Annotated in this window: 35 protein-coding genes and 6 pseudogenes; 21 read left to right on the top strand and 20 right to left on the bottom strand. The window is 70.3% G+C overall.

What is annotated here, in order from left to right:
- Window positions 1-274: 274 nt before the first annotated feature.
- Window positions 275-1,006 (top strand): restriction endonuclease, encoded by a 732-nt coding sequence (locus OTB19_RS30105; RefSeq protein ID WP_267801752.1) that lies wholly within the window; start codon window positions 275-277, stop codon window positions 1,004-1,006.
- A 12-nt stretch (window positions 1,007-1,018) separates the two neighbouring features.
- Window positions 1,019-1,375 carry a hypothetical protein gene (locus OTB19_RS30100; RefSeq protein WP_267801750.1) on the top strand — a complete coding sequence of 119 codons (357 nt, stop codon included), beginning with the start codon at window positions 1,019-1,021 and terminating at the stop codon, window positions 1,373-1,375.
- 63 nt (window positions 1,376-1,438) lie between these two features.
- Here the strand turns inward: OTB19_RS30100 and OTB19_RS30095 are convergent, their stop codons facing one another.
- The 3 genes from OTB19_RS30095 to OTB19_RS30085 all read right to left on the bottom strand — a co-directional run bounded on the left by OTB19_RS30095 (window position 1,439) and on the right by OTB19_RS30085 (window position 4,197).
- A complete protein-coding gene (locus tag OTB19_RS30095; RefSeq protein WP_267801748.1) occupies window positions 1,439-2,221 on the bottom strand; it encodes a tyrosine-type recombinase/integrase in 783 nt (260 codons plus the stop codon).
- Window positions 2,222-2,643: 422 nt separating this feature from the next.
- Complete coding sequence (locus OTB19_RS30090) at window positions 2,644-2,838, bottom strand: helix-turn-helix domain-containing protein (protein WP_267801747.1); 195 nt, start codon at window positions 2,836-2,838, stop codon at window positions 2,644-2,646.
- 204 nt (window positions 2,839-3,042) lie between these two features.
- Window positions 3,043-4,197, bottom strand: a complete 1,155-nt coding sequence (locus OTB19_RS30085; RefSeq protein WP_267801746.1) for a tyrosine-type recombinase/integrase — start codon at window positions 4,195-4,197, stop codon at window positions 3,043-3,045.
- Between the two features lie 95 nt (window positions 4,198-4,292).
- Here OTB19_RS30085 and OTB19_RS30080 point away from each other — a divergent pair.
- The 6 genes and pseudogenes from OTB19_RS30080 to OTB19_RS30060 all read left to right on the top strand — a co-directional run.
- Window positions 4,293-4,457 (top strand): annotated as a pseudogene (locus OTB19_RS30080) (pirin); the annotation flags it as partial.
- Window positions 4,458-4,624: 167 nt separating this feature from the next.
- Window positions 4,625-6,166: an alpha/beta fold hydrolase gene (locus OTB19_RS30075; RefSeq protein WP_267801744.1), complete on the top strand. Its 1,542-nt coding sequence runs from the start codon at window positions 4,625-4,627 to the stop codon at window positions 6,164-6,166.
- Window positions 6,167-6,183: 17 nt separating this feature from the next.
- A complete protein-coding gene (locus OTB19_RS30070) occupies window positions 6,184-6,459 on the top strand; it encodes a hypothetical protein (protein ID WP_267801743.1) in 276 nt (91 codons plus the stop codon).
- Between the two features lie 123 nt (window positions 6,460-6,582).
- A pseudogene (locus tag OTB19_RS43435) lies at window positions 6,583-6,939 on the top strand (alpha/beta fold hydrolase); the annotation flags it as partial.
- 226 nt (window positions 6,940-7,165) lie between these two features.
- A complete protein-coding gene (locus OTB19_RS43430; RefSeq protein ID WP_324290552.1) occupies window positions 7,166-7,783 on the top strand; it encodes an alpha/beta hydrolase in 618 nt (205 codons plus the stop codon).
- A 126-nt stretch (window positions 7,784-7,909) separates the two neighbouring features.
- Entirely contained in the window at window positions 7,910-9,295 is a 1,386-nt protein-coding gene (locus OTB19_RS30060) for a diacylglycerol/lipid kinase family protein (protein WP_267801742.1), read from the top strand.
- On the opposite strand, the gene OTB19_RS30055 is transcribed toward OTB19_RS30060, so the two are convergent.
- Both OTB19_RS30055 and OTB19_RS30050 read right to left on the bottom strand, forming a co-directional pair.
- Complete coding sequence (locus tag OTB19_RS30055) at window positions 9,296-9,712, bottom strand: hypothetical protein (RefSeq protein ID WP_267801741.1); 417 nt, start codon at window positions 9,710-9,712, stop codon at window positions 9,296-9,298.
- Window positions 9,713-9,722: 10 nt separating this feature from the next.
- Window positions 9,723-11,036: a PP2C family protein-serine/threonine phosphatase gene (locus OTB19_RS30050; protein WP_267801740.1), complete on the bottom strand. Its 1,314-nt coding sequence runs from the start codon at window positions 11,034-11,036 to the stop codon at window positions 9,723-9,725.
- A 362-nt stretch (window positions 11,037-11,398) separates the two neighbouring features.
- Between OTB19_RS30050 and OTB19_RS30045 the strand changes: the two genes are divergently transcribed.
- From OTB19_RS30045 to OTB19_RS30015, 7 genes are all read left to right on the top strand, one after another.
- Entirely contained in the window at window positions 11,399-11,824 is a 426-nt protein-coding gene (locus OTB19_RS30045; protein ID WP_267801739.1) for a nuclear transport factor 2 family protein, read from the top strand.
- Window positions 11,821-12,660: an NAD(P)H-binding protein gene (locus OTB19_RS30040; protein ID WP_267801738.1), complete on the top strand. Its 840-nt coding sequence runs from the start codon at window positions 11,821-11,823 to the stop codon at window positions 12,658-12,660. Before OTB19_RS30045 ends, OTB19_RS30040 begins: the two co-directional genes overlap by 4 nt.
- Window positions 12,661-12,809: 149 nt before the next feature.
- Entirely contained in the window at window positions 12,810-13,385 is a 576-nt protein-coding gene (locus OTB19_RS30035; RefSeq protein ID WP_267801737.1) for a TetR/AcrR family transcriptional regulator, read from the top strand.
- Window positions 13,386-13,918: 533 nt separating this feature from the next.
- Window positions 13,919-14,149, top strand: coding sequence for a hypothetical protein (locus OTB19_RS30030; protein ID WP_267801736.1), 231 nt, complete (start codon window positions 13,919-13,921; stop codon window positions 14,147-14,149).
- Between the two features lie 156 nt (window positions 14,150-14,305).
- A complete protein-coding gene (locus OTB19_RS30025) occupies window positions 14,306-15,112 on the top strand; it encodes an HlyD family efflux transporter periplasmic adaptor subunit (protein WP_267801735.1) in 807 nt (268 codons plus the stop codon).
- Window positions 15,109-17,376 (top strand): NHLP family bacteriocin export ABC transporter peptidase/permease/ATPase subunit, encoded by a 2,268-nt coding sequence (locus OTB19_RS30020; RefSeq protein ID WP_420716943.1) that lies wholly within the window; start codon window positions 15,109-15,111, stop codon window positions 17,374-17,376. The genes OTB19_RS30025 and OTB19_RS30020 overlap by 4 nt, the downstream gene beginning before the upstream one ends.
- Before the next feature lie 97 nt (window positions 17,377-17,473).
- Window positions 17,474-20,335, top strand: coding sequence for an NHLP bacteriocin export ABC transporter permease/ATPase subunit (locus OTB19_RS30015; RefSeq protein ID WP_267801754.1), 2,862 nt, complete (start codon window positions 17,474-17,476; stop codon window positions 20,333-20,335).
- 9 nt (window positions 20,336-20,344) lie between these two features.
- Here OTB19_RS30015 and xdhC read toward each other — a convergent pair whose 3' ends face one another.
- From xdhC to OTB19_RS29975, 8 genes and pseudogenes are all read right to left on the bottom strand, one after another.
- Window positions 20,345-21,247 carry a xanthine dehydrogenase accessory protein XdhC gene (gene xdhC, locus OTB19_RS30010; RefSeq protein WP_420716944.1) on the bottom strand — a complete coding sequence of 301 codons (903 nt, stop codon included), beginning with the start codon at window positions 21,245-21,247 and terminating at the stop codon, window positions 20,345-20,347.
- Window position 21,248: 1 nt separating this feature from the next.
- Window positions 21,249-23,645: a xanthine dehydrogenase molybdopterin binding subunit gene (gene xdhB / locus OTB19_RS30005; protein ID WP_267801730.1), complete on the bottom strand. Its 2,397-nt coding sequence runs from the start codon at window positions 23,643-23,645 to the stop codon at window positions 21,249-21,251.
- Complete coding sequence (locus tag OTB19_RS30000) at window positions 23,642-25,159, bottom strand: xanthine dehydrogenase small subunit (RefSeq protein ID WP_267801729.1); 1,518 nt, start codon at window positions 25,157-25,159, stop codon at window positions 23,642-23,644. Before OTB19_RS30000 ends, xdhB begins: the two co-directional genes overlap by 4 nt.
- A 586-nt stretch (window positions 25,160-25,745) precedes the next feature.
- On the bottom strand, window positions 25,746-26,537 hold the full coding sequence (locus tag OTB19_RS29995) for an ABC transporter permease (protein WP_267801727.1): 792 nt from the start codon (window positions 26,535-26,537) through the stop codon (window positions 25,746-25,748).
- Complete coding sequence (locus OTB19_RS29990; protein WP_267801725.1) at window positions 26,534-27,541, bottom strand: ATP-binding cassette domain-containing protein; 1,008 nt, start codon at window positions 27,539-27,541, stop codon at window positions 26,534-26,536. Before OTB19_RS29990 ends, OTB19_RS29995 begins: the two co-directional genes overlap by 4 nt.
- Window positions 27,542-27,610: 69 nt before the next feature.
- On the bottom strand, window positions 27,611-28,456 hold the full coding sequence (locus OTB19_RS29985; protein WP_267801723.1) for a DUF4097 family beta strand repeat-containing protein: 846 nt from the start codon (window positions 28,454-28,456) through the stop codon (window positions 27,611-27,613).
- 84 nt (window positions 28,457-28,540) lie between these two features.
- On the bottom strand, window positions 28,541-29,059 hold the full coding sequence (locus OTB19_RS29980) for a hypothetical protein (RefSeq protein ID WP_267801721.1): 519 nt from the start codon (window positions 29,057-29,059) through the stop codon (window positions 28,541-28,543).
- Between the two features lie 398 nt (window positions 29,060-29,457).
- A pseudogene (locus OTB19_RS29975) lies at window positions 29,458-29,778 on the bottom strand (short-chain fatty acyl-CoA regulator family protein); the annotation flags it as partial.
- Between the two features lie 380 nt (window positions 29,779-30,158).
- On the opposite strand from OTB19_RS29975, the gene OTB19_RS29970 reads away from it, so the two are divergent.
- Window positions 30,159-32,036 carry a PAS domain S-box protein gene (locus tag OTB19_RS29970; RefSeq protein WP_267801719.1) on the top strand — a complete coding sequence of 626 codons (1,878 nt, stop codon included), beginning with the start codon at window positions 30,159-30,161 and terminating at the stop codon, window positions 32,034-32,036.
- Window positions 32,037-32,077: 41 nt separating this feature from the next.
- Here the strand turns inward: OTB19_RS29970 and OTB19_RS29965 are convergent, their stop codons facing one another.
- The 5 genes from OTB19_RS29965 to OTB19_RS29950 form a co-directional block, all read right to left on the bottom strand.
- Window positions 32,078-32,650: a TetR/AcrR family transcriptional regulator gene (locus OTB19_RS29965; RefSeq protein ID WP_267801717.1), complete on the bottom strand. Its 573-nt coding sequence runs from the start codon at window positions 32,648-32,650 to the stop codon at window positions 32,078-32,080.
- A gap of 158 nt (window positions 32,651-32,808) precedes the next feature.
- A complete protein-coding gene (locus OTB19_RS29960; protein ID WP_267801715.1) occupies window positions 32,809-33,924 on the bottom strand; it encodes an aliphatic sulfonate ABC transporter substrate-binding protein in 1,116 nt (371 codons plus the stop codon).
- 352 nt (window positions 33,925-34,276) lie between these two features.
- Window positions 34,277-34,348, bottom strand: a complete 72-nt coding sequence (locus OTB19_RS43735) for a putative leader peptide (RefSeq protein WP_356883799.1) — start codon at window positions 34,346-34,348, stop codon at window positions 34,277-34,279.
- Between the two features lie 163 nt (window positions 34,349-34,511).
- Window positions 34,512-34,970, bottom strand: a complete 459-nt coding sequence (locus OTB19_RS29955; RefSeq protein ID WP_267801713.1) for an RrF2 family transcriptional regulator — start codon at window positions 34,968-34,970, stop codon at window positions 34,512-34,514.
- A gap of 116 nt (window positions 34,971-35,086) precedes the next feature.
- Window positions 35,087-36,283, bottom strand: a complete 1,197-nt coding sequence (locus OTB19_RS29950; RefSeq protein WP_267801711.1) for an acyl-CoA dehydrogenase — start codon at window positions 36,281-36,283, stop codon at window positions 35,087-35,089.
- A gap of 951 nt (window positions 36,284-37,234) precedes the next feature.
- Between OTB19_RS29950 and OTB19_RS29945 the strand changes: the two are divergent.
- The 3 genes and pseudogenes from OTB19_RS29945 to OTB19_RS29935 all read left to right on the top strand — a co-directional run.
- Window positions 37,235-37,519: pseudogene (locus tag OTB19_RS29945) on the top strand (winged helix-turn-helix domain-containing protein); the annotation flags it as partial.
- Between the two features lie 211 nt (window positions 37,520-37,730).
- Window positions 37,731-39,011 (top strand): peptide ligase PGM1-related protein, encoded by a 1,281-nt coding sequence (locus OTB19_RS29940; RefSeq protein WP_267801709.1) that lies wholly within the window; start codon window positions 37,731-37,733, stop codon window positions 39,009-39,011.
- 168 nt (window positions 39,012-39,179) lie between these two features.
- Window positions 39,180-40,241: a fatty acid desaturase family protein gene (locus tag OTB19_RS29935; protein ID WP_267801708.1), complete on the top strand. Its 1,062-nt coding sequence runs from the start codon at window positions 39,180-39,182 to the stop codon at window positions 40,239-40,241.
- On the opposite strand, the pseudogene OTB19_RS43730 reads toward OTB19_RS29935, so the two are convergent.
- A pseudogene (locus OTB19_RS43730) lies at window positions 40,237-40,422 on the bottom strand (anti-anti-sigma factor); the annotation flags it as partial. The gene OTB19_RS29935 and the pseudogene OTB19_RS43730 sit on opposite strands and share 5 nt — an antisense overlap.
- A 250-nt stretch (window positions 40,423-40,672) precedes the next feature.
- A pseudogene (locus OTB19_RS29925) lies at window positions 40,673-41,227 on the bottom strand (RsbRD N-terminal domain-containing protein); the annotation flags it as partial.
- 318 nt (window positions 41,228-41,545) lie between these two features.
- On the opposite strand from OTB19_RS29925, the gene OTB19_RS29920 reads away from it, so the two are divergent.
- Both OTB19_RS29920 and OTB19_RS29915 read left to right on the top strand, forming a co-directional pair.
- Window positions 41,546-41,737 carry a hypothetical protein gene (locus tag OTB19_RS29920; RefSeq protein WP_267801707.1) on the top strand — a complete coding sequence of 64 codons (192 nt, stop codon included), beginning with the start codon at window positions 41,546-41,548 and terminating at the stop codon, window positions 41,735-41,737.
- Window positions 41,734-42,000: a DUF4235 domain-containing protein gene (locus OTB19_RS29915; RefSeq protein WP_267801706.1), complete on the top strand. Its 267-nt coding sequence runs from the start codon at window positions 41,734-41,736 to the stop codon at window positions 41,998-42,000. The genes OTB19_RS29920 and OTB19_RS29915 overlap by 4 nt, the downstream gene beginning before the upstream one ends.
- Window positions 42,001-42,160 lie beyond the last annotated feature (160 nt).

The following is a 42,160-nucleotide window of genomic DNA, read 5'->3' as shown; positions in this document are numbered from 1 at the left end:
CCCGGATCCGCTCCTACATCTCCACCGTCCGCAAACACGGCATCAACCCCCTCACCGCCCTACGCGACCTCTTCGCCGGACGGCCATGGATGCTGCCCACAACCAGCGGAAACCCCTAAACAGTTACCCCGTTTCCCCGTCCACAGCCCGGCCGTTACACGGTGGATCGAGGCTGAAACTGCACGAGGACCTCGAAGATCACCGAAGCCGAGTACAAACTGAGCTGGAGCAGGCGGAGCAGCGGTGGGAAGCCGATACCTGGTCCACTACGCCGGTGGATGAGGACGTCGACGATATCGCCTACGACACGATCAAAGCCCTCCGCAAGGAGATCAAGCCGGCTGTAGCAGCATGCGAGGAGTCCGAAAGGGTCCTGCACGCGATGAGAGCAGAGTATGGCGACATCGAGAGGATCCGCGAGCGATTCAGCACGTCGAGCCCAGACGATCGACCACTCGTCGAAGAGATCTTCGCTCTCTGGGACACCTACATCGACGCGTCGATCCGGGTCGACGGGGCACTGGAACGTGACCGTGATCGCTCCCACGACCTCGCTCTGCAGGAAGCGGACCTGCTCAGATACCGGCAGGGTCCGAATTCCCTCACGATGAAGCAGATCCAGGCCATGCACCACTCTCAGTTCGAGCGAACCGTTGCCTCACTCGCACTCCGCGATGGATACGTGATCAAGCAGGGTCGCGGGGGTCCTGGCGATCTGGGCGCCGACGTCATAGCCGTGGCCCCAGAAGGACGCACCGTCGTCATTCAGTGCAAGCACACCCAGGCGAACGCCTCTGTGGGGTCCCCCGTCCTTCAGAGGCTGAACGGTACGGCGCGGCAGATCCACAACGCCGACGTCGTGGCCGTAGTCACCAACGGGTACTTCTCCGCACCAGCAGAGACGTTCGCTCGATCCCAGGACATCAAGCTCATCGGCCGGAGACAGCTGGAAAGATGGGCCACATGGGGGGTCCACCTCTCGAAGGTGCTGGACACCGCAGGATGAGTCGCGGAGAGCATGACCTCCGACACGTCGGAGCAATCGAAAGTGACACGATGGCGTTTCTGGGTCGACCGCCTGCCGGAGTCAACGCCCAATCTATCCGCTCGGCCCGGCCGTTCCCAGCGGCCTGCCGACCTCACCGCCAGCGTCGGCGCCGACGTGTATCTCTGTGGGACTGGCGGCATGAAGTATCTGGATGCGGCACCGTTTGCGGCCTTGGGCATTCCGATCATCCCGTTCCTGCCGCCGACTACGGGCATCTGGACCTCCGGCCGGCAGATCAGTGTCCTGTGGGCCCTAGCAATGCTCGGCGCCGCTACCCTGGCCGAACAGCTGCAGGCCGTGCCGGCGCGGTTGGCATGCGGCTGGTAGTACGCGAGAGCTTGCTCGCAGCCGTTCTGTTGCAAAGCGTTGGTCTCCCTGGGATGCCGAGATCTAGGCCGCCAGACCGAGGTCCAGAGCCTTGGCTGCTTGCCCGAGCATCCCCGGCATAAGGTGCCGGTAGATCTTGAACGTGATGTCGATGCTCCTGTGCCCCATCCATTCGGCGACGTCCGTGACGGGAATGCCGTGGCTCAGGCAATTAGAGGCGAAGAAGTGGCGGAGGCTGTAGATGACCACGCCTTCGGGTATATCGAGTTTCTGCTCCTTCTTGAGTCGCTGCCATTGGTTTTGCAGGAGGTACGGTTGGAAGGGTCGTTGGGAGTCCTGAGGGTGGCGCAGCAGGTAGCCATCGGTCGTGCCGTGTATGCCTGCATACCACTCGATGACATCTTTGATGCGCGGAGGGAGTGGAACATCTCGGTACTCGCCGGGCTTTCGATGTTTGAGAGGGCCGTACGTCTTTGTGGTCTGGTTGACCTGTTCCGTGACCCGGTAGACGTCGTCGGCCACGATGTTGCGGATGTTGACCGCGGCGGCTTCGCCGTTGCGCATCCCGCAGCCACTCATCAGGGCGACGAGCAGCTTGAAGGTGTCGTCACCACTCGAACGTATCGCTGCCAGCTGACCAGGAGTTGGGATGATGCTGCGGTTCGGTGTGTACTGCGGAGGCTTCACGCCGTGTAGAGGGTTCTCGTCGAAGATGCCCAGGCGATAGGCGTCAAGCAGGATGGAGGCGAGCTTATCGAAGGCGTTCGATTGAGTGGCTACACCAACCGCGGCAGTCTCCATATTGCGTACGAAGTCTTCGACGACCTTATGGTCGAAGCTATTCATGCGCCGGCTTCGAAGGGGTGGCAGAAGGTGATTCTCCAGCAAAGAGTCGAGCTGCCTGGCTGAGGACGCAGCCAAATGACGCTGTCCTGCTCGCCACTCGGCAGCGTACTCTCCAAACTGCATGTTTCCGAATTTTTCGATTCGCTCGGCTTTGGCCTGACCGCCGGGTTTCCTCCTCTTTGTGTTGTAAACCTCGGTGAGCCTTCCAATGGCCTTCTCCTGGGTTTCGAATCCAGATTCCTGAATCTGGCGCCCAGACGGGCCTCGGAACCGGATCTTGTAGTCATGTGGACACTTCGACCATCTGGTTCGTGTGTGATCGCATGACTTGAAGAACGTTCCCATCCCGCGAGCCAGGTTCCTCGTTGTCAACTTGTGGTGCTTCCTTCGTTGCGCAGGTGTGCCTTCAGCGGCCAGTCTGATTACGCGGCACTGTCCGACCTGTGCTGCCCGATCCATGTCTGGACCTCGGACACCTTGAACTGGATCTTCGCGTTGCGGCCCAGACCGAACTTGTAGGGCGTCAGGCCCGAGCGCGCGGCTTCTCGGTAGACCCAGGCCAGCGACATGTTGAGGTGTTCTGCAAGTTCCTTCGCGGTCATGAACTGAGCCGGCATGGTGACCCTTCCGTTGGCCAGGACGTTGTGAGTTCCATGGTGTGGAAAATCTCCGGTTTGGCTGACCGGGGATCGTCGGCTATGTACGGAGGGGCAGTCGTGGTCCCCCACAACGTGGGCTGGACCGGACGTAGCTGTCGGCAGAGGTCTCGGCCCCCCGGATTGTCTAAGAGGGGCCGAGAGCTTGCGGTGGCGATGTGCGCGCTACGCGGCCAGCCCGATCTCGAGGAGCTTGGCGGCTGCGCCGATCGAGCCGGGCATCAGGTGCCGGTAGATCCTGAAGGTGATGTCGATGTTGTTGTGCCCCATCCATTCGGCGACGTCGGTGATGGGGATGTTTTGCCGGAGGCAGTTCGAGGCGAAGAAGTGGCGGAGGCTGTAGATCACCATGCCATCGGGTATGTCGAGTTCGCCTCGCCTCTTGAGTCGCTGCCACTGGTTCTGGAGGAGGTAAGGCTGGAAGGGGCGGTTGGGGTCCTGCGGGTGGCGCAACAGATAGCCGTCGGTGGTGCCGTACCGGTCGGCGTACCACTCGATCGCGTTCTTCGTCCGTTGGGGAAGCGGAACATCGCGGTACTCGCCGGGCTTGCGGTGCTTGAGGCGGCCGTACTTCTTGGTCGTCTGGTTGACCTGCTCGGTGACGCGGTAGACGTCGTCGGCCACGATGTTGTTGACGTTGACGGCCGCAGCTTCACCATTGCGTAGGCCGCAGCCGCTCATGAGGTCGACTATGAGCCGGAAGGTGTCATCGCCGGCCCCGCGCAGGGCTTGAAGCTGGGCGGGGGAGGGGATGACGGCGCGCTTGGGGTCGTACTGGGGTGCCTTCACGCCCAGGAGAGGGTTGTCGTCGAAGAGCCCCAGACGATGCGCGTCGAGGAGGATCGACTTCAGCTTGTCGTACGCGTTCGACTGCGCCGCCAGGCCCACGCCGTTGCGCTCCATTGTCCGGATGAAGCCGTCCACCACCTTGTGGTCGAACGTGCTCATCCGGCGGGTTCCGAGCGCGGGGAAGATGTGGTGTTGGAGGAGCGAGTCCAGGTGGCTGAGCGAGGCCTCCGCGAGGTGACGCTGGCTGGCCTTCCACTCGATGGTGTACTCCCGGAACCGCATCTCCCCGTACTTCTCGATGCGCTCGCTCTTCGCCTGCTGCGCCGGGGCTGCCTTCTTCGCTTTGTAGACACTGGTCAGTCGGTCGATGGCAGCGTCCTTGTCCAGGAACCCCGACTCCTCGACCTGATTGCCGCCGGAGTCCCTGTAGCGGACTTTGTAGAAGTGCGGGCACCTTGGCCAACGGGAGGCGGGGTGCTCGCAGTCCTTGTAGTAGGTGCCCATCCCTCGGGCGAGTGCCTTGGCTGCCATGTGGCTGGGACTCCTCGGATGCCGATGCTGACGGTTTGCTGACCGTCAGCGATCCGAGGCCCACTTGACCTGCGAAAACGTTGTTGCGCCGCGAGATGTTCTGGAACTGGATCGGACGCTCCAACGAGGAGATCGTCCAGTTCCGCGAGGACTGGACGAACGGCACCCGCTACGGCGAGGTCAAAGGCTACGACGGCGCCCCGATTCCCGCTCCGCAACTCCCGCCCGTGCCGCTGAAGGCGCGGGGGCGGGTGCGCTGACCTGCGCTTTTCTGTAGCAGGTCGATCAGTCGACATCAGCCGAGGCGTCGAGTTGGTTGAGGGAGCTCCGGACGACGGTGGAGCCGGCGCGGAAGGCGCGTTCCGTGCAAACCGTTGCGGCCTGGCCGGTAGGGCCGCCGCCGATGTCGGCAGAGGAACGAGACCCCATGCCAAAGCGCAGCATCCCCGCGGTGGCCGCCGGGGCGGCTCTGGTCTGTCTGGCGGCATTCGGGCCTCCTCCCGGCAGCGCCGCGTCGGCACCCGCCACGCCCAGCCCGGCGAGCTCGTCCCGGTTCGTGCCCGGCCCCTGTCCGAAGCCGCCCGAGCCCATCGAAGCGCTGAGCGACGCGCGGTGCGGTCTCCTCGAGGTCCCCGAGAACCGCTCCCGCCCCGACGGCCGGACCATCAAGCTGGCCGTGGCCGTCATCCCGGCCGTCACCCGGGCGAAGCCCGCACAGGACCCCGTGGTGTTCATGGCGGGCGGCCCCGGTGCCGACACGTTCGACGACATTCCGTTCCTCGTCGACTCCGGCCTGAACAAGGACCGCGAACTGATCGTCATGGCCCAGCGCGGCAACCTCTACGACCAGCCGAACCTCGCCTGCCCGGAGATCGACGGGTTCAACGCGCGAGCAGTCGGCCTGGGCTACGACGCACAGCAGGCAGAGCAGCTCTTCCTGAAAGCGGTGAAGGAGTGCCGGGGCCGCCTGACGGCCGACGGCATTGACCTGAGCGCCTACAACACGACGGAGACCGCCGACTTCGCCGACCTGCGCAAGGCGTTGGACATCCCTCAGTGGAACGTCTACGGGTACTCCTACGGCAGCAACCTGGGTCTCACGTACCTGCGCCTGCACCCCGAGGGAATCCGCGCGGTGGCGTTCGACTCGGTCGCTCCTTCCCAGTTCGTGACCCTGCCGTGGACATGGGGCAGCACCGCCGAGGGGATCCGCAACATCTTCGAGGCGTGCGCGGCGCAGCCAGCCTGCAAGGACCGGTATCCGAACCTCTCCCGCACGCTGACGCAGCAGGTGCGCAAGCTGGAGGCACAGCCGCTGACGCTGAACGTCGTGCCGCCGAGCGGAGGAAAGCCGGTCAAGGTCGTCCTCGACGGGGGCGCACTGCTGAACCTGATCGTCGCCTTCACCCCCCGGCCCAAGGACATCCCGGCGGCGCTCGAGGAACTCGCCAACGGGAATCCGGAGCGCTTCGCGAAGGCTCGTGCGGCCGGCTCGGTCCAGAAGGTCGGCGAGTTCGCCCACGGGCTGACGAACTCGGTGGCGTGCAGTGAGTGGGCGCCGGGGTACTCGGAGTCCGACGTGCTGAAGGCGGGGCGCAAGGCATACCCCGGGTGGCCGGACACGGTCCTGGCCCAGGTGCCGCAACTTCCCTTCCAGTACCCGGCATGCGGGATCTGGGACGTTCCGGACCGAGCCTCCGTCCAGCGGGTGGCCACGGTCAGCTCCGTACCGGCGCTCGTCGTCTCCGGCACGTTCGACGTGAAGACCGGGGCGAGTTGGGCGAAGGGCGTCGCACGCAACCTGTCCCGCTCGACTGCGATTCAGGTCCCCGGAATCGGCCACTGGGTGGTCCCGCAGTCGCCTTGCGCGCAAAGCGTGCTGGCCTCGTTCCTCGCTCGCCCGACCGCGCCCGACACCAGTTGCGTGGACGGTCTCGAGCCCGAACCGTTCACGATCATCCCGAAGTAGCCTAGCCGGGAGGGCAGATGAGACGCCATCAAGCGCACTGTCGCCGCCGCGCCGCACGACGGCCCCTGGCCGTGTCGGCCGGCATGGCGACCGGTCTCCTCGTCACCGGCCTGCTCGCCGCGCCCGCTCAGTCACACGCCGACGACGGCACCGGAGCGCCGATCGGCACCGTCGCCCGGACGGTGGGCGACGCCCGCTACGAGCCGGGCCCCTGCCCGAAGACACCGGAACCGGTGGAAGAGCTCGAAGGAGCCCGCTGCGGGACACTCACCGTGCCCGAGAACCGCGCCTAACCAAGCAGCAAAACGATCAAACTCGGTGTCGCGATCGTGCCCGCCGCGGCCCGCACACCGAAACCCGACCCCATCGTCTGGCTCGCGGGCGGACCCGGGGACGACGCCGTGGTCGAGGCGAAGATGGCGATCGGCGGCGGCCTGAACCGCGACCGTGACGTGATCCTCATGTCCCAGCGTGGTACGTACTCGGCCGACCCGACGGCCCTCTGCCCCAACATCGACGAATTCAACGCACGCGCGGTCGGCCTCGTCTACGACGCTCCGTCGACCGAACGCCTGCACGTGAAGGCCACGAAGGCCTGCCGCGACCAACTGGCGGGCCGCGGGCTCGACCTCGGCGCCTACAACGACACCGAGAGCGCCGCCGACTACGAGGACCTGCGCGCCACGCTGGGTATCAAGCAGTGGAACCTGTACGGCATCTCCTACGGAACCCAGCTGGCGCTGGTCTCCATGCGCCTGCACCCCGAGGGGCTCCGCTCGGTGGGCATCGACGGCATACTGCCGCCCTCCAAGGCCGGGTCGGCGGCGACATGGAGCAGCGCCCGCCAGGGCATCGACGGCCTGTTCAAGGCCTGCGCGGACCAGCCGGCGTGCAACAAGCGATACCCGAACCTGTCGGCCACCTTCGACAAGCTCGTCAGCGACCTCGAAAGCCAAGCCGGTCACCACCGCCGTCACGCTCCCCGGCAACGACAAGCCGGTGAAGGTCGTGCTGGACGGCGGAGCCCTGGTGAACTGGATGACCTCCGCCACCCACGTGGCCCCCCAGGTGCCGGCCGGCCTCGACGAACTGGCCCACGGCAAGCCACAACGGATCGCCCGGCAGTGGGCCGGCGGCAAGCTCAGCCCGGCGGCCATCGGCCGGGTTGCGCACGGACTCGTCTACGGCGTCTTCTGCAGCGAGTGGACACCGTACGAGGGCCAGGAGCAGGCACTCAAGGGCGGACAGGAAGCCTTCCCGTCGTTCCCCCGCTCGGTACAGGCCCAGGCCCCGCAGCTCGCCTTCCTCCGCCCGGACTGCGATGTCTGGAACGTCCCCGCTGCGGCGCCCTCGATCCGTGACGTCACGCGCGGCGACATCCCCACGCTCGCCCTCTCGGGCAGTTTCGACTCCCAGACCGGGGCGGACAACGGGCCGTACGTCGCCCGCACGCTGAGCAAGGCCAAGGTCGTCACGATCCCCTACCAGCCGCACGTGGTGATCGCCACGTCGAAGTGCGCTCAAGAGATCGCCGTCTCCTTCTTCGAGAATCCGGAGGCGCCGAAGACCGCATGCCTGAAGGGCCTGGAGCCGCCCGAGTTCGAGATCGCTCCCTGATCACCGCTCGCGCGGTGCGGCGGGCCGGGGGTTCTCGGGCCGGTGCGGGAGCCGGAAAAGTGCCGGGCGGGGTGGGGGCCCCTACGCTTGAGGGGATACCTCCGGACTGCGGTGGGAGGGTCTCTGATGAGCAGGCGTTGGACCGCGCGTCTCGCCCTCGCGGCGGGGGTGGCCGCGGTGGTGGTGCTGGTGGTCTTCGCCGGGTTCGGAAGCCTCGTGCTTTGGGGGGGGGGGGGGGGGCCCCTGGTGCTCACGGCGGCCGGTGGCTGGTGGATGCTCACGCACACCGGCTGGGTCAGGGGTCTGGCCGGGATACTCGTGATCGCCGCGCCGCTCGGCGTACTGGTTCTGTACGCGTCCGCCGGGCTGTTGTGGGTCGTGCTCGTGTCGGTGGGGCTGTGGGCGCTGGCCGTCTCCGCGGGCAGGGCCGCGCTGGTGGACGACAGCGCGCCGATCATGGCGGAGCGGCTCGTCAGGCCGGCCGAGCACCCGTTCCTGATCATGAATCCGCGCTCGGGCGGCGGGAAGGTCGGCAAGTTCCGTCTGGCGGAGCGGGCCAGGGCCAAGGGCGCCGAGGTCGTCGTGCTGGACCCGGCCGAACACCAGGACGTGGCCGAGCTGGCGCGGCGTGCCGTTCGGGACGGGGCCGATCTGCTCGGCGTCGCGGGTGGCGACGGCACGCAGGCCCTGGTCGCCGGCGTGGCTGCGGAGCACGACATTCCGTTCATGGTGATCGGCGCCGGCACCCGCAACCACTTCGCCATGGATCTGGGGCTGGACCGGGAGGACCCGTCCACGGGGCTGGAGGCACTGGACGACGCGGTCGAACTGCGCATCGACCTCGGCTACCTCAGCGGGGGAGAAACGACCGGGGGAGAGACAGCAGGGGCAAAGGCGGCCGGGGGAGAGGCGGTCGATCGGAGCGTGGAGCGCGTCTTCATCAACAACGCCTCGTTCGGTGTGTACGCGGAGGTCGTGCAGAGTCCCGCCTACCGCGACGACAAGGCCCGCACCATCCTGGAGATGCTGCCCGACCTGCTGACGCACCAGAGCGGCACCGTGTTGAGCGTCCGTGCCGGGTCGCTGACCGTGGAGGGGCCCCAGGCGGTACTGGTGAGCAACAACCCCTATGCGAGGGGTGACTCGGCGGGGCTGGGGCGCCGACAGAGACTGGACTCCGGCGAGCTGGGCGTGCTGTGCGTCGGGGTCGGCAACGCCGCCGAGGCGACCGAGCTCCTGCTGCGGGGCGGGCAGGGCCGCGGGCTGACCGCGGCCACCGCCCGGGAGGTCGTCGTCGAAGCCGACGCCCCCGTCATACCGGTCGGAGTCGACGGCGAGGCTCTGACGTTGCCCCCTCCGGTGCGCTGTCGTCTCGCGCCCGGTGCTCTGCGCGTGCGGGTGCCCCGGCACCGGCCCGGCGTGCCGCACGTCGCACCGCCGATGGACTGGCGTCGCGTACGGAGCCTCGCGCTGACGATGGGACGGGTCGCGGCCGGGCACGGTACCGGTTGATCAGGGGCGGGTGTCGGCCGACTCGTCCGGGTCGCCGGGGGCTTCGGCGCCTTCCGCGCCGTCCGCGGTGATGTCGGCGAGCGCGGCGGTGAGGTCGGCGTGGACGCGGAAGACGTCCCGGGTGCCGGTGACGTCGAGGCGGTGTGCCAGGGAGTGACCGAGGGGGCCGATGAGGTGGACGCGATCGCGGGCGGCCAGGAGCAGGCCGAGCAGGCTTTCGTCGGCGTGCAGGAGTGCCCCGAGGTCGACGATCAGCGGGAGGCGGTCTGCGGTGAGGGCGCGGGTGAACGCCGCCCGCAGTTCCGCCTCGTCCCAGCAGTCGACGGCGCCGCGCAGGACGAGGAGCCGGGCGGGCGGGTGTGCGATGCGGGTCTCAAGGATGGTGAGCCGGTGGGAAGGAGCCGTTCTGGTGTCCATGGCGGGGCTTTCAGCTGGGGTGTTGCTCGGGGACGCGCAGGGCGAGGAGGGCCGTGTCGTCGCTGGTCCATCCTTCGTGCCGGGCGGCCAGGGTGTCGTTGATGTGGGCGATGGTGTCGGCGGCGTTCATGCCCGCGGTGTCGGCGAGGGCGCGGGCCAGGTCGGCGTCGTCGAACACGTCGTGCTCGCGGTCGGGGGCCCCGGGGCGGGCGCGCGCCTCGGTCGCGCCGTCGGTGTAGAGGAGGAGCAGGTCGCCCGGGGCGAGGCGGAACCGGGCGTCGGCCAGACGGATGGGGTCGAAGACGCCGAGGAGCTGCCCGGGCCTGCCGATCTCGCGGACGGTGCCGTCGGCTCGGCGGACGAGGGCGGGCGGGTGGCCGGCCAGGGCGAGCGTTCCCGCGAGGCCACTGCGGGTGGTCCGGAAGCGGGCGTAGACGGCTGTGAGGAAACGAGGCGCGTGCTGGGCGAGCATCGCGGTGTTGAGGCGTTCGAGGAGGCCGGCGGGGGAACGGTTCTCGCCGGCCTCGGCGCGGATCGTGTAGCGGGCCATCGAGGACACCTGGGCGGCCTGCACCCCTTTTCCGCACACGTCGCCCAGGACCGCGGCCCAGGAGGAGCCGCGGGTGCGGAACAGGTCGTAGAAGTCGCCGCCGACCTCGATGTCGGAACGGCCCGCGCGGGAGGCGGGCAGGTAGGAGGCCGCCACCTCGACGCCCGGTACCAGGGGCAGGGCCGGGGGCAGCAGGCCCTGCTGGAGCGAGTGGGCGAGGTCCGCCGAGAGGGTGTGCGCCTTCCGGGCGGCGGTCAGTGACTGGCGCAGGCCGATCTCCGCGCCGACCGAGCGGGCGAGCGTCTCCAGCGTGGTCAGGTCGGCGGGCGTCCAGACGCGGGGGTTGTCGTCGATGACGCAGAAGCTGCCCAGTACCTCGCCGCCGGCCCCGAGGAGGGGGTAACCGGCCCAGGCGCCGATGCGCAGCGGCTTGACCGAGGGATGGTCACGGGTGCGGGGGTCGTTCGCGGCGTCGTCCACGATGAACGGCTCCCCGTCGAGACCGATCAGGAAGGAGCAGAAGCTCTCCTCCACCGGATTCTGTCGGTCCTCGATCGCGGCCGCGTCGACCCCGACGCAGGCCTTCCAGAACGAGCGCCGCTCGTCCACCAGCGTGATGAACGCACGCCCCGAGGCGGTCACCCGGGCGGCGAGGCCCGCGAGGTCCTCGAAGACCTGCTCGGGCCCTGTATCGAGCAGCTCCGTCGCCGTGACCGCGGCCAAGCGCGCCCGGTCCCACAGCTGTCTCGGCAACCCGTCCGTCTGCTCCCGCACCAGCACTCCCGCACGCCTCGTCCCAGCCCCGCCTCTCCGACAGCGTTCGAAGCCGCCGAACCGCAGTCTTGGAGTGTCTGTCCAGACGACAGCCAACCACGCCCCATCCGCCCCACCAACCTGCGCCGACAGGGAGTCGTCACCCGACGGCCCCGCGCACGGCGCTGTGTACGGGCGGGTCCGGTGCCCCGTGGGGGCGGCGGCGGTCCGCCCGCCGTGCGAAACGTGCGTGGGAAACGCCCCGCGCGAAACGCCCTCGAGAAAGCGTCCGCGCGAAACGCCCTTGCGAAGCGGACCGGCGGTCCGTATGTTGGCCTTATGCGGACCGTCGGTCCGTTTCGAGCGGAAGGGAAACCTCGAACATGACCCTCCCCATGGCTCCTGCGGAGCTCTACCGTCACGGTCTGCGATTGCTGCTGGAGAAGGACATCCCCGCCTGGATGGACCTGTGGGACGAGGGCGGGACTCTGGAGTTCCCCTTCGCACCGCCAGGTTGGCCGGCTCGGTTGGAAGGGCGCCGGGCCATCGCGGACCACATGCGCCACTACCCGGACCACATCGACCTCCACGACTTCCCCGAGGTGACGGTCCACGAGACCACCGTCCCCGAGACGATCGTGGTCGAGATGCGCGGCGTGGGCCGCCTGGTCAAGACGGGAGGCCCCTTCGACATGACCTATATCGCCGTCGTCACGGTCAGGAACGGTCTCATGACCTCCTACCGCGACTACTGGAACCCCCTCGCCGTGCAGGAGCCCGGCGCCGACTTCACGGGAGCCGAGCGATGAGCGACCCCCACGCCACCCTGGTCATCGGGGCCACCGGGACCACCGGCCGCCGGGTCACCGCCGGTCTCCTCGCCGAAGGCCGACACGTCAAGGCGGGCGGACGCACCGCCGCCCCGGTGGACGGTGCACAGGCCGTCCGCTTCGACTGGAACGAGCCCGCGACCTGGGGCGAGGCCCTGCGCGGAGTCGACCGCGTCTACCTCGTCCCGCCCGTCGGCTCCACCGAGCCGGCCGCGGTCATGCTGCCCTTCCTCCACGAGGCCCGCGCGGCCCGCGTGCGACGCGCGGTGCTGCTCGGCGCCTCGGCGATCCCGGCGGGCGGCCCCGCGGTGGGGCAGGTCCATCAGGCGCTGCCCGGCCTGTTCGACGAGTGGGCGGTGCTGCGGCCCTCCTGGTTCATGCAGAACTTCACCGGCTCCACCCCGCACGCCCGCGGCATCCGTGAGGGCGGCACCATCTCGACGGCCTCGGGCGCAGGGCGCATCGGCTTCGTCGACGCACAGGACATCGCCGCCGTCGCCGTACGGGCCCTGCTCGACGAGAAGGCCCCCGACACCGACCTGATCCTGACCGGTCCGCAGACGTTGAGCCACGACGTCGTCGCCGCGATCCTCACCGGGATCACCGGCCGGACCGTCGTGCACCGGCACCTGACCTTCGAGCAACTGCGCGATCGCTGGGCGGCCGAGATCCCGTTGGAGTTCGCCACCATGCTGGCCGCGATGGACCGCGCCATCGCCGACGGCGCGGAGGACCGCACCACGGACACCGTCGAACGCCTCACCGGCCGCCCTCCGGGCACCTTCCGCGCCTTCGCCGAAAGGGAGATCGCCTGAGGGGGAGCCGCTCCCGTGCCGCCCCGGCGGGATCGGCGCCGGCGTGCGGGAACGCGTATCTTCGACTGGCTCGACGACGTCACGAACCGACCCGCCGCATCCCGGGCGGCGCGGACCGTCGGTGACGGGCGGAAGACCAAGGAGGAGCCGTGGCCCAGCGCACGGAACGCGCGGACGCCCTGCGCAACCGAGAAGCCGTACTGGCGGCAGCCGACGCCCTCTTCGCCGCCAGCGGCAGCCCGCAGAGCGTGTCGATGGACGACATCGCCGCGGCCGCGGGCGTCGGCAAGGGCACCCTCTTCCGCCGCTTCGGCGACCGCGCGGGCCTGATCGGCGCCGTGATCGCCTCCCGTCTCGAACCCCTCCGGCACGCCGTGCGGGAGGCGCAGGACGCGCCCGGGTCCTCGCCGCGACAGCGGGTGTCGGACCTTCTCGACGCCTCGCTCCGCTTCAAGATCGAGAACCGGAACCTGATGACGGCCGCGGAGGACGCCGGCCTCAGCAGCCCCTACCGGGCCGAGCACTACGGCTGGTGGCACGAGGTCCTGCGCACGGCACTCGATCAGGTACCCGGCGTGCGCGACGCGGACTTCACCGCCCACGCGCTGCTGGCCGCCATCCGCGCCGACCTCGTGGCCCACCTGATCGACGAGCAGGGGGTGGACGCGGAAGGGCTGCGATCCTCGCTCGCGGCGTACATCGACAAGGTCCTCGGCACCGGCTGAGCCCACCCGACCGAGGTCGCCGACCCCGCCCCGCCCGGCCGAGGTCGGACCACTTCCCGCGCCGCCCCCGGACGCCTCGCCACTCCCGCCCCCTGGCCGAGTCGCCGCGCCACTCCGTACCCGGGGCCTTCCGCGCACACACCGGGCGTGACGCCCCCGTCACCCCGCGCGCCTGACGGAAACCTGCACATCGTGTGCGCGACTGCGACAACTCACCGCCCCTGCTCGCGATATGGGTGGATTCATCCCGTCCGGTTGTGGTGGTTTCGTGCCGGTTGGTTCCGTGTAAGCGAGGGAACCCCCACATCTGTTACTCGATCTTGTGGAGAAGCCGTCACCATTCGGTGAATCAAAGTGCACTTCCCTCGTCCGAGGTGCGCATTCGCCTGTGATGGGGTGTCAACGGGATTGGTCCGGTGACCCGTTCGCGTGCTTACATCTTGCGTATTGCGGCAGTCGAAATGGGTGGCCCGGTTTCGGGCCGCCCCGCCTCCGCATGAATGAATTCCTCCCCCCAATGAAAGGTGCGCGCCATGCGTAACGACATCGAGACCCGTGAGATCGCCGACACCGAGCTGGACGCCGTCTCCGGTGGCATCATCGGCGTGTCCGGTGGCCTGGTCGGCGCCGTGACCAGCGATGTCAGCAACGTCCTGGGCTCCCTGAACACCGTCCAGGCCACCACGGGCATCGTGTCCCAGGTCCCCGGCGTCGTCACGGGCGTCACCGGCGTTTCCGTGAACACCGGTATCGCCGGTCTCTGATCGGGATATCCCCATGAACCCCGGAGCGTCCCCCACGGCTCCGGGGTTCATGGCTGCCCGCATGCCGGCGCGCGGTCGATGTGAACGGCCGATACGCGCGACCGCCACCTCCGGACGTCACGTCCGGCTGATCCGAATGCAGTTGAAGGAATAGTCGTGCAGTTTCGTCAAAAGGCTCTTTCCAAGCTGCAATCGCCCGAAGAACTCGACCTGCCCGTACGCTTCGCGCGCCCGCAGGGGCGGCTCGTCCTGGCCGTCACGGTCATCGTCATGGCCGCCGCGACTTTCTGGGCCTTCACCGGCAGCGTGTCCTCCAAGCTGAGCGCACCCGGCATCCTCACCCACGCCGAGGGCAGTTACGTACTGCAGACCCCGGTCGCGGGACAGGTGACCGCGGTCCTCGCCGAGGAGGGTCGGCTGATGCCCGCCGGCGCGCCCCTGCTCACCGTCCGTACGGCCCAGGGGGACCGCCCCGTACGCGTGGTGACGGGCGGCCGGCTGGCGACACTCGTGGCCAAGGTGGGCTCGGTCGTCTCCATCGGTGCGGACGTGGCAACCGTGGAACGCGTGAAGAACCCGGAGGACCCGCTGGTGGCCATACTGTACGTGCCCGGCGGCAGCGCCCCGTCGATCCCGGTCGGCGCGACCGTGGACCTGACCGTCCAGTCCGTCCCGCAGCAGCGGTTCGGCACGCTGCGCGGCCGCGTCAAGGCGGTCGGCCGCGCGCCGCAGACCACGGCGCAGATCGGGGGTTTCCTGGGCGACGGCGGGCTTGCCGAACAGTTCACCCGCGACGGAAACCCGGTCGCGGTACTCGTACAACTGGACCTCTCCACCTCGACCGAGTCCGGCTACCGCTGGTCCTCCGCCGACGGCCCCCCGGACGAGATCCCGTCGAGGACACCGGTCAGCGGCGCCGTCCACCTCGACGTGCAACGCCCCGTCGACTGGCTGCTGCCGTGACCGCGCCGCGGACCGGCACACCGCCGCAGCTCCCTTCGTCCGGACACCGGCGCCACCGCCCCGAGTCCAAGGGCACCCGCCGCAGGCCCGCACCCGCCCCCGGGGGCAGGACGCCCCGCCCGGTACACACCCCCACCGTGTTGCAGATGGAGGCGGTGGAGTGCGGCGCCGCCGCGCTGGCCATGGTGCTCGGCCACCACGGCCGCTTCGTCCCCCTGGAGGAACTGCGCATCGCGTGCGGCGTCTCCCGCGACGGCTCCCGCGCCGGCAACCTCCTCAAGGCTGCCCGTGGTTACGGGCTGACGGCCAAGGGCATGCAGATGGGCCTGGCCGCGCTGGCCGAGGTGAGCGCCCCGGCCATCCTCTTCTGGGAGTTCAACCACTACGTCGTCTACGACGGCATGAGCCGCCGGCTCGGCCGCAAGGGCGTGTACGTCAACGACCCGGGCAAGGGACGCCGGTTCATTCCCCTGGACGAGTTCGACACCAGCTTCACCGGTGTCGTGCTCACCTTTGAACCCGGCGAAGGTTTCCGCCGCGGCGGCCGCAAGCCGGGTGTCCTGGGCGCCATGCCGGCCCGCCTGCGGGGCACTTCGGGAACCATGGCCGCCGCCGTGCTCTCCAGCCTCCTCCTGGTGGCCGTCGGTGCCTCGGTGCCGGCCCTGAGCCGCACGTACATCGACATGTTCCTGATCGGGGAGCAGACGTCGCTGCTGGGGGTGCTGTTCGCCTCGCTGGCGGTCGCCCTCGTACTCACGGCGACACTCACCGCGCTGCAACAGGCCAACCTGCTGCGCGGGCGCATCATCTCCTCCACCCTGGGCGGTGCCCGCTTCTTCCGGCACCTCCTCAGGCTTCCCGTCACCTTCTACTCCCAGCGCAACCCGGCGGACCTGGTCCAGCGCCTGCAGTCCAACGACACGGTCGCCGAGACCCTCGCCCGGGACCTGGCCGCCGCGGGCGTGGACGCCGTGGTGGTCGTGATCTACGCGGTGCTGCTGTGGACGTACGATCCACAACTCACCCTCGTCGGCGTGGCCGTGGCGCTGCTCAACGTGGTGGCCCTGCGGATCGTGATCCGGCTGAGGGCCACCGACACCCAGAAGCTGCGCGCCGAGAGCGCCCGGCTGACCAACACCTCGTACAGCGGTCTCCAACTCATCGAGACCATGAAGGCCACGGGCGGCGAGAACGGCTTCTTCCGGCGCTGGGCCGGACAGCACGCCGTCACCCTCGACGTGCAGCAGCGGCTCGGCGTGCCCAGCGCGTGGCTCGCGATCGTCGCGCCCACGCTGGCGGCGTTCAACAGCGCGCTGATCCTGATGATCGGCGGCCTGCGGGCGGTGGAGGGACACCTCACCGTGGGCCTCCTCGTCGCCTTCCAGGCCCTGGTCACCAGCTTCACCGCGCCGATCTCCCGGCTGGGCGGCGTCGCGGGAAGGATCCAGGACTTCGCGGCCGACGTCGCCCGCCTCAAGGACGTCGAGAACTTCCCCGTCGACCCGGTCCACTCGCGGCGCGAGCCCGCCGCCGGCACCCGACGCCTCAAGGGCCATGTGGAACTGGAGCACGTCACCTTCGGCTACAGCCCACTGGACGCCCCGCTGCTCACGGACTTCTCGCTCTCCGTCGGCCCCGGGCAGCAGGTCGCGCTCGTCGGCGGCTCCGGCAGCGGCAAGTCCACCGTCTCCCGGCTGATCTCCGGCCTCCACACCCCCTGGGAGGGGGCCATCCGCATCGACGGCATGCGGCTGGAGGACATCCCGCGCGGCGCGCTGGCCGCATCCGTCTCCTTCGTCGACCAGGACGTCTTCCTCTTCGAGGGCACCGTCCGCGACAACGTCACGCTGTGGGACCCCTCCATCCCCGACGAGGCCGTGGTCGCGGCCCTCCAGGACGCCGCCGTGCACGACGTGGTCGCCCGCCGTCCCGGCGGCATCCACAGCCGCGTCGAACAGGACGGTCGCAACTTCTCCGGCGGTCAGCGGCAGCGCCTGGAGATCGCCCGGGCGCTGGTGCGCCGCCCCAGCGTCATGGTGCTCGACGAGGTGACCAGCGCCCTGGACGCGGTGACCGAGCAGGTCATCATCGACAACCTGCGCCGCCGCGGCTGCGCCTGTGTGGTCATCGCCCACCGGCTGAGCACCGTGCGCGACAGCGACGAGATCGTGGTGCTCGACCGGGGCGCGATCGTGGAACGCGGCCGGCACGAGCACCTGGTCGCCGCGCGGGGCCCGTACGCCGAACTGGTCAAGGAGCACTGAGGTGACGCACGCCCCCCACACCGCCGGCACGGCCGCCGCTTCCGGCACCGTCACCGCCGGTCAACCGGGCGGGACCCCGGACCCGGTCGTCGCGGCCCTGGGCGCCCTGGGCTCGCCGGTCGACTGCACGGGCCTGCGCAGCCTGGCCCTGGAGGGCCCGCTCGTCCTGTGGCTGGTCGTGCGGGGGGCGTTGGACCTGTTCGCCGTCGACGCCTCGCAGGCCGGACACTGGCACTTCCTGGGCCGGCTGGAACCGGGCACGCTGCTGCTGGGCCCGGCCGAGGGGCCGCACCACACCCTGGTCGGCCGGCCCCTGCAAGGATGTCGGCTGCGGCGCATCGAACTGCGGGAGCTGTACCGACCCGAGTACGGCGATCAGTTCCACGGAGACCAGTTCCACGGGGACCAGTCCCTCGGCGGCCGGCTCCCCGGAGACGGCTTCCACGGCGGAGCGTGGAACGCCGCACCGGAGCAGTACGGCGCTCCCGCCGCAGGGCGACCGAGCCCCCTGGAGGACGCCTTCGCACGCGGCATCGGCCGCGGCCTGCGCGTGCTCTACCAGGCGCCGTTGGACGGCGGCGCCACCGCCGAACACGGCGGAGCCGACGACGACATCCTCTGGATGCAGATCCCCCCGGGCAGCGTCCAGTACGGGGCCGTGTACGAGGCGGAGGCGGTGGGCACCCTCCTCGTCGACGCGGCGATGTGGCAGGGCATGGTCGACCAGCAGTACCGGCTGCTGTACGCCCTGGACGGCTGGATCGAAGAGCTGGAGCGCGCGCACGAGGACCGTACGGCGGCCGGCATCGAGGCCGGCCGGGCAGCCCGTACCCAGGCGGACCGGACCCTGCTGGCGTCGATCGTCCGCTCCGGCCGGGACACCCGCCGCGGCGCGGGCGTCGACGCGACGTTCGCCGTGTGCCGCCTGGTCGCCGACGCCGCACGCATCACCCTGTCCGAACCGGGTGAGGCCGGCGGCACCGCCGGACAGGTGGATCCCGTCGAGAGCATCGCGCTCGCCTCCCGGATCCGTACCCGCGTGGTCAGGCTCAGCGGGCGCTGGTGGCGGGAGAACACCGGGCCGCTGGTGGGCCGGCGCGAGAAGGACGGCGCACCGGTCGCCCTGCTGTGGCGGCGCGGCGGCTACGAGGCCGTCGACCCCGCCACCGGCACGCGCGAGCGCGTCGGCACGACGAACGAGGCCGTCTTCGAACCGCGAGCCGTCATGCTGTACCGCCCGCTGCCCGACGGGCGCGTGGGCCTGCCGGCGCTGCTCCGGTTCAGCGTGCGCGGCACCCTCCCGGAGCTGCGCAGCCTCCTGCTGGGCGGGCTGGTCGCGGTGGTCCTGGGCGCACTGGTGCCGATCGCCACCGGCCGGGTCCTCGGCCACTACGTCCCACAGGGCGAGAACGGCCTCATCGTGCAGACCGGCATGGCGCTGATCGCGACCGGCATCGTCTCGGCCGTCTTCATGCTGCTGCAGAACACCTCCCTCCTGCGCATGGAGGGCCGCGTCGAGGCCACCCTGCAGCCGGCGGTGTGGGACCGGCTGCTGCGGCTGCCGACGACGTTCTTCGCCGGCCGATCCACGGGCGAACTGGCCGGAGCGGCGATGGGCATCAGCGCCATCCGCCGTGTGCTGTCCGGCATCGGGCCGGTCTGCGTACAAGCGGGCGCGGTCGGCGCGATGAACCTCGTACTGCTCCTCGTCTACAGCGTGCCGCTGGCCATGGTGGCGCTCGCCATGCTGGTCGTCATCGCGGGCGTCTTCCTCGGACTGGGACTGTGGCAGTTGCGCTACCAGCGGCGGCTGATCTCGCTCGGCAACCGGCTCAACAACCAGGCCTTCCAGACCCTGCGCGGCCTGCCCAAGCTCCGCGTCGCCGCGGCCGAGAGCTTCGCGTACGCGGCCTGGGCGCGGGAGTTCGCCCGTACCCGTGACCTGCAACAGCGCATCGGCCGGATACAGAACGTCATCACGGTCCTGGGCGCCGTCTACCTGCCGCTGTGCACGCTGGTGATGTTCATGCTGCTCGCCGGACCGGCCCGCGGCGCCATGTCCGCCGGCGAGTTCCTCACCTTCAGCACCGCCCTGACGATGCTGTTGTCCTCGGTGACGCAGCTGACCGGTGCGCTCATCTCGGCCGCTGCCGTGCTGCCGATGTTCGAGCAGGTCAAGCCGCTCCTGCGGGAGGCCCCCGAGGCGGTCCGCTCCAGTACCCGACCGGGCGAGCTGACCGGCGCCGTCGAGGCCAAGGACGTGTCGTACCGCTACACCGACGACGGCCCGCTCGTACTCGACGACATCAACTTCCGCATCGGGCAGGGCGAGTTCGTCGCGATCGTCGGGGCCAGCGGCTGCGGCAAGTCGACCCTGCTGCGGCTGCTCATCGGCTTCGACAAGCCCGACTCCGGCAGCGTCCTGTACGACGGCCAGGACCTGGCGGCGCTCGACCAGGCCGCCGTACGCCGTCAGTGCGGCGTCGTCTTGCAGAACGCCCAGCCCTTCACCGGCTCGATCCTCGACTGCATCTGCGGCGCCGGGACGTTCTCGCTCGAAGAGGCGTGGGAGGCCGCCGCGATGGCGGGCCTGGCGGAGGACATCAAGGCCATGCCGATGGGCATGCACACCATGCTGTCCGACGGCGGCGGCACCGTCTCGGGAGGTCAGCGCCAACGACTCATGATCGCCCAGGCCCTCATCCGCAAGCCGCGCATCCTGTTCTTCGACGAGGCCACCAGCGCGCTGGACAACGAGGCCCAGCGCGTGGTCGTCGAGTCCACCCGCGCCCTGCGCGCCACCCGCGTCGTGATCGCCCACCGGCTCTCCACGGTCATGGGAGCCGACCGGGTGATCGCCATGGCGGACGGCCGAATCGTGCAGCAGGGCCCGCCCGCCGAACTGCTCGCCGACACGACCGGCCTCTTCCACGACCTGGTCCGCCGCCAGCTGCGCTGACGGGCCCCCTCAGGCGCCGCCGGCGATCGCGTACGGCACCGCCGGCTCGCGGTCCTGTCCACGGTCCTGTTCACGGCGCGGGTCCCGGTCTTGCTCGCGCTCCCGTTCGCGTTCCTGTTCGAAGGCCCGGAGCAGGTCCGCCGCGACGCTCACCGCGATCGTCGCGGGTTCCTTGCCGGTGATCCCGGCGATCCCGATCGGGGTCTTGATCCGGTCGATGCCGGCGGCGTCGTGGCCGCCCTCGTTGGCCAGGCGCTGCCGGAACCGAGCCCATTTGGCGGACGAGCCGATCAGGCCGATCGAGCCGAGGCCGGCGGTGCGCAGGGCGGCGTCGCACAGCGCGGCGTCCTCGGCGTGATCGTGGGTCATGATCAGGACGTGGGTGCCGGCCGGCAACTCCGCGAGCACCTCCTCCGGAAGGAGCGGTGTGTGACGCACGTGGATCTGCGCCATCGCGTCGGCGAGCACGCCGAGCCGTTCGTCGGTGAGCATGTCGGGCCGGGTGTCGATCAGGTGCAGATCCAGGTTCTGCCGGGCCAGGATGCGGGCCAGCTCCAGTCCGACGTGCCCGACCCCGAAGACCGCCACCGCCCGGACCACCGGCAGCGGTTCGAGCAGCAGGGTGACCGCTCCGCCGCAGCACTGCACACCGTGCGGGCCGGTGACCTTGTCGTTGAGGGCGAACTCCATCATCTCGGGCTCCTGATCGGCCGTGCCGCACAGCTCGCGCGCCCGGTCGATGGCGACGGCCTCGATGTTGCCGCCCCCGATCGAACCCCACGTCTCGGTCCGTCCCACGACGAGTTTGGCACCGGCCCGGCGGGGCGCGTGGCCGCGCACGGTCGCGACGGTCACGAGCACCCCGGGTTCCCGGCGTGCCCGCAACCGCGCGACCGCGGCCACCCAGCTCATGTCAGGCATGGCTCAAAGTGCCGGCCTCGGAGGGGACTTCGTCGGCAGCCGGGTGACCGTCCCGCCGCGCGCCGCCCCCGCGGGCCGCCTCGATCGCCCAGTACACCGCCTCGGGCGTCGCGGGCGAGGCGAGCTCCACGCAGACCCCGGCGGGGCCGAACGCCGCGGCGGCCTGCCGCAACGCCTCCCGTACCGAGAAGGCCAGCATCAGCGGGGGCTCGCCCACCGCCTTGGACCCGTAGACCGCGCCCTCCTCGGTGGCGTTCTCCAGCAGCCTGACGTTGAACTCCTCGGGCATCTCCGAGAAGCTCGGCAGCTTGTAGGTGCTCGCCGCCTGGGTCAGCAGCCGGCCGCGGTTCGGCCCGTCACCGGTGTCCCACCTCATGTCCTCAAGCGTCAGCCAGCCCGCGCCCTGCACGAAACCGCCCTCGACCTGACCGATGTCGATCATCGGGGAGAGGCTGTCGCCGACATCGTGGACGATGTCCACGCGCCGGATCCGGTACCCGCCCGTGAAGCCGTCCACCTCCACCTCGGCAGCGGCGGCGCCGTAGGAGAAGTACTTGAACGGCGAGCCCTGGAACGCCTTCGCGTCCCAGTGCAGCCCCTCGGTCCGGTAGAACCCGGCCGCCGACAACTGGACCCGCTGGAAGTACGCGGTGCGCACCAGATCGTCCCAGGCCAGCCCCTTGTCGTTGCCGAGGGCGCGGGCGACGCCCTCGACGATCCGCACGTCTGAGGCGTTCGCGCCCAGTTGGGTGCCGGCGACCTGAAGCAGCCGCTCCCGGATCTGCTCGCAGGCGTTCTTCACCGCCGCACCGTTGAGGTCCGCCCCGGCACTGGCGGCCGTGGCGGAGGTGTTGGGCACCTTGTCGGTGCGCGTCGGCGCCAGCCGGACCTTGTGCAGGGGAATGCCCAGCGTGGTCGCGGCGACCTGCAACATCTTGGTGTGCAGGCCCTGCCCCATCTCGGTCCCGCCGTGGTTGATCAGGACCGAGCCGTCCTTGTAGATCAACACCAGGGCGCCGGCCTGGTTGAAGGCCGTGAGGTTGAACGAGATCCCGAACTTGATCCCGGTGATCGCGAGCGCCCGCTTGGTGTGCGGGTGCGCGGCGTTGAACGCCTCGATCTCCCGCTCGCGACGGGCGATCTCGGCGTCGGCCTTGACCTGCTGCCAGATGATCGAGATGCGTTCGGGGTGGGGGACGGGCTGCCCGTACGGCGTCGAATGGCCCTGCCGGTAGAAGTTGCGTTCCCGCAACTCCATCGGATCCAGGCCGAGCAGCGGCGCGCACCGGCCCATGATGTCCTCGATCACCAGCATGCCCTGCGGTCCGCCGAAGCCGCGGAAGGCCGTGTTCGAGACCTTGTTGGTCTTGGCGATGCGACCGGCGACGCGTGCGTGGGGAATCCAGTAGGTGTTGTCGATGTGGCACAGGGCGCGGGCCACGACCGGCTCGGACAGGTCCAGGCTCCAGCCGCCGTCCGCGGTCAGGGTCGCGTCCAGGGCCTGGATGCGACCCTCGGCGTCGAAGCCGATCTTCCACTCGGCGTGGAACCCGTGGCGCTTGCCGGACATGGTCAGGTCCTGGGTCCGGTTGAGCCGCACCCGCACCGGGCGACCGGTCAGCAGGGCGCCGAGCGCGGCGACCGCCGCGAAGCCGTGCGGCTGCATCTCCTTGCCGCCGAAGCCGCCACCCATCCGCAGGCACTGCACGGTCACCTCGTGGCTGTGCAGGCCGAGCACGTGCGCGACGATCTCCTGCGTCTCCGAGGGGTGTTGGGTGCTGCTCTGGACGAACATCTGCCCGTTCTCGTCGACATGGGCCAGCGCCGCGTGCGTCTCCAGATAGAAGTGTTCCTGATCGGAGAACTGGAACTCCCCGGTGAACACGTGGGCGGAGTCGGCGAAACCCGCGTCGACGTCCCCGGTCAGCATCACGGGCCGGGCGCCGTGGAAGCTCTTCGCCTCGATCGCGTCCCGCAGCGAGATCACGGAGGGCTTCTCGTCGAGTTCCACCTCGACGGCCGCGGCACCGAGCCGGGCCGCCTCCACGGTCTCACCGAGCACCCAGGCCACCGCGTGGCCGTGGAACATGACCTCGTCGGGGAAGAGCGGCTCGTCGTGCTTCATTCCGGCGTCGTTGACGCCGGGCACGTCGGCGACGGTCAGCACGCGGACCACACCGGGCACGGCGAGCGCGGGCTCGGTGCGCAGCGCGATGATCCTGCCGTGGGCCTTCATGACCTGGACGGGGTAGGCGTGCAGGACGTCCTTGGTGCGATGGATCAGGTCGTCGGTGTAGAGCGCGGCTCCCGTGACGTGCAGGTTGGCGCTCTCGTGCGGCATGGAAACGCCGACGACGGACTTCTCGGGACGCTCGGACAACTGGCTCATGACGACACCGCCTCGGTGGTTCGCGCGTACAGCTTCAGCAGACTCTGGCCGAGCATCGCGGAGCGGTAGCCGGCGCTGGCCCGGTGATCGTCCATCGGGGTGCCCTGGGCGCGCAGCACCCGGGACGCGGCCTCGACGGTCTCCGCCACCCACGGCTTGCCCTCCAGGGCCGCCTCGGTGGCCAATGCGCGGATCGGGGTGGCGGCCACGCCGCCCAGGCCGATGCGCGCCTTGCGGACGATCCCGCCCTCGATGTCGAGCGCGAAGGCGACCGCCACGCTGGAGATGTCGTCGAAGCGCCGCTTGGCGATCTTGTGGAAGGCCGTGACCCGTGACAGTGGCAGCGGAATGCGGACCGCGCGGATCAGCTCGTCGGGACGGCGCACGCTCTGCCGGTAGCCGGTGAAGTAGTCGGCGAGGGGGACCTCGCGCTCACCGTCGACGCCGGCCAGCACCAGCGATGCCTCCAGCGCGAGCAGGACGGGCGGGCTGTCACCGATGGGGGAGCCGGTACCCAGATTGCCGCCGAGGGTCGCACTGTTGCGGATGAGCCGGGACGCGAACTGCGGGAACAGCTCCGCCAGCAGCGGGACGCTGCCGTCGAGGCGCCGTTCGATCTCGGTGAGCGTCTGCGCCGCCCCGATCTCGACATGGTCGGATTCGACGCGCAGGTCACGCAGTTCGGGCAGCCGATCGACGGCGAGCACGCAATTCGCGCGCCGGGAATGGATGTTGACCTCCACGCCCCAGTCGGTGCTTCCGGCGACGACCACGGCCTCGGGCCGCTCGCGCAGCAGCCGCAGCGCTTCGGGGAGGGTGCTCGGTCGCAGGAACACGCTGTCGCCGTGCGCGTACGCGGTGGCGACCGGTTCGGGCGGGGACTGCTCGCGACGTTGCGCCAACACGTCGTCCTCGGCGGGCGATCCGACGGCGAACGCGGCATCGCGGATCGGGCGGTAGCCGGTGCAGCGGCACAGGTTCCCGCTCAGCGCGTGCAGATCGAAGCCGTTCGGACCGTGCTCCGGGTCGGTTTCGCCGCCCGAGCCCGAGCCCGAGCCCGAGCCCGCGTCCGTGTCCGCGTCCGCGTTCGTGTCGGAGTGGCTGTGTGCGCAGCGGTCGGGGCGGTAGTACTCGGAGGCCATGCTGCAGATGAACCCCGGTGTGCAGTAACCGCATTGCGAGCCGCCGCGGACGGCCATCTCCTCCTGTACGGGGTGCAGCGCGGCCGGTGTGCCGGGGGCGCCGGCCGTGGCGAGGCCCTCGGAGGTGACGACCTCCTGGCCGTCGAGCGCCGCTACCGGGACCAGGCAGGCGTTGACCGCCACCCAGTCCGTGGGCTTGCTCACCCCGGGCCGGGCCACGAGGACCGAACAGGCCCCGCATTCACCCTCGGCGCAGCCCTCCTTGGTGCCGGTGAGGCCGCGTTCGCGCAGGAAGTCCAGCACCGTGGTGTGGGGTGCGGACGGTGCGATGGTTGCTTCGTTTCCGTTGACCGTGATGCGCGCCGCTACCATGGCACGTCCTCGTTTCGGGGCACGGTCGATCTGATGGACCTGGTCGCCATGTGGGGTGCTTTCTCGTTCAGTGGCGCGGCTCGATGACCCGGAGCGCGACGCGTCGGCACGCAGCGTGGTGCCGTGAGTGGTGAAGGGGGAGGTACCGGGGCCACGATCGGGCACGCCGGGAAGGGGGCTGCTCGGCAGCCGTGTGCCGCGTCAGCAGCCGTGTGCCACGCGACCCGGAGCCCAGGCGATCTGGTGAGCGAGGCGAAGTATCGCGGAGATGGTCGACATCCGGCTTCGCCTCCTTCCAGTGGCTCGTGAGCGGGTGCGGTCGAAGTTACGTTGCGCAGGTTCACCGGTCAAGCCCGATCCGGGTTGATCGTACGAAGGTCGGCCACGTGGCGGGGGAGGTCCTCGTACGCGACTCCAGTCGTGTCCACCGTCGTCAGGGAGAGCCGGTGGGTTCGGGCCCCGGGCCTCGACGACGGCGGGGCGGCGTACGCCGACGGGGTGTCGGGGTACGCCGCCCTCGGGGCGGGACGAGTCGCCTGGACGTCGCGGGATGCGGTGCGGGACCCGGCCGGCGCCGACGTGGCGGCTACTTCGGGTCGCGGTTGAACTTCGAGGTCGCCCAGAAGTAGCCGAGCACCGTGAGCCCCAGGCACCAGGCGACCGCGAGCCACCCGTTGTGGCCGATCTCGCTGCCCAGCAGCAGCCCGCGCAGGGTCTCGATGGCGGGAGTGAAGGGCTGGTACCGGGCGACCGGTTGGAACCAGCCGGGCATGGAGTCGACCGGCACGAACGCGCTGGACAGGAGCGGCAGCAGGATCATCGGCAGCGCGTTGTTGCTGGCCGCCTCGGCGTTCGGGCTGATGAGGCCCATGCCGACCGCGATCCAGGTGAGCGCCGTGGCGAAGAGTACGAGCAGCCCGAACGCCGCCAGCCACTCCAGGGCCGTGGCGTCGGTGGAGCGGAAGCCGATGGCCACGGCGACGGCGCCGACGAGGATCACGCCGGCGATCGACTGCAGGACGCTGCCGACGACGTGCCCGATGATCACGGAGCCGCGGTGGATCGACATCGTGCGGAAGCGGGCGATGATTCCCTCGGTCATGTCGGTGGAGACGGACACGGCCGTCCCGACGACGGTGCCGCCGATGGTCATCAGCAGGATGCCCGGGACGATGTAGGCGATGTACGCGGAGCGGTCGGCGCCGCCGCCGCCGATGCCCGCGCTCATCACGTCGCCGAAGAGGTAGACGAAGAGCAGCAGGAGCATGACCGGGGTGAGCAGCAGGTTCAGGGTGAGCGACGGGTAGCGCCGGGCGTGCAGCAGGTTGCGGCGCAGCATGGTGTGGGAGTCGCGGAAGGCGAGGGAGAGGGCGCTCATCGGACGTTCTCCTTGGACTGGTGGGGGACGGTGGTGCCGTCGGTCAGGGCGAAGAATACGTCGTCGAGGTCGGGGGTGTGCACGGTCAGTTCGTCGGCGTCGATGCCTGCGGAGTCCAACAGGTCGAGGATGGCGCGCAGTTCGCGTTGGCTGCCGTCGCTGGGGATCTGCAGGGCGAGTGCCTCGTCGTCCCTGGTCGCCTCGTGGAGGGCGGAGGTGGCGGACCGGTAGGCGGCCGGGTCGGAGAAGCGCAGGCGGACGTGGCCGCCGGGGACGAGCCGCTTCAACTCGGCGGCAGTGCCTTCGGCGGCGATCCTGCCGTCGTTGAGGACGGCGATGCGGTCGGCGAGTTGGTCGGCCTCCTCCAGGTACTGGGTGGTGAGGAAGACGGTGACGCCGCCCGTGACGAGGTCGCGGATGATGTTCCACATGTTGTGGCGGCTGCGCGGGTCGAGGCCGGTGGTGGGTTCGTCGAGGAAGATGATCCGCGGGTTGCCGACGAGGGTCATGGCGAGGTCGAGTCGGCGTTTCATGCCGCCGGAGTAGGTGGAGGCGGGCTTCTTCGCCGCCTCGGTGAGGTCGAACCGCTCCAGCAGTTCGGCGGCGACGCGGCGTCCCTCGCGCTGGGGCAGGTGGTGGAGGTCCGCCATGAGGAGCATGTTCTCCTCGCCGGTGATCAGGCCGTCGACGGCGGAGAACTGTCCGGTGACGCCGATCGCGGCGCGCACGGCCTGCGGGTCGGTGGTCAGGTCGTGGCCGCCGACCCGGGCCTGACCACCGTCTGCGGCGATGAGGGTGGAGAGGATCTGCACGGTGGTGGTCTTGCCGGCGCCGTTCGGCCCGAGCAGCGCGAACACGGACCCGGCCGGGATGCGCAGGTCGATGCCGTCGAGCACGATCTTGTCGCCGTACGACTTGCGCAGACCGACGGCGGAGACGGCGGCGGGCGACGGGGCGTCGCCACCCCGCTCAGGAGTGAGCATGGGCATGTCAGACGAAGGCATGGGGTCCTCCCCTTCGAAGGCGGTGAAGTGGCTTGCTGAAGCGCTGAGTCGAGCTCGGGACCGCCGGGGTCAGGCCTTGGCGCGGCGGACGTCGATGTTGCCGTGCCGGGTGCGGGCGTGGACCTTGACGGTGTCCTCGGTGCTTTCCGGGGCCTGCGACGCGGTGAGGGTGTTGCGCACCTGCCCGGAGCCCGAGTTGACGTCGAGCCAGGCGGCCGTGCCCTCGCGGACGCCGACCTCGATGGCGCCGTACGAGGTCTCCAACTGGGCTGTTCCACGGGCTACTTCGCCCACGCGCAGGGTGCCGTGCGCGGTCTTGGCGGTGACCGAGCCCTCGGCGCGCCGGATCTCGATGTCACCGTTCGAACCGCTCACCCGCAGGTCACCGGTCGCGACGCCGATGGTCGTGGTGCCGTGCGAGTTCTTCAGGACGGCCGGGCCGTCGACGGTACCGACGCGCAGGCTGCCGGAACTGGTCGTGATCTCGGCCATGCCCTCGACCCGGTCCACGGTGATTGAGCCGTGCGACGCGGTGAGCTGCAACGGACCGGTCGTGTCGAGGCGGACGTCACCGGACGAGGTCTTCACCCGCACCTCACCGAGCCGGCCCTCACCGAGCACCTGCGCCCAGGCGCCCGTCATGTCGACGCCCGAACCCGCGGGCAGTTCGACCGTCACGTCGACGGTGCCGGTCCGTCCCACGAGGTAGCGCTGCTTGGGGGTCCTGACGGTCAGTACACCGCTCGCGTAGGTGACCTCGGTCTGGTCGGCCGCCCGTACGTCCTGGTCCTTCTTCGGGTCGCGGGGTCGCACCTCGACGACGGTGTCGAGACGGTCGCCCGCGGTGAACTGGATGGAACCGGCCTCCACGCGGGCGGTGACCGAGATCGCTTCGGGAGTGTCGAAAGAAGGCATGGCTGTCCCGTCCTCTTGGGTCTTCAGGGCGTCCCCGCTGGTGGGACGTGGTGTGCGGTGAGGTGGTCCGGACCGGGATGTCGGCTAGCGCACCCAGCCCGTGAAGCTCTGTCCGATGGTCTGGGATTTCTCCGGCGTACGGGGCAGGGCGCCGCCGTCCACGGCGGCCGACACCACCCGGACCAGCCACGCGTTGACCGACAGGCCCTCGCGGCTCGCGGACTCCTCCGCACGGGCCTTGAGGTGGGCCGGCAGGCGCAGGTTGACGCGGGCGGTGGCGCCCTCGTCGCCGTCTTCGGGAGCCGGTGCCCGGAGCGGCTCCACGGGTGCGACCGCCTCCGCGGAGCCGATGCCGTAAGCGGGCGGCGGTGTCACCACGAAGTCGGGGTCGAGCCCGCGCAGCCGTACGTCGACCGAGCCGGGGGCGAGCTCGCGGGTGATCTCGTCCGCCGCGGCGGAGAGCACGTTGAGCATCGTCAGCCGGGCCGCCGACTCCAGGGGAGCGGTGAGCCTCTCTGCCAGCTCGCGGGCTTCGTCGCCGCCGGCCTCGGCGGCCACCGCGAGTTCGCGGCGGAGGTTGTCGACATACGGAGTGAGGTCCATGACGCCATCATGGCACCGTCATGGCGCCACTTGCAACCCTCTTGGCGCCTTCGGTGGCTGTGTTGCCCAGCGTAAGTGCTCTGACCTGGGTAAACGTCAGGGCAATGAGCTGAGCCACCATGGCGTCACCTGCTCCCGCAGGGGGTGGGAGTGCCATGTGGTGCCCCATGGCACCACACCTGTCGTCAGGGAGCCCGTCGCCCCGGGGGACGCGCTCTCGGCCGCCCGCGCGGGACGGTCGAAACGGATCGGGGCCTGGAAACGGGCCTTGCGGGCGCCGCGGCGGAAGACCGTCAGGACGGCCGGGCCGGCGAGGCAGACGCACCAAGAGGTGGGCGACCTCCTCGAACGAGCAGCGTGCGGCGAGGTCCTGGACCGGATGCCCGGGAGCCCCGCCGTCAGCCGCGGGCGGACGGGGGCGCGCCCGTGACCGGGTAGGGGATGAAGGTGCTGCTGTTCTCGTCGACGGCCAGGTGCCGGCCCAGCGGCGGCACGGCACGCTGGGGGCAGTCGAGGCGTTCGCAGAGGCGGCAGCCCATGCCGATGGGCGTGGCGGCGGCCGCGTTGTCGAGGTCCAGGCCGTCGGCGTACACCAGGCGGGAGGCGTGCCGGATCTCGCAACCGAGGCCGATGGCGAAGGTCTTGCCGGGATCGCCCCAGCCGCCGCGGTGACGGGTGGCGGCCCGGGCGGTCCACAGATGACGCTGACCGAGGGGGAGACACGGGCCTCGGCGACCTGCTGGGCGAGGGCCTCGCGCAGATCGGCCACCAGGCGGGTGGTGTCGCGTTCGGAGAAGGCGCGGATGCGCCCCACACGGTTGCAGGTCAGCGCCGGATTCCCACCGGCTTCCCCCAGGTCATACGGCGATTCAGTTGTCACCCGGTCCGACCGGGCAGACGAATCGTACGGTCGCCCCGCCCTCCTGACCAGTGGTCACCGAACGGGTCCTTTCACGGATGCCCGGGCCGACCACCCCGACCGGCGCTCACACCCGGTCAATTGTGCGTGTGTTCCGGTCAACCCGCGCAGTGACGGTGGAATGCGTGGTCGGATGTTCGTTTCGGTGGTGTTCGGTGTTCGGCGAGTGCGAGGCGCAACATGACGACGACGACCGAAGAGCCGTTCCGGGCCCTCCTGGAGGCGGCACCCGACGCGATGGTGATCGTGGACGACGCCGGAATGATCCGGCTGGTGAACGCGCAGACGGAAGCGCTGTTCGGCTACCCCCGGCACGAGCTGCTCGGCCGGCCCATCGACATGCTGGTGCCCGAACGCTACAGGGGACACCATCCGCGGCACCGGCTCGGATACGCGGCCAGCCGCCAGGTACGCCCCATGGGCGCGGGTCTGGAGCTGTACGGACTGCGCAGGGACGGGCGCGAGTTCCCCGTCGAGATCAGCCTCAGCCCGCTACAGACCACCGACGGCCTGCTCATCTCGGCGGCCGTGCGCGACGTCAGCGAACGCAGGGCCGCCGAAGAGCTGTTCCGGGCCCTCCTGGAGGCCGCCCCCGACGCGATGGTGATCGTCGACGACCGCGGCACGATCCAACTCGTCAACGCCCAGACCGAGGCGCTCTTCGGCCACACCAGGGCCGACCTCCTGGGCCGCCCCGTCGAGGTGCTCGTACCCGAGCGCTTCCGGGGGCACCACTCCGACTTCCGGCAGGGCTACTTCGTCAACCGCCAGGTCAGACCCATGGGCGCCGGCCTGGAGCTGTACGGCCTGTGCAGGGACGGACGCGAGTTCCCCGTCGAGATCAGCCTGAGTCCCCTGGAGACCCCGAACGGCACCCTCGTGTCGGCGGCCATCCGCGACGTCAGCGACCGCAAGGCCGCCGAGGAGAAACTCGCCGAACTCTACGAACAGCAACGCCACGTGGCCCTCACTCTGCAACGCAGCCTCATGGGTTCGCCCGCCGACGTACCGGGCATGCCGACGGCGAGCCGGTACTTCCCGGCGCGCCAGGGCGCGGGCGTGGGCGGCGACTGGTTCGACCTGATCCCCCTGGGTGGCGGCCGCGTGGGCGTCATGATCGGCGACGTGATGGGGCGCGGGCTCGAAGCCGCGGCCGTCATGGGGCAGTTGCGCTCCGCGTCACACGCGCTGGCGAAGACCGGGATGCCGCCCTGGCAGTTGATGCGCGCCCTCGACGCGGTGGTGAGCGAACTTCCGGACCAGTTCGTCACCTGCTGCTACCTGGTCGTCGACGCGGACGCGGCGGAACTGACCGTGTGCTCGGCCGGGCACCTGCCCCTGCTCCTGGCCGCGCCGGACGGCCGGGTGACCCGGCTCGCCGCGGAGGTCAGCGTGCCGCTCGGGGTCGGCGAGGTCCCGCACCACGAGAGCCGCCACACCGTGGAACCCGGCTCGGTACTCGCCCTCTACACCGACGGGCTCGTCGAGACGCCGGGCAGCGACATCGAGGAACAACTCGACTGTCTGGCCACGGCTTTGGCCAAGGCGTTCGCCGACACCGACGATCTCGAAACGATGGCCGACTCCCTCCTGGGCGAGATGCTGCCGGACGCCGACGACAACGCGGACGACGTCACCCTGCTCCTCGTGCACATCCCCGACCTGCCGGTGACCTCGCAGAGCGTGGTACTGGCCGCGCAGCCGAGCAGCGTCGGCGAAGGGCGGCGCTTCCTGCGGTCCACCCTCGTCCGATGGGGGAACGTGGACGACCAACTCTGCGACACCGCCTGCCTGCTCGCGTCCGAGCTGCTCTCCAACGCGGTGAACCACAGTTGTGGCCCGGTCCGACTGAGACTGCGACATGCGGGACGGGAACTCAGCGTCGAGGTGTGCGACGGCAGCCCCGTCCTTCCGCAGGCCCGGTTCGCTTCGCCGGACGCGGAATCCGGACGGGGCCTGCTCCTCGTGGACTCCCTCGCCGAGTCCTGGGGCACGCTCCCGACAGCCGAGGGAAAGGCCGTCTGGTTCTCCTTGCCCCTCCCGGGCCCGCGTCGCTGAACGCACGCCGCCCTTCGGGTCCACGACGCGAGGGGCACGGCCTACGGGGTCTGCGGCGGGGTGAACTTCGTGAGGACCAGCAGGGCGTCGACGAGGTCGGCCGCCGGGGCGCCGGTGGCCAGGCGGCGCAACTGCTGCCCGAAGACCAGGGCGACGGCCACGCCCGCCAGGCGTTCGGGGTCCGGCACGCCGAGGTGGGTCAGGATCCGGGCGGCCAGGAGGTCGTAGGCGGCGAAGCACTCGGCCGCCGCGGCCCGCAGCCGTTCGTCGCGGCCCGCCTGTACGTACAGCTCGAAGGGCGCGATGTGGCGGCTGTCGAAGGCGTTGCCGCCCGCGACCTGTGCGACCACCTCGGCCGCTTGCCCGATGTCGAACCGCTCGTCGGAGCACGAGTCGGCGAGTTCGGTGAAATGCCGGGTCTCCTCGGCCACGAAGTGCAGCAGGCTTTCGCGCAACAGCTCGTGCTGGGTGGCGAAATGGTAGGTGACCGAACCGAGGGAGACACCCGCCTCCTTGGCGATCCGCCGGTTGGTGAGGGCCGCGATGCCGTCCTGCCCGATGATCCGCAGTACGGCGTCGATGATGCTCTGGCGGGTGTCGGAAGCACGGGGCATGTCGACATTCTGCCCCATCGCGCGACACGGAGGCCCGGGCGGCGATCCGGGCGGCGATCCGTGGAACCGGGGCGATGCGAAGGACGTGTCCGTGAGGCCCTGACCGAACGGTCAGGGGTCGACCACGTCCTCCCCTCGCCCTCTTCGCCCCTGCGGGGTTACTTGGCGCCGAGGCCGGCGTCGGAGACCTCGGGCTTGCCGGCGGCTTTGAGGACCTTGTTGAGGATCTTGAGGTTGTAGATGCCGTTGAGGTCGGGTTCCTGGATGAGCTTGGCCTTGACGGCCCAGTCGGATTCGGTCTTGAGGGTGCTCGCGAGGGGGTCGTCGGTGACGAGGATGCCGGGCCAGGCGGGGTCGATGACCTTGGGGTCGAGTGCCTTGCCGCCGAGGGTTTTCAGGGCGGCGTTGGCGGAGGCCTTGGCCTTGTCGGGGTTGGCGTTGATCCAGTCGTTGGTCTTGACGGTGCCGCTCAGGACGGCTTCGACGACGTCGGGGTGTTCCTTGAGGAACTTCTGGGACACGATGACGTGGGTGATGACGAACTTCTTGTCGGGCCAGAGTTCGGTTTCGTCGAGGAGGACCTTGGCGCCTTCGGAGACGAGTTTGGAGGCGGTGGGTTCGGGGACCCAGGCGCCGTCGATGGAGCCTTGCTTGTAGGCGTCGGGGGTGACCTTGTTGTCGGTGCGGACGACGGAGACGTCGCCCTTGCCGGATTCGGGGTCGACGTTCCAGCCCTTGGTGCCGATCCAGTTGAGGAAGGCGACGTCCTGGGTGTTGCCCTTTTGGGGGGTGGCGATCTTCTTGCCCTTGAGGTCGTCGAGGGTTTTGATCTTGTCGGGGTTGACGACGAGCTTGACGCCGCCGGAGGCGGAGCCGGAGATGATGCGCAGGTTGGTGCTCTTGGACTTGACGTAGCCGTTGATGGAGGGGGAGGGGCCGACGAAGCCGATGTCGAGGGAGCCGCCGTTGAGGGCCTCGATTTCGGAGGGGCCGGCGTTGAAGGTCTGCGGCTTGAGGGTGGTGGCGCCGAGTTCCTTGGCGATGAGGCCTTCCTGGATGCCGACCAGGGCGGTGGCGTGGGTCAGGTTGGGGAAGTAGCCGATGCGGACCTCGGGGGCGGAGAGCTTCTTGCCCTCGGCGCCGGCGGGTGCGGGCTTGTCGGCGGACTTGTCCTTCTCGGCATCGGAGCCGTAACCGCAGGAGGCGAGCAGCAGCGGAAGCGCGGCGGCGACGGCGAGGGCACGCAGGGCGGTGAGCGGTCTTGCAGCAGACACGGAAGTGTCCTTTCACAGGATCGAGTTCAGGGAGCAACGGCGGTACGGAACTGCGGCGGTACGAACTGCGGCGGTACGGAAGTGCGGGGGGACCGGGACGGGCGACGCGACACCGTCGGCACGCACGGCGTCGCACCGCTCCCGGCCTCGGAGGCGGGTCGCGGTCAGGGATCGGGCAACGGACGGGTGCGGGATGCCCCGGGAGCGGATGTGCGTCCCACGTGTCGCACACGGGGGGGCGAGAGCGCCCGGGCGGTGAGGCCGGCCGAGGGGCCCGTGCGGCCGATCACGAGCGGAACCGCACGTCCGGCGGCGCGCTGATCCGCACGGGGGGTCGGGCCCGCGGGAGGTGTCAGGCGGGTTGACAGATGGCGCTGGAGGTACGGACCAGGTCGATGTGTCGACGGGAGGTCAGAGGAGGCATCCGGCGTGCGTGATGCGGTGTTCGCACGGCCACCTCCCTCGTTTCCTGGTTTTCCCACCTGGTTGGTAGGCATATTGGCAGACGGCAACACCCGCCCCAAGAGGTTGACCGCATGCTGGACGCCGGAATCTCGCGATGCGAGAAAGCGCAGGTGGAGCGAGGGTCAGGGATTGGTCCAGGCCTCGGGGGTGCCGGCCAGCGCGGATACGTCGGCGGGCAGTTGGGACGATGCGACGTCCGCGAGCGACACACCGTCGAGGACCTCGCGCACGTTGGCCCGCAGTGCGATCCACAGGGGGAGGAGCGCCTCGGCCGGTCCGGTGTAGGACAGGTCCGGCGGGCGGACCCCGCGCACCGAGACGAGCGGGCCGTCCACGACGCGAATGACGTCGGCGATGCTGATGGACTCGGCCGGCTTGGCCAGGCGGTATCCGCCGTTGCCGCCGCGCCGGCTGAGCACGAGGCCGCCCCGGCGCATGTCGTTCAGGATGCCTTCGAGGAATTTGTGCGGGATGTCCTGGGCTTCGGCGATCGCCTCGGCCTTCAGTGGCCCGTCGTCCTGTGAGCCGGCGAGCTGGAGTGCGGCACGTACCGCGTAGTCCGCCCTGGCTGAGATCCGCATACCGGCATTATCCCGTACACCGCCGATCGACGTTCCCGGCCGATGCCCGGGGCGACGTCCCGGAACGCGTGTCCACGTCGGGTCGTGGTGGACACGCGTCCTGTGGGTGCCCGCCGTCAGTGGAAGGTCGCCGCCACCGCGCGGTGGGAACCGTTGAGGTAGTGCTCCCCGATGGAGCGCAGACGGTGCGCGGCAGGGTGGTGGGCGGTCAGGACGCGCGCGTTGCGCCAGAAGCGGTCCAGACCGGGGGCGTCCGCCAGTTCCAGCACCCGCGTGGTGATGTGCAGGGCGGCCTTGGACGTCACCGTCTCGGCCGTGGCGACCAGGGCCGCGACACCCGCGGCCTCCTCGTCGTCGAGCCGCGCGCCCGCGTCGAGGGCCTGCGCCATCACCTCCGTCGCCCGGTCGACCACGGCGGTGGCGGTCTGGGCCGCGGAGGCGAGTTCCCCATAAGTCAGGAAGAGATCCGGGTCCGTACCGGGGAGCCGGTGCGCACGGCCGCCCCTGCTGAGGTCGCGTGCCTCGCCGAGAGCGCCCTCGACGATGCCCAGGCCGACGTGGCACAGGGCGAGCCGGAGCGCCGGCTCGGCGAGCGCGGTGAAGGGTGCGGTCGCCTCCTCGTCGTCCGGCCGGCGGCCCAGCACCTGCCCGGGCGGGATGGTGACGCGGTCGAGGATGATCTCGCCCGCGCCGACGACGCGCTGCCCGAGGCGGTCGTGGGCGGGTTCGACGGTCGCGCCCCGTGCGCCGGGCGGGATCAGCACGGTCAGGACGTCACCGGTCACGGCGCAGCGGGCGTCGACCACGATCTGGTCGGCGACGGCGGCCGCCGTGTCCACGAACCGGCACCCGTTCAGGACGTGGCCGTTGTCGCGCGGCCTCAGTGTGAGGTCCTCTCCGTCGGTGTCGTCGTCGGGCGCGATGCCGCGGAACGCGCCCGACCACAGCCACTGCGCCCGCACCGACTCCTCTTCGAGGGCGTCCGCGTGGTGTTGACTCGCGTGGAAGCGTCCGCTCCACGCGTGGACGTAGTGACGGGCGAGCACCTCCCCGACGGAGCTGTCCGCCGAGGCGATCCTCCGGATGACGGCGCATCCTGTACGCCAGTCGCTCCCGCGCTCAGGCGTCGGCGGGGTGAGGGCCGCGAGCAGGCCGGCCTCGCGCAGTCGGGCCACCTCGTCGGTCGGCGGCCTGCCCGCATGGTCGCGGGCGATGGCATCCGCGGCGAGGTCGTCCGCCACGTCGCGGGTGGTGCGCAGGAGTACGCGGCGCCGCTCGGCGGCGGTTGTGCGGTCGAGGGTGCTCGGCGTCATCGGCACGGGCGTCACCGACAGGCCCGGGCGCCGCCGCGTGGCGCTGGGCGGACGGCGGTGCCATGGGGGATGGCAGGGGTCATGTCGGCTACTCCGGGGCGTTGTCGGGTGGCGTCGGCCGGTGGGGAAGGAAGGGGTGAGGGAGAGAGATGAGGAGGCGCGCGAGGGGTGGGGCGCGGGTGGGAGCCGGTCGAGACCAGGCGGGGCGGCCTGCGGTGCGGTCGCGGCCCCGGCCTTGCGGGGGTCGCCCGCGGCGGCTGGTCAGGAGTGGGGTGTCGAGCCCGGCGAGTATGGGCGACACCGGCGTATGGACGAGCGACACGTCACCGAGATCCCCACCTTTCCCATCGGATTGCTAGGGATACTCGCCCGAAGTGGCCTTCCAGGCAAGGCGTGACCGAATGGCGGACAGCCCGGTCTCGGAATGGAAGACGCTGTCGGCGGCGTCGCGTCGGGGGCCGGTCGGGCCGGGTGAGTCCGGGTGGGTCCGGCGTCCGCACCGCTCCGGCGGCCGGATCGGCTTTCCCTATGTATTCAGTAGGAAAATATTGACGCGCGCCCGTCGAGCACCTCAGGATGTGGCCATGCCCCCGTCGCAGCCGTTGCTCGTACGCCGCAGGCACGTTGACTTCCGCCTCGTCGCCGGCGCGGCCTGCCGACCCTTCTAGGGCTTTCCGCCAGGGCACTTCATGTGACGCGCGCCGATGACGCGGCCGCCTCGCTCTCGCCCCACGCACGCCTTCCTCCGCATCCGGTGGCCGACTCCGGCCCACCGTCGCTCCGGGGTCGCCCGGTGTGTGGCGCGCCGACTCTCGCGGTCGAACCGACCGCAGACGTCCCCTTGCCCTGACGTGGCCGAACTCCCGGTATCCGTACCCCACTCCGAGCAGCCGAAGGGGCTCACCATGGTCGGAACCGACGCCCCGTCACGAACGGGTTCACACCGACGGCGCCCTCCGGATCGACCGGGCGCGTCGACTGGTCGAGGTCGACGGGCGCGAACTGGACCTGACGTACCAGGAGTTCGACCTCCTGACCCACCTGGTGACCCACCCGCACACGGTGCACACGCGCGATGCCCTCCTTTCGGGCATCTGGGGCTACGGGCGCATCGGCGACGGCCGTACCGTCGACGTCCACATCGCCCGACTGCGCGGCAAACTCGGCCCCGCCCACCGGGACCGCATCTCCACCGTGCGCCGCGTGGGCTACAGGTACGTGCCGGCCCAGCGGTAGGGCGGGCCCACGGCGCCGCCACCGGGGGTGGACGCCCGCCCGGGATCTTGCTCGCGCTCGTCGACCCCGTACGGACGCGCGGGATGAGCGAGGCCCGGTGGAGGCGCCCTCCGTTGCCCCCGGCCGTGGGGCGCGAGGGTGACGGGGCATGGTCACGTGTCTCGGAGCCGCCCGTGCGGGTAGCAGTGAGGCAGGCGACAGAGGAGCAGCGATGAGTGAGACGGGTCCGTTCGTCGTTTTCGCGAACTTCCTCTCGGATCTGGCGGTGGATCTCGGGGAGGGGCAGGTGCTCACGCAGTGGGCACAGCAGGCGCCGCGGAAGGCGTGGCTGCTGCGGCCCGGGGACGTACTGGTCACCCCGGTCCCCCTGAGTCGGGAGTTCCTGCGGTACGTGTGCGATCTGACGGGGGTGCCCCCGGAGACGGTCACGGTCGTCGAGGTGCCTGCGTCCGGCCCCGTGCCCCTGGCGCGGGCGGTGCGCGAAGCCGGGCTCGCCGAGCACGTCCGGGCTCTCGCCGGTGACCGCGGGGCGGCGCTGCTGCCGACGGCGCTCGACGGGTCGGCGATCGCGTTCGCCCGGGACCTCGGCCTCGCGGTGCACCCCTACCCGACGGTCGACGCCGCGGCGGCCGCACTGAAGACGACCATGCTGCTCAACACGAAGGCGGGCTTCCGCGAGGCGGCCGAGCACCTCGGGATGCGGCTGCCGGCGGGGCGGGTGTGCCGGCGCCACGAGACGGAGGGCGTGGCCCGCGAGCTCTTGGAGAGCCACGAACGTGTCGTGGTCAAGCCCGACCGGTCCGCGGGAGGTCACGGGCTGAGGTTCGTCTCCCGCGCGGACCTGCGGGGCGGGGCGGCCCTGGAGCTGGACACCGTCGGCGGTCCCGAGGGCACGTGGGTCGTGGAGGAGTGCCTCGACGTGGTCGAGTCGGTGAGCATCCAGCTGGAGACCACCGCATCCGGGACACAGGCCCTGTTCAGCGGTGCGATGCGGACCGCCGACGGATCCTTCACGGGCTACCTCTCCCCGTTGCCGCCGTCCTCGGCGCACTCGGCCGAAGAGCTGGAGAAGTGGGGGACGGCCCTGGGCCGCCATCTGGCCGACCACGGCTACGCCGGACCGTTCGGAGTCGATGCCCTGGTGAACGCGGACGGGGAGGCGTACGCGAGCGAGAGCAACATCCGCCGTACGGCCACCACCACCCCGCACGCCATGGTCACCCGCCTGACGGCGGCATCGCCCGTCACCCGTCCGGCCTGGTCGGTGGCCACCGGGCGGACGCGGCGCCCCCTCGGCTTCGACGGAGCCCTCGACCGGCTGCGGGAACACCGACTCGCCTTCGACCCGGCGAGCGGCGAGGGCGTGGTCCTCTACGCGGACGCTCCGCCCGACGGCCGCTCCTGGCGGTACGCGGTGATCGCCGGGAGCGTCGGGGACGTGACGGAACGGGAAGCCGCGCTGGCCGACGCCCTCGACTTCGAGGGCCGCTGACCCCCTCCATTCCCCGGGAGACCCCCCGGGGAATGCAGGGGGATCCCGGGCGTCGCTTTCCGTGCGGGAAACCGCACGTCAACCCCGGGAATGCGGGTAGGCGCAGTGGTCAGAGCCGCCGGTGCGCCGGTTTCGGCACCGACGGACAACGGAAAGTGACTTGTGATCATGAATTCGCATCAGACGGTGCGTCCTCCGCCCGCGCCGGGGGCGCCCGCACCCGGAGAGACGGGGAGCGACTTCGCCCGGCTCTCCCGAAAGATCCAGGCCGCCGGACTGATGGCCCGACGACCCGGCTACTACACACTCCGCATCGCCACGGTGACCGGCCTCTACGGCTTGGGATGGGTGGCGTTCGTGTGGATCGGCGACAGTTGGTGGACACTCGCCGTCGCCGCCTTCCTCGCCTTCGTGTTCGGGCAGGTCGCCCTCCTGGCGCACGACGTCGCCCACCGGCAGGTCTTCCGCCTGCGCAAGGCCGGTGAACTGTCCGGGCGCCTCGCCGGGAACCTCGGTATCGGCATGGGGTACGGCTGGTGGCAGGACAAGCACACCCGGCACCACGCCAACCCGAACCACGAGGACCTCGACCCCGATCTCGATCCGGACATCCTCGTCTGGACACCGGACCAGGCGCGCGCATCGAAGGGACTGCCGCGGCTCCTGGGCCGCTCCCAGGCTTTCCTGTTCTTCCCGCTGCTCACGCTGGAAGGGTTCAACCTGCACGTGTCCGGCCTCCGGTCGCTCGCCGACAAGTCCCTCAGGAACCGGGCCTGGGAGGGCGCCCTCCTCATCGGCCACATCGCGGCCTATCTCGGCGCACTGTTCCTGGTGCTTCCGCCCGGCAAGGCGATCGTGTTCCTGCTCGTCCACCAGTGCCTCTTCGGCGTCTACCTCGGTTCCATCTTCGCCCCGAACCACAAGGGGATGCCGACCCTGCGGGGGATGGACCGGCCCGACTTCCTGCGCCGCCAGGTGTTGACCTCGCGCGACGTGCGCGGCGGCCTGTTCACCGACATCGTCCTCGGCGGCCTGAACTACCAGATCGAGCACCACCTCTTCCCCAGCATGCCCAGCCCGCACCTGCGCAGGGCCCAGGCCATCGTGCGCAGCCACTGCCAGGAACTCGGTGTCGGCTACCTGGAGACCGGCCTGATCGAGTCCTACCGGCAGACCCTGGCCAGCCTCCACCGCGCGGGCGCCCCGATCCGGGAGGCCCGCGCCGCCTGACCACATGCCCCTCGACGATCTCCACGGCGGTGATGTCGATGACCACCCCGTGCGCGCCGGACTCCACCACCGCGGCGGCGAGATCGTCCTGAAGCAGCATCACCGCCTGGTCGTCCAGATCGGTCTGGATGGACACCAACAGCACTTGTCCGATCCGCAGGACCGGAACCTGCTCGCTCACCGGCCACCGGCCCGCGGCGCCGTACGCGAGAAGGAGACGCCGGAGCGGCGCAGCGCGTGCCGCAGGGCGTCGGCGAGGGTGGCCTTGGTGACGATGTCACCGAAGTCGATGCCCAGGGCCCCGATCGTCTGCGCGATCCGGCTCCAGCGCTTCCTTGAGCGCGAACACGCCGACGGCGGTCTCGGTGGGACTGAACCCCTGCCGGGGCCCGGGTCCGCGACAACTCCGTGAGCAGGGCGCGGACCTCACCGAAGGCCTCGCCGCGCCCGTCCAGACTGCCGCTGCCCAGCGCGGCCACCAGCGCGGCGTACAGCTCCTGGAGTTCGCGCTGGACCTCCGCGCGACTCACCCGCCCACCCAGCGAATTGGTTACCTTGTCCGCCCACTCGGCGCCGAGGTTCTCACCCCGGACGGACAACAGGCCGATCAAACGATCCGAAACGTTCTCATCAGCGCGGCGCACATCATTTGTAGGGAGACCAGACGGTCCCCTCCGGAACTCCAGGCCATCACGCGAGGTGTCCGACACCGGCCAATTCCGGCTGCCCGCAAGCTTTTGGACGTGACCTGATTCACCGACGCCGCAAGGGCTTCTCGTGCATGGAAGCCCTGGTACGGGGAACCGGAAATGCCCCGGACGAGGAACCCGAGACCGTCCGCCAGACACCCGCTCCCCCCGGGAAACGAAAATCTGCGGCAGCCGTATCCGGATCCGCCCCGGACCGATGATTTCGGGCCGAGAGTGAGGGGCGCGACCCACGCTCACCTCGTCTTCGTCACCGTCCGTGTCCGCAAAGAGTCCCATTCGCCACCGGGTTGATTCGATTCCCGGGTCGGATTCTCCGCCCCCGGGTGGATGCCCGGTCGTTTGTCGGGTAGGCGCGTCATCACGACGATGGGTGCTTCCTTCGAGAAAAGACCGCCGACAGGAAAAGCCGCCGCTGTGTGTTCTTCCCGCTCCGGCTGTCAATTCCCCGGCTGATCGCCACCGGAAGGGCGTGGCGGATCGCAGGATCCGGCCCCCGTTCCCGAGTAGACCATCGCCCTGCTCGACCATCGACGGAGTGTCGACCATCGACAGAGTCAAGGCCGATCCGGCCGAGATCAAGGAGAAGGTCCACCGATGACGAACGACCGCCGAACCGATTTCGGCACCCCCACACCGGCGACGCCCCGCGGGCAGTCCGAGCGCACGCCCGCGGCGCCCGCCGACCCGACGACGTCACTGCTCGCAGTCGGAGGGATGGCCCCGATGGCCCTCCTGCTCATGCGCCACGGCCGGGGGCACCGCCGTGACCGGGGGCACCTGCGATGAAGGCGGCCACCCTCGCCTACAAGCCGGTCGGGCTGGCCCTGGGCGCCGCCGGCGGCATGATCGCGGGCGCCGTGTTCCGGCAGATCTGGAAGCTCGTCGAAGGCGAGGGAGACGCCCCCGACGCCACGGACGAGGACCGGACCTGGCGGCAGATCCTCATCGCCGCCGCCATCCAGGGTGCGATCTTCGCCGTGGTCAAGGCCGCGGTCGACCGCTCGGGCGCCGTGGCCGCCCGGCGTTTCACGGGCACTTGGCCGGGCTGAGCGCGGCGGCGCCGAGGAACGGCGCCCGATGGTTCGTAACTGTTTAGGGGTTTCCGCTGGTTGTGGGCAGCATCCATGGCCGTCCGGCGAAGAGGTCGCGTAGGGCGGTGAGGGGGTTGATGCCGTGTTTGCGGACGGTGGAGATGTAGGAGCGGATCCG

The organism is Streptomyces sp. H27-H5 (assembly GCF_026627505.1).
Classification (GTDB): domain Bacteria; phylum Actinomycetota; class Actinomycetes; order Streptomycetales; family Streptomycetaceae; genus Streptomyces.
Note: the sequence above shows the minus strand (reverse complement) of the source record. Positions and strands in the feature narration are given on the sequence as shown.

What these genes read in the sequence shown, in the direction of transcription:
- OTB19_RS30100 (WP_267801750.1), top strand. Translation starts at nt 1,019, where the DNA reads ATGACCTCCGACACGTCGGAGCAATCGAAAGTGACACGATGGCGTTTC.
- OTB19_RS30075 (WP_267801744.1), top strand. Translation starts at nt 4,625, where the DNA reads ATGCCAAAGCGCAGCATCCCCGCGGTGGCCGCCGGGGCGGCTCTGGTC.
- xdhC (WP_420716944.1), bottom strand. Translation starts at nt 21,247, where the DNA reads ATGAGCTGGGTGGCCGCGGTCGCGCGGTTGCGGGCACGCCGGGAACCC.
- OTB19_RS30055 (WP_267801741.1), bottom strand. Translation starts at nt 9,712, where the DNA reads ATGGACACCAGAACGGCTCCTTCCCACCGGCTCACCATCCTTGAGACC.
- OTB19_RS30070 (WP_267801743.1), top strand. Translation starts at nt 6,184, where the DNA reads ATGAGACGCCATCAAGCGCACTGTCGCCGCCGCGCCGCACGACGGCCC.
- OTB19_RS29995 (WP_267801727.1), bottom strand. Translation starts at nt 26,537, where the DNA reads ATGAGCGCCCTCTCCCTCGCCTTCCGCGACTCCCACACCATGCTGCGC.
- OTB19_RS29970 (WP_267801719.1), top strand. Translation starts at nt 30,159, where the DNA reads ATGACGACGACGACCGAAGAGCCGTTCCGGGCCCTCCTGGAGGCGGCA.
- OTB19_RS29980 (WP_267801721.1), bottom strand. Translation starts at nt 29,059, where the DNA reads ATGGACCTCACTCCGTATGTCGACAACCTCCGCCGCGAACTCGCGGTG.
- OTB19_RS30030 (WP_267801736.1), top strand. Translation starts at nt 13,919, where the DNA reads ATGCGTAACGACATCGAGACCCGTGAGATCGCCGACACCGAGCTGGAC.
- OTB19_RS30040 (WP_267801738.1), top strand. Translation starts at nt 11,821, where the DNA reads ATGAGCGACCCCCACGCCACCCTGGTCATCGGGGCCACCGGGACCACC.
- xdhB (WP_267801730.1), bottom strand. Translation starts at nt 23,645, where the DNA reads ATGAGCCAGTTGTCCGAGCGTCCCGAGAAGTCCGTCGTCGGCGTTTCC.
- OTB19_RS29935 (WP_267801708.1), top strand. Translation starts at nt 39,180, where the DNA reads ATGAATTCGCATCAGACGGTGCGTCCTCCGCCCGCGCCGGGGGCGCCC.
- OTB19_RS29965 (WP_267801717.1), bottom strand. Translation starts at nt 32,650, where the DNA reads ATGCCCCGTGCTTCCGACACCCGCCAGAGCATCATCGACGCCGTACTG.
- OTB19_RS29950 (WP_267801711.1), bottom strand. Translation starts at nt 36,283, where the DNA reads ATGACGCCGAGCACCCTCGACCGCACAACCGCCGCCGAGCGGCGCCGC.
- OTB19_RS30000 (WP_267801729.1), bottom strand. Translation starts at nt 25,159, where the DNA reads ATGGTAGCGGCGCGCATCACGGTCAACGGAAACGAAGCAACCATCGCA.
- OTB19_RS30090 (WP_267801747.1), bottom strand. Translation starts at nt 2,838, where the DNA reads ATGCCGGCTCAGTTCATGACCGCGAAGGAACTTGCAGAACACCTCAAC.
- OTB19_RS29985 (WP_267801723.1), bottom strand. Translation starts at nt 28,456, where the DNA reads ATGCCTTCTTTCGACACTCCCGAAGCGATCTCGGTCACCGCCCGCGTG.
- OTB19_RS29920 (WP_267801707.1), top strand. Translation starts at nt 41,546, where the DNA reads ATGACGAACGACCGCCGAACCGATTTCGGCACCCCCACACCGGCGACG.
- OTB19_RS30060 (WP_267801742.1), top strand. Translation starts at nt 7,910, where the DNA reads ATGAGCAGGCGTTGGACCGCGCGTCTCGCCCTCGCGGCGGGGGTGGCC.
- OTB19_RS29990 (WP_267801725.1), bottom strand. Translation starts at nt 27,541, where the DNA reads ATGCCTTCGTCTGACATGCCCATGCTCACTCCTGAGCGGGGTGGCGAC.
- OTB19_RS29940 (WP_267801709.1), top strand. Translation starts at nt 37,731, where the DNA reads ATGAGTGAGACGGGTCCGTTCGTCGTTTTCGCGAACTTCCTCTCGGAT.
- OTB19_RS30095 (WP_267801748.1), bottom strand. Translation starts at nt 2,221, where the DNA reads ATGAATAGCTTCGACCATAAGGTCGTCGAAGACTTCGTACGCAATATG.
- OTB19_RS29955 (WP_267801713.1), bottom strand. Translation starts at nt 34,970, where the DNA reads ATGCGGATCTCAGCCAGGGCGGACTACGCGGTACGTGCCGCACTCCAG.
- OTB19_RS30085 (WP_267801746.1), bottom strand. Translation starts at nt 4,197, where the DNA reads ATGGCAGCCAAGGCACTCGCCCGAGGGATGGGCACCTACTACAAGGAC.
- OTB19_RS30045 (WP_267801739.1), top strand. Translation starts at nt 11,399, where the DNA reads ATGACCCTCCCCATGGCTCCTGCGGAGCTCTACCGTCACGGTCTGCGA.
- OTB19_RS29915 (WP_267801706.1), top strand. Translation starts at nt 41,734, where the DNA reads ATGAAGGCGGCCACCCTCGCCTACAAGCCGGTCGGGCTGGCCCTGGGC.